The sequence below is a fragment of the Mucilaginibacter oryzae genome (genome assembly GCF_003148845.1).
Lineage (GTDB): Bacteria > Bacteroidota > Bacteroidia > Sphingobacteriales > Sphingobacteriaceae > Mucilaginibacter > Mucilaginibacter oryzae.
Window position 1 is genome coordinate 1 of sequence record NZ_QGHA01000020.1, and the last position, 51,425, is coordinate 51,425.

Annotated in this window: 42 protein-coding genes, 2 tRNA genes and 1 riboswitch; of the genes, 28 read left to right on the forward strand and 16 right to left on the reverse strand. The window is 44.5% G+C overall.

Annotated elements, in window-relative coordinates:
* The 6 genes from LX99_RS24495 to LX99_RS25845 form a co-directional block, all read right to left on the reverse strand.
* The coding region (locus LX99_RS24495; RefSeq protein ID WP_456238160.1) for an ISAon1 family transposase N-terminal region protein at positions 1-212 on the reverse strand (212 nt) is incomplete at its 3' end.
* A 382-nt stretch (positions 213-594) separates the two neighbouring features.
* Positions 595-676, reverse strand: a tRNA-Leu gene (locus LX99_RS24500).
* A gap of 79 nt (positions 677-755) precedes the next feature.
* Positions 756-1,568 (reverse strand): ABC transporter substrate-binding protein, encoded by an 813-nt coding sequence (locus LX99_RS24505; protein WP_109610835.1) that lies wholly within the window; start codon positions 1,566-1,568, stop codon positions 756-758.
* A gap of 1 nt (position 1,569) precedes the next feature.
* A complete protein-coding gene (locus LX99_RS24510; RefSeq protein WP_109610837.1) occupies positions 1,570-2,973 on the reverse strand; it encodes an undecaprenyl-phosphate glucose phosphotransferase in 1,404 nt (467 codons plus the stop codon).
* Positions 2,974-3,178: 205 nt separating this feature from the next.
* Positions 3,179-4,510, reverse strand: a complete 1,332-nt coding sequence (locus tag LX99_RS24515; RefSeq protein ID WP_109610840.1) for a nucleotide sugar dehydrogenase — start codon at positions 4,508-4,510, stop codon at positions 3,179-3,181.
* A 101-nt stretch (positions 4,511-4,611) separates the two neighbouring features.
* The gene (locus LX99_RS25845) at positions 4,612-4,758 is read right to left on the reverse strand and encodes a CBS domain-containing protein (RefSeq protein WP_170122791.1); all 147 of its coding nucleotides are present in this window, start codon (positions 4,756-4,758) and stop codon (positions 4,612-4,614) included.
* Between the two features lie 247 nt (positions 4,759-5,005).
* Between LX99_RS25845 and LX99_RS24520 the strand changes: the two genes are divergently transcribed.
* Positions 5,006-5,494 carry a VOC family protein gene (locus tag LX99_RS24520; protein WP_109610843.1) on the forward strand — a complete coding sequence of 163 codons (489 nt, stop codon included), beginning with the start codon at positions 5,006-5,008 and terminating at the stop codon, positions 5,492-5,494.
* A gap of 70 nt (positions 5,495-5,564) precedes the next feature.
* Here LX99_RS24520 and LX99_RS24525 read toward each other — a convergent pair whose 3' ends face one another.
* Positions 5,565-7,394: a glycoside hydrolase family 15 protein gene (locus LX99_RS24525; protein ID WP_109610846.1), complete on the reverse strand. Its 1,830-nt coding sequence runs from the start codon at positions 7,392-7,394 to the stop codon at positions 5,565-5,567.
* A gap of 112 nt (positions 7,395-7,506) precedes the next feature.
* Between LX99_RS24525 and LX99_RS24530 the strand changes: the two genes are divergently transcribed.
* Entirely contained in the window at positions 7,507-7,839 is a 333-nt protein-coding gene (locus tag LX99_RS24530; RefSeq protein WP_022831188.1) for a DUF2185 domain-containing protein, read from the forward strand.
* Positions 7,840-7,896: 57 nt separating this feature from the next.
* Here the strand turns inward: LX99_RS24530 and metE are convergent, their stop codons facing one another.
* From metE to LX99_RS24550, 4 genes are all read right to left on the reverse strand, one after another.
* Positions 7,897-10,221 carry a 5-methyltetrahydropteroyltriglutamate--homocysteine S-methyltransferase gene (metE, locus tag LX99_RS24535; RefSeq protein ID WP_109610848.1) on the reverse strand — a complete coding sequence of 775 codons (2,325 nt, stop codon included), beginning with the start codon at positions 10,219-10,221 and terminating at the stop codon, positions 7,897-7,899.
* 182 nt (positions 10,222-10,403) lie between these two features.
* Positions 10,404-10,593, reverse strand: a riboswitch (cobalamin riboswitch).
* Positions 10,594-10,717: 124 nt separating this feature from the next.
* Positions 10,718-12,247 carry a glycoside hydrolase family 32 protein gene (locus tag LX99_RS24540; RefSeq protein WP_211319088.1) on the reverse strand — a complete coding sequence of 510 codons (1,530 nt, stop codon included), beginning with the start codon at positions 12,245-12,247 and terminating at the stop codon, positions 10,718-10,720.
* 116 nt (positions 12,248-12,363) lie between these two features.
* On the reverse strand, positions 12,364-12,654 hold the full coding sequence (locus LX99_RS24545) for a putative quinol monooxygenase (RefSeq protein ID WP_022833765.1): 291 nt from the start codon (positions 12,652-12,654) through the stop codon (positions 12,364-12,366).
* Complete coding sequence (locus tag LX99_RS24550; RefSeq protein WP_109610851.1) at positions 12,626-13,255, reverse strand: NAD(P)H-dependent oxidoreductase; 630 nt, start codon at positions 13,253-13,255, stop codon at positions 12,626-12,628. Before LX99_RS24550 ends, LX99_RS24545 begins: the two co-directional genes overlap by 29 nt.
* Positions 13,256-13,357: 102 nt before the next feature.
* Between LX99_RS24550 and LX99_RS24555 the strand changes: the two genes are divergently transcribed.
* The 5 genes from LX99_RS24555 to rpiA all read left to right on the forward strand — a co-directional run bounded on the left by LX99_RS24555 (position 13,358) and on the right by rpiA (position 21,117).
* Positions 13,358-14,260 (forward strand): LysR family transcriptional regulator, encoded by a 903-nt coding sequence (locus LX99_RS24555; protein WP_109610853.1) that lies wholly within the window; start codon positions 13,358-13,360, stop codon positions 14,258-14,260.
* Between the two features lie 395 nt (positions 14,261-14,655).
* Positions 14,656-15,378, forward strand: coding sequence for an ImuA family protein (locus tag LX99_RS24560; protein WP_109610855.1), 723 nt, complete (start codon positions 14,656-14,658; stop codon positions 15,376-15,378).
* A 6-nt stretch (positions 15,379-15,384) separates the two neighbouring features.
* Positions 15,385-16,884, forward strand: a complete 1,500-nt coding sequence (locus LX99_RS24565; protein WP_109610858.1) for a Y-family DNA polymerase — start codon at positions 15,385-15,387, stop codon at positions 16,882-16,884.
* A 6-nt stretch (positions 16,885-16,890) separates the two neighbouring features.
* The gene (locus LX99_RS24570) at positions 16,891-20,124 is read left to right on the forward strand and encodes an error-prone DNA polymerase (RefSeq protein ID WP_109610860.1); all 3,234 of its coding nucleotides are present in this window, start codon (positions 16,891-16,893) and stop codon (positions 20,122-20,124) included.
* Between the two features lie 303 nt (positions 20,125-20,427).
* Positions 20,428-21,117, forward strand: a complete 690-nt coding sequence (gene rpiA / locus LX99_RS24575; protein ID WP_109610863.1) for a ribose 5-phosphate isomerase A — start codon at positions 20,428-20,430, stop codon at positions 21,115-21,117.
* Between the two features lies 1 nt (position 21,118).
* Here the strand turns inward: rpiA and LX99_RS24580 are convergent, their stop codons facing one another.
* Positions 21,119-22,462, reverse strand: a complete 1,344-nt coding sequence (locus LX99_RS24580; protein WP_109610866.1) for a deoxyguanosinetriphosphate triphosphohydrolase — start codon at positions 22,460-22,462, stop codon at positions 21,119-21,121.
* 343 nt (positions 22,463-22,805) lie between these two features.
* Between LX99_RS24580 and LX99_RS24585 the strand changes: the two genes are divergently transcribed.
* The 12 genes from LX99_RS24585 (at position 22,806) to LX99_RS24640 (ending at position 41,953) form a co-directional block, all read left to right on the forward strand.
* Positions 22,806-23,204: a hypothetical protein gene (locus tag LX99_RS24585; protein WP_146203215.1), complete on the forward strand. Its 399-nt coding sequence runs from the start codon at positions 22,806-22,808 to the stop codon at positions 23,202-23,204.
* A 115-nt stretch (positions 23,205-23,319) separates the two neighbouring features.
* On the forward strand, positions 23,320-24,468 hold the full coding sequence (locus tag LX99_RS24590; protein ID WP_109610915.1) for an efflux RND transporter periplasmic adaptor subunit: 1,149 nt from the start codon (positions 23,320-23,322) through the stop codon (positions 24,466-24,468).
* Positions 24,469-24,544: 76 nt separating this feature from the next.
* Positions 24,545-27,709, forward strand: a complete 3,165-nt coding sequence (locus tag LX99_RS24595) for an efflux RND transporter permease subunit (RefSeq protein ID WP_109610871.1) — start codon at positions 24,545-24,547, stop codon at positions 27,707-27,709.
* Positions 27,710-27,721: 12 nt separating this feature from the next.
* A complete protein-coding gene (locus tag LX99_RS26190) occupies positions 27,722-29,167 on the forward strand; it encodes a TolC family protein (RefSeq protein WP_109610873.1) in 1,446 nt (481 codons plus the stop codon).
* A gap of 213 nt (positions 29,168-29,380) precedes the next feature.
* Positions 29,381-32,239 (forward strand): M16 family metallopeptidase, encoded by a 2,859-nt coding sequence (locus LX99_RS24605; protein WP_109610875.1) that lies wholly within the window; start codon positions 29,381-29,383, stop codon positions 32,237-32,239.
* Between the two features lie 259 nt (positions 32,240-32,498).
* Complete coding sequence (locus tag LX99_RS24610; RefSeq protein ID WP_170122792.1) at positions 32,499-33,089, forward strand: RNA polymerase sigma-70 factor; 591 nt, start codon at positions 32,499-32,501, stop codon at positions 33,087-33,089.
* 223 nt (positions 33,090-33,312) lie between these two features.
* Complete coding sequence (locus LX99_RS24615) at positions 33,313-34,509, forward strand: FecR family protein (RefSeq protein ID WP_109610880.1); 1,197 nt, start codon at positions 33,313-33,315, stop codon at positions 34,507-34,509.
* A gap of 263 nt (positions 34,510-34,772) precedes the next feature.
* On the forward strand, positions 34,773-37,616 hold the full coding sequence (locus LX99_RS24620; RefSeq protein WP_170122793.1) for a TonB-dependent receptor domain-containing protein: 2,844 nt from the start codon (positions 34,773-34,775) through the stop codon (positions 37,614-37,616).
* 13 nt (positions 37,617-37,629) lie between these two features.
* Entirely contained in the window at positions 37,630-38,778 is a 1,149-nt protein-coding gene (locus LX99_RS24625) for a hypothetical protein (protein ID WP_109610885.1), read from the forward strand.
* A gap of 131 nt (positions 38,779-38,909) precedes the next feature.
* On the forward strand, positions 38,910-40,361 hold the full coding sequence (locus LX99_RS24630) for a DNA/RNA non-specific endonuclease (protein ID WP_245928008.1): 1,452 nt from the start codon (positions 38,910-38,912) through the stop codon (positions 40,359-40,361).
* Between the two features lie 229 nt (positions 40,362-40,590).
* On the forward strand, positions 40,591-41,367 hold the full coding sequence (locus LX99_RS24635; protein WP_109610891.1) for an HAD-IIA family hydrolase: 777 nt from the start codon (positions 40,591-40,593) through the stop codon (positions 41,365-41,367).
* 163 nt (positions 41,368-41,530) lie between these two features.
* Positions 41,531-41,953, forward strand: a complete 423-nt coding sequence (locus LX99_RS24640) for an acyl-CoA thioesterase (RefSeq protein WP_109610893.1) — start codon at positions 41,531-41,533, stop codon at positions 41,951-41,953.
* Positions 41,954-41,996: 43 nt separating this feature from the next.
* Here the strand turns inward: LX99_RS24640 and LX99_RS24645 are convergent, their stop codons facing one another.
* The 3 genes from LX99_RS24645 to LX99_RS24655 form a co-directional block, all read right to left on the reverse strand.
* On the reverse strand, positions 41,997-43,106 hold the full coding sequence (locus LX99_RS24645) for a hypothetical protein (protein WP_109610895.1): 1,110 nt from the start codon (positions 43,104-43,106) through the stop codon (positions 41,997-41,999).
* Entirely contained in the window at positions 43,106-43,741 is a 636-nt protein-coding gene (locus LX99_RS24650; protein WP_109610898.1) for an ABC transporter ATP-binding protein, read from the reverse strand. Before LX99_RS24650 ends, LX99_RS24645 begins: the two co-directional genes overlap by 1 nt.
* Before the next feature lie 172 nt (positions 43,742-43,913).
* A complete protein-coding gene (locus LX99_RS24655; RefSeq protein WP_022830585.1) occupies positions 43,914-44,903 on the reverse strand; it encodes a D-alanine--D-alanine ligase in 990 nt (329 codons plus the stop codon).
* Positions 44,904-45,135: 232 nt separating this feature from the next.
* Between LX99_RS24655 and LX99_RS24660 the strand changes: the two genes are divergently transcribed.
* The 8 genes from LX99_RS24660 to LX99_RS24695 all read left to right on the forward strand — a co-directional run bounded on the left by LX99_RS24660 (position 45,136) and on the right by LX99_RS24695 (position 50,945).
* Positions 45,136-45,930 (forward strand): PASTA domain-containing protein, encoded by a 795-nt coding sequence (locus tag LX99_RS24660; RefSeq protein WP_109610900.1) that lies wholly within the window; start codon positions 45,136-45,138, stop codon positions 45,928-45,930.
* Positions 45,908-46,216 (forward strand): rhodanese-like domain-containing protein, encoded by a 309-nt coding sequence (locus tag LX99_RS24665; RefSeq protein ID WP_109610902.1) that lies wholly within the window; start codon positions 45,908-45,910, stop codon positions 46,214-46,216. The genes LX99_RS24660 and LX99_RS24665 overlap by 23 nt, the downstream gene beginning before the upstream one ends.
* Positions 46,217-46,239: 23 nt before the next feature.
* Complete coding sequence (gene mltG / locus LX99_RS24670; protein ID WP_109610904.1) at positions 46,240-47,292, forward strand: endolytic transglycosylase MltG; 1,053 nt, start codon at positions 46,240-46,242, stop codon at positions 47,290-47,292.
* Complete coding sequence (locus LX99_RS24675; protein ID WP_022833619.1) at positions 47,292-47,699, forward strand: acyl-CoA thioesterase; 408 nt, start codon at positions 47,292-47,294, stop codon at positions 47,697-47,699. The genes mltG and LX99_RS24675 overlap by 1 nt, the downstream gene beginning before the upstream one ends.
* Positions 47,700-47,710: 11 nt before the next feature.
* A complete protein-coding gene (locus LX99_RS24680; RefSeq protein WP_109610907.1) occupies positions 47,711-48,691 on the forward strand; it encodes a YihY/virulence factor BrkB family protein in 981 nt (326 codons plus the stop codon).
* 98 nt (positions 48,692-48,789) lie between these two features.
* Positions 48,790-48,876, forward strand: a tRNA-Ser gene (locus LX99_RS24685).
* A 197-nt stretch (positions 48,877-49,073) separates the two neighbouring features.
* Positions 49,074-50,336, forward strand: a complete 1,263-nt coding sequence (locus LX99_RS24690; RefSeq protein WP_342769439.1) for a site-specific integrase — start codon at positions 49,074-49,076, stop codon at positions 50,334-50,336.
* Positions 50,337-50,411: 75 nt separating this feature from the next.
* On the forward strand, positions 50,412-50,945 hold the full coding sequence (locus LX99_RS24695) for an ORF6N domain-containing protein (RefSeq protein ID WP_109610911.1): 534 nt from the start codon (positions 50,412-50,414) through the stop codon (positions 50,943-50,945).
* A gap of 48 nt (positions 50,946-50,993) precedes the next feature.
* Here LX99_RS24695 and LX99_RS25435 read toward each other — a convergent pair whose 3' ends face one another.
* Positions 50,994-51,209: a hypothetical protein gene (locus tag LX99_RS25435; protein ID WP_146203216.1), complete on the reverse strand. Its 216-nt coding sequence runs from the start codon at positions 51,207-51,209 to the stop codon at positions 50,994-50,996.
* Positions 51,210-51,261: 52 nt separating this feature from the next.
* Here LX99_RS25435 and LX99_RS24700 point away from each other — a divergent pair.
* On the forward strand, positions 51,262-51,425 hold a 164-nt coding region (locus LX99_RS24700), incomplete at its 3' end, for a helix-turn-helix domain-containing protein (RefSeq protein ID WP_146203217.1).

Genomic DNA, 51,425 nt, shown 5'->3' on the forward strand with positions numbered 1-51,425 from the left:
AAACATGCTTTGCCCCGAAGCGGAAAATCGCGTAATGTAACCTGATCAACAAATCCTTTGGATTCCAGTTTGTGACCCTCATACTCACCCGGGGGACGGTTTCGCTGGTCAAGATATAAATGATAGCCATCAGTTTGTTGCTCGATACGGATAAGTTCGAATTGTTCTACAAGATTTGAGGGTAGCAGCAGTTTTAATAGTTCGGTTTCCAAGATTATCTTTTAAGCTAACTAAACTATCAAAATATCTACAGCCCCCCAACTTTTTTGCTTGATCCCAATGTTTATTTAAGGGTGATCCCATGTCTTTAAAAGCTTAATGATAGAAAACAATTTGATTTTAAAAGAGCTAATTGAAATAAGTATTGCGTTTTGGATTTAAGAAAAATATTTATCGATACCCAAGAGTGTACATAGCAAGGAATAAAAGGTATCTTCACTCCTATCGTTGGCAAGCGTATTTCAAAGGTAATTGAACTCGAACCGATAAATGTTTAGTATACAATAATTTAAATAAAAATAAAAAAGTTAAATAAATCTATCAAACTAAAAAAACCCTTCAAAATCAATGACTTTGAAGGGTTTTACTTATAAGTGCGGAAGAAGGGACTCGAACCCCCACGCCTCGCGGCGCCAGATCCTAAGTCTGGTGCGGCTACCAATTACGCCACTTCCGCGTTTCTGATTTAACAGGCTGCAAAGATAGCGTTTAGTAGTAAATAAAAAAACATATTTGTAATCTTTTTGCTATCACGCTCATTTAGTTGATATTAATTTTCCGTTAAGGTCGTTTATCAGTTTACCGAGGTAACCAGGTGCAAGCAAAAGGTGGCTACCGTACCAGGAAAACATTTCGCCGTCTACCAGCATTACATGTGCATTTGGCAAAATGGCGTTAAATTCAGCGATGTGCTTCTGCCCGAACGGATAAGGCTCGGATGATAGAAATATAACGGATGGGTTCAGCCTTATAAGTTCATTTTGATCAACTACAGGATACCTGTCCTGCTTTATAACATTTATCAAACCACAGGTATAAAGCATATGATCGATATAGGTGCCTGCCCCCGCAACCATGTACGGTTTGCGCCATATTAAATAAGCAACCATTAAGTTGTTTAGATTGGCCCTGGTCCGGGGGAAAATATTAAAACGACTGACAATTTCAGCACATAGTGCTTTAGCTTGTTCACGCCTTCCCACTATATCTCCTACGGTGGCAATCATCTGAAGCGCAGAATCTATATCTTTCACGTTGCTCACCCAAACAGGGTAAATCTGCATGAGCAATTCAACCTGGTACCTGTCGTTCTCCTCCTTGTTGGCTATAATGAGGTCTGGCTGGAGTGACCTGATCTTGTCAATATTGAGTTGTTTGGGCCCTCCTACTCTTGGGATGGCTTCGAGTTTATCCGCCGGGTGTACGCAAAAATTGGTTATACCTGCAATTTCTTTATCAAGGCCTATATACAACAATAGTTCCGTTTGCGACGGAACTATTGTTATTATACGTTTAGGCGTATTGTTAAGCGTGATTACACGATTTAACTGATCGCGAAATTCGGGCATATTAAAACGCGTTTTTCTCGCCTTTTACTACGTTCCAAACAGTAAGGAAAATAATTTTCATATCTAACAAAAACGACCAGTTTTCGAGATACCAAACATCAGCTTCCACACGTTCAAGCATGGCCTGGGTGGTTTGGGTTTCGCCCCTAAGTCCCCTTACCTGTGCCCAACCGGTAATACCGGGTTTAAGGAAGTGCCTAACCATGAAGGTATCAATAAGCTGAGAGTATTGCTGAGTGTGGCTGATCATGTGTGGCCTCGGCCCTACAACCGACATATTGCCCAATATCACATTGAAAAACTGCGGCAGTTCATCCAAACTGGTTTTGCGGATAAATGCGCCTGATTTGGTTATACGCGAATCGCCGCGGGTGGCCTGCTTTTTATCCGAATCGTTATTAACCCGCATACTGCGGAATTTATAACATTTGAAGGGTTTATTATCCCTGCCCGAACGTTCCTGAACAAAAAATATCGGCCCCTTTGATTCCAGCTTAATAATAATGGCCAGTATGGGGAATAACCAACTGAAAATAAAAAGGATTACGAACAGTGCGAAACAAATATCAAACATCCGTTTAATTGAACGGTTTAGCATGTTCTCCAAAGGTTCGGGCCTTACAGATATAACCGGGATATGACCAAAGCTTTGAATAAATGTTGGTTTCTTGGCATAGTCATAATACTCGGGTACAAATTTAAACCTGATGAGGTTTTTATCGGCATCAAGCATCAGCCGCTCTATCTTGTTGGCCTCCGAGTTGGGCAGCGTACAAAAAATCTCGTCAACCTTATTGTTTAACGCATAGCTGATACAATCATCTGTACGGCCAAGGTATAAGGCCTCTTCTAAAACACGGTTATTATTGTCATCAAAAAAACCCACAAGATTATAACCCCTTTCCGGGTTTTGCTTAAAAAAGCCGTATAAATCCGCGCCAACTCTGCCCCCGCCTATAATGATCACATTACGGGTATCAATAAGCGATGCGCGATCACTTTTACGGATGGTAAGGAAAATAAGCTTCCACAAGCCTATTAAGAAACCAAATAAAGCCAGTGAATAAAAAAGATATTCGCGGGTTATAAAGTAGGCGTTGGTACCAATTAAAATGATAATGGTAAAACAAATCAGGCTTACAAAAAGAAGGTACGTTTTAATTACGCCGCGATAAGTCTTTATGGAGTCTTTGTTCAATACATGCTCGTATAACCCGGTAATATTTGCGGACAACAGCCAGATCAGGTTAAAAACCAAAACAACAGGTAAATATTTCCTGTTGCTTATCCAAAAAATGTACGACCGGTCTTCGATGAAGTAAGAAATTACCATGCTCATATTAAGTATAATATAATCGATGGTAAGGTTCACTGCTTTAATAAAAGTAGCGTATCTGTGAATCATGTATGTGAGCTTATTGTAGTATCCTCGATAAAATTAGAATAATTATTGCAAATAACAATGTCATAATGAAAAGTGATCAAGGTTACGAATGTATTATTCTAACAGCCACAAAATTAAAAATTAAGAAATTCATTCAAAATAAAATCTGAGTTACTAATGGCTAAACAATGATTTTTTATTCAAAAAATAACTGTTTAAAAAACAGTTACAATCTCCCGTTTACCAAATCAGTGTCAATAAGCCCCTTGATATCGTAAATTACCGACAAATCATTTTTCTTGAGGGCTTTATAATCAAGGTTGTAAAATTCGCGGTGGGCTACGGCCATAATTACAGCATCATAACTACCGGTTAAATTATCCATGGTTTTTACGGTTGTTATACCGTATTCTCGTTTAACTTCGTCTGGGTCGGCCCATGGGTCGTAGATCTCGTACCTCGCATCAAACCCACGCAGCCCTTCCACAATATCAATAACCCTCGTATTGCGCACATCCGGGCAGTTTTCTTTAAATGTAAAACCCAATATCAATATACTTGAGTTTTTCACCGGGATGTCGTTTTTGACCATCAGCTTGATAACCTCCATCGCCACATATGATCCCATGCCGTCATTAAGTCTTCGCCCTGCCAGGATAATTTCGGGATGGTAACCCATTTGCTGGGCTTTTGCTGCGAGGTAATAAGGGTCGACACCGGTGCAGTGCCCGCCTACAAGGCCCGGTTTAAAATTTAAAAAATTCCATTTGGTACCGGCGGCGGCCAACACTGCATGCGTATCAATACCCATGATGTTAAAAATTTTGGCCAGTTCATTTACAAAGGCAATATTGATATCCCGCTGCGAGTTTTCGATTACCTTGCAGGCTTCCGCAACTTTAATATTGGGTGCCTTATGTGTACCTGCGGTTACAATAGAGCGATAAAGCCCGTCTATAAAATCGGCGGCTTCGGGCGTTGATCCGGAAGTTACTTTAAGGATATTGGTCAGCGTATGAACCTTATCGCCGGGGTTAATCCGTTCAGGCGAATAGCCTGCAAAAAAATCGCTGTTATATTGCAACCCCGATTCTGACTGCAGGATCGGTACGCAAACCTCTTCGGTTACACCCGGGTAAACTGTTGATTCATAAATAACCACGTCTCCGGGTTTCAATACACCTGCTACTGATTTACTTGCTTTCACCAGCAAACCAAGATCGGGTTTATTGTGCCGGTCTGTTGGTGTGGGAACCGAAACTATGTATACATTGCATGCTGAAATATCGGCGGCTTGTGAAGTAAATAAAAGCCCTCTGTTTTCTGTTGCCGAATTTAACACAGAAAGCAGTTCATCGCTATCTGTTTCAAGCGTCCTGTCAAAAGCCTTATTGAGTTCATCTACCCGGCTTTGCTTGATATCGAAACCCCGAACAGGGTATTTTTTCGCAAACTCTACAGCAAGCGGTAAGCCCACATAGCCAAGCCCTATAATAGCAATACGAATGGTTGCAGGCGGTTGAAATTTTTTAGTGATCGGGGTAGATTGATCAGACATGTAATACGGTAGTATTTAGATAACGTAAAGTTAATAATTGTGCATTATAACACAGCATCACTTTAACTGTAAACCGGCATAATTGTTTATTCCGATTAATATTAAGTGGTATAAATTTGATAAAAACCTGAAAATGAACGATTTTTAGCTGAACCAATAATCAAAGTAGTGATTTTTTCCTTAAGCATAACTTGTTCGGCTCTGCCAACAAACTCCTCACTATCAATAATAACCGGGTTAGTTGTCATAATATCGGCAATAGCATAGTATTGAAATTTACGAGGTACAAAGATGCTTATTTTTTGCGAAGTATTTAGAGGCAACTAACGCTGCACAGGCACTGCAGGATTGTACTTCATATAGACGAAAAATGTCCTGGCATAAAATCCAGCTTGTCGCTATCGCCCCCGCATCTCGTCGTTTTAGTACGCTATCCATTATTGTGGCGACCAGTAACTTTGAATTATCAAAAAACATTTAAATCAAACAGATACCATGGCAACATTTAAAGCACCCCAAAAAGTAAATCCGTTTTTATGGTTTAACGGCAACCTTGAAGAGGCCTTAAAATTTTACACATCAGTATTTAAAAATTCGGAAAGCGAATTGAACTTCCTTACGGATGCCCGGAGCGGCCATAAAATGCTTGTGGCAACCTTCAGGATAGAAGACCAGCAGTTTATGGCGTTAGACGGCGGCCCCATGTTCGCCTTCTCGCCTGCCGTATCGTTTTATATAGATTGTAAAGATCAGGAAGAAATTGATTACCTGTGGGAAGCTCTCCCCGCAGGCGGCGGTAAAACCAATCAATGCGGCTGGCTTGAGGATAAATTTGGCGTTACCTGGCAAATTGCACCTGCGATGATGAGCGAATTGCTTTACAACAACCCTGATCCGGCAAAAGCGCAGCGGGTTATGGCTGCCATGATGCAGATGACTAAAATCAACATCAAAGAATTACAGGATGCGAATGATAATGGTTAAGCAATCGCCTAAATATTCCAAAAAAACTGAGAATATGCCATAATAATTTACATCCTGAAAAGACATTTATTTAGAGGGTTAATTCGCGCTGGCGCCCTAATTGCTTATCCAGTTCAAGCGCCGCGCTGATTAACGCCAGATGGGTAAACGCCTGCGGAAAATTACCAAGATGTTCGCCCTTTTTGCCCAATTCTTCGCTAAACAAGCCAAGATGATTGGCATAACCCATCATTTTTTCAAAACTCTCTACCGCCCTGTCAATTTCTCCTGTTTTAGCCAACGCTTCTATGTACCAGAACGAGCACATATTAAAAGTGCCTTCCTCGCCGTCAAGGCCGTCGACTTTTTCGATACTGTTTTGATAACGGTTAATCAACACATCCAGTTTAAGTTCCTTATCAATCACTTTCATTGTAGAAAGCCAACGCGGCTCCAGTGGTGAAATATAGTGCGTTAAGGGCATTAATAAAGCACTCGCATCAACATGATGGCCGCCTTTGTATTGCACCCATGCCCCTACTTCGTCATTCCAGAAATTATCGTAGATATCTTTATAGATCTCGTCCCTAACCGCGCGCCATTCAGCTTCAGGGTAAGGAAAAGCCCGGTGTTCTGCTATTTTAATGGCCCTGTCCATAGCCACCCAGCACATCAGGCGGGTGTGCAAAAACTCCTTCTTTTCATTCCTTATTTCCCAGATGCCGTGGTCGGGTAGTTGCCAGTCGCTGATCACACACTCAACCTGTTTGGTTATCAATTCCCAAAACTGGTAAGTAATAGGTTTATAGGTTTTATTGTAAATGTATATGGTATCAATCAGTTCACCATAAATATCTATCTGTGTTTGCTGAGCGGCACCGTTGCCTATCCTTACCGGTTTTGAGCCTTTGTAGCCGTCAAGGTGCTTTAATTCAACCTCTTTTACGCCAGCTCTTCCGTCAATATGATATAGTAATTGCAGTTTGGTTTCCTGGCACAGGTTAAAGATCCAGTCAAGAAAAGCTGTTGCTTCGTCATTCATTCCCAGCGCCAGGAAGGCATACATGGTGAACGCCGCGTCGCGGATCCAGGTAAAGCGGTAATCCCAGTTGCGATTGCCGCCAATAGTTTCAGGTAAACCAAAGGTAGGCGCCGCAACCACCGACCCAAACTGCGCTGAGGTTAACAGTTTAAGTGTGATTGCCGAGCGGTAAATATGTTCACTATACCGCCCTTTATAGTTGGTTTTGTTAAGCCAGGTGCGCCACAAATGTATGGTTTCACGATACGTTTGCTTTACATAGTAATCAATATTGCTGAAAGCCTGTTCGCTGCCCTCTTCCATCGATTCGAGCACGATATGGGCAACTTCGCCTTCTTTTAAAGTAAACTCTGCGTACCCGTCGGCCTTTTTTAATTTCAGGGTTATGTCGGCCATCAGCTTCAGTTTGGCATTGCCGTCATTAATGCTGCGAAAAATAATACCGTTTTCTTTTAATTCGGCTTCATGCCTGGCACCGGCATAATCAAACCGCGGCACGCAATTCATTTTAAACTTAATAGCGCCGCGCACCGGGGTAATTTTACGTACAATTGCACAAACCGAAACACCGCCGGTGTGGGGCAGCGGCATATAATCTGTAATTTCGGCAATTCCCCCATCGGCGAAAAAGCGTGTCAGTAAGATGGCCGTCCCTGGGATATAAAGTTGTTTGGTAGTCGCATAATCTAATTGGGGCTCGACGGCAAAATAGCCGCCTTTTTTCGAATCAAGCAATGAAGCGAAAATAGTAGGCGAATCAAACCGCGGAAACGACATAAAATCGATAGAGCCCCTGAGCGATACCAACGCTACAGTTTGCATGTTACCTATAATACCATAGTTTTCAATTGGCTGATACGGCCGTTCCTGGTGTTTCATTGCAGCATAACAAGCACAAGCGCAACTTGTTTAAACCCGGCAACTTTAAAGCGTTAGCGTATTATTGGGTATCAAAAAAATTGATAATTTTATATAACAGCAAAATGAACCTATGAGTAAAAACTTTAAACTTAAGCCAGAAGAAATAAAACAGTTAATAGCCCCCATGGGAGGTTGCCTGGCCACAGATAAAATTACAGTTGACGGCCTCGCGGTTGACTACATGTACCGGGAAGATGCCCATAATGAACTGGACAGCGGCTGGAGATTTTTCTCCGGAACCGAAGATCAGGCTTATGTGGATGATCCGGCCAACACCTCGGTTTATGACGTAAATACCATTGCCAATTATGATAAAGCCATTATCCCCTACCTGGATTTGCCTGTTGGCGCAGAATTGGAGCGTGTGCGGGGGACGGATGAGTTTAATGTTTTAGCTGGATAGGTTCGGCATCTTTGTAAATATAATGGCGCGCCTCATGTACGCGCCATTAATTACTTATTAAGCAGTTACATCGCTGTCCACGCTTTCACGAATAACCTTAGCTGCTTCAACCATTTCAATTAAAGCGCTTTTGGTTTCATCCCAGCCCCGGGTTTTTAAACCACAATCCGGGTTTACCCAAAGCTGGGCATCGGGTATAACGGCCTGTGCCTTTTTAAGCAGGCTGATCATCTCCATACGATCAGGCACCCGCGGCGAATGGATATCATAAACGCCCGGGCCTATATCATTCGGATATTTAAAGTCGGCAAAAGCGTCCAACAGCTCCATTTGCGATCGGGATGTTTCTATCGTAATCACGTCGGCATCCATATCAGCTATGTTTTTGATGATGTCATTAAATTCCGAATAGCACATATGCGTATGAATTTGCGTAGTATCCTGAACGCCGCTTGCCGAAATACGGAAGGCTTTAACCGCCCAGTCCAGGTATTTTTCCCGGTTGGCTTTGCGCAGCGGCAGGCCTTCGCGTATGGCGGGCTCATCTATCTGGATAATTTTTATTCCGGCAGCTTCCAGGTCGCACACCTCATCACGAATGGCCAGCGCTATTTGCGTACAGGTTTCGGAGCGTGGCTGGTCATTCCGTACAAACGACCACTGTAAAATAGTTACCGGCCCGGTTAGCATCCCCTTCATCCATTTCTGTGTTAAAAACTGCGCATAGGCCGACCATTTAACCGTCATGGCTTCAGGCCTTGAAACATCACCATAAATAATAGGTGGCTTCACACAGCGGCTGCCATAGCTTTGTACCCAGCCATTGGCCGTAAAAGTAAAACCGGCCAGTTGTTCGCCAAAGTACTCTACCATATCGTTACGCTCAAACTCACCATGCACCAATACGTCAAGGCCAATTTCCTCCTGCCATTTCACCGCTTTTTCGGTTTCGGCGGCAATCAGCTGATCATATTCGGTTTGGGTTAGTTCGCCTTTTTTTAAACGGGCGCGCCAGCCGCGCACCTCGGCAGTTTGCGGGAACGAACCGATGGTGGTTGTAGCAAAAAGCGGTAGGTTAAATACCTGCTGCTGTAGCGCTTTACGGATCGAAAAAACATTTGTCCGCTTCGCATCATTTTCGGTTATGGCCGCCACCCGCTGTTTAACAGCCCGGTTATGAATTAAAGTTGATGAGCGGCGCGCTTCGTTAGCTTCACGGTTGATAGCCAGTTGATGCAGGCTGCCGCCGCTTACTTCAGCATCAGATAATTTAGCCAGCGTTACCAATTCGCTTATTTTTTGACGGGCAAATGCCAGCCACTGCTTAATTTCGGGGGTAAGCACGGTTTCGTTGGTTTCGTTCTGCAAATCACAGGGCGAGTGCATCAGTGAGCATGAAGGTGCTATCCAAACGCGTTCGGCGCCTATCGTGCCAACCGCCTTTTTGATTATTTCGAGCGATTTATCGAAATCGTTTTTCCAAACATTGCGGCCGTCAACCACCCCTAACGACAGGATTACTTTTTCCTGCAGCTGTGTTAATACACTATCTAACTGTTTCGGTGCGCGTACCAGGTCGATATGCAGGGCATCAACAGGTAATGAAGTTGCCAGCGCAGTATTATCGCCCAGTTGCTCAAAGTAGGTTGCCAGCATTATTTTAAGCGACGGAAACTCCTTTTTTATTGCCTGATAAGTGTCTTTATAAACCTGCCGTGCTTTTTCGTCCAGATCAAGGGCTAAAAATGGTTCATCAAACTGTATCCATTCTGCACCCAAAGCTTTAAGTTTGTTCAGGATATCAAAATAAACGGGTAACAGGTTTTTAACCAGGTCAATCCTGTTAAAACCGCTCTCCTTTTCCTTACCCAGCAACAGGTACGATACCGGGCCGATCACCACCGGCTTGCTCAGGATCCCCAACTGCTTCGCTTCGTAAAACTCATCGATAATTTTGGTGGAAAAGAGTTTAAACTGCTGATCTTTATAAAATTCGGGAACGATGTAATGGTAATTGGTATCAAACCATTTAGTCATTTCCATGGCTACCACATCAAGCCCGTCTTTTTGATAACCACGGGCCATGGCAAAATACAGATCAAGTTCGGTATTGCCTTTTTGTGCTATCACCTCATGATAGCGTTTAGGGATAGCACCAAACATAAACGAATGATCAAGCACCTGATCATAAAACGAAAAATCATTTGAGGGGATCAGATCGATTCCGGCTTCTTTTTGCAGCAGCCAGTTTTCTTCGCGGATATACTTACCTACCGTAAGTACATTTTTTAATCCCGTTTTGGCTGCCCAGTAATTTTCGCAGACCTTTTTTAATTCGCGCCGACTACCAATACGCGGGTAGCCTAAGTTTTGCGTTAGCATGTCTTTTAATTGATTAATAAATAAATCGGTTAAAAGCCCTTTGAGCTAAGCTTCGCAATGTTTGCAGATATAAAAAACCAGGGGAAAAGGTGTACAGGCACAGGCCATCACCGGGCATAACATACCCCGTAAAAGCAAGTAAAATCAAAACCCCTCGACCTAAGCTTCATACCGCGAAAGCATTGTCAATTCAGTAAAAGGCAGGTCTCCTGACTTGTAACATTTTTGCCGCCCTTCCCATTCAGTTAATGAACAGTGGGCATGAAATGGCAAAAACCTTGTGTGTTACTTACAGTTGCGCGACAGTTAGTGATTTGCACACTATTCCCTATTAATCTACAATTAAGTAAAACCCTTACCGGTTGATGAAGTAAAGTAAAGAACTATGGCGACAAATATAGTGATATGGGGTATTAAAGCGGCTTTAGCATGAAGTTATATTTTTAAACCAGGGATGCTTTTCTCTTTCTCCAATCAGATGTCAACATAAATTCACCTATTTGCCATGAACAGATGCCATCCCCGAAACAGATAATGCAGCGATATCAGCCCCTTTTAAAGTTTCGATATGAAGATGCTTATAAGGCTTTCCGGGAAAGCAAACGGCCGTCATGGTGGTTAAACCTCCATCTGCAAAAAACTCGATGGATGAAGCATCGATAATTAAATGAATATCGGATGTTTTAGCATAGGCCAGCCTCGGCGCGTAGGCATTTTTAGCAAAGTTAGGATTGAAATCAGTTTTGCCCGAAGCCGAACGGTCAATGTAGTAATTTTGCTTTTGCTGATCATAACCAACAACTATCATTTCTCCCTCGTCGTTCGATAACTTAATTTTAAAGTCTGGCTTTGCATTAAGTTTGGCATCCAACTTAAACTGCTTATATTGTTTATTTAGGCCGGCCAAAAGATCCTGATCCGGCTTAACAGCCGGTTTCAAAACCAAAGTTTTTGAAGTGATAGCATTAAGTTTAACCGGTAACGAAGCCAGCAGCACTTCACCTTTAACTGTTCTTAAAGATAGTTCGCGAGGTATGGTCATGGCATTGCGCCATTTTACAGTAGGCACCTGGTTGGCGTATTCCCAGTTGCTCATCCAGCCCAGGAAAATTTTACGGTTCCCGGTATTGCCCCAGGTAACGCCGGCATACTCGTCGGGACCGTAATCCAGCCAGCGGGTTTTGGTATCGCGCGAGGTAAATTTGCTGCCATTAAAATCGCCGGTAAAATACTGCGTTGCCGAACCGCCATTAGGGCCGCCGGGGTTAATGTTTACAATAAGTACCCAATATGTTTTACCATTCAATTTAAGCGGAAAAAGGTCCGGGCATTCCCACACGCCGCCATGCGCACCTATAGTTAAACCAAACTCGCTTTCCTTTTTCCATCGCTTTAAATCGGGCGACACATAAAAGGTGATCCGGTCTTTGGTAGCCAGTGTCATTATCCACTTTTTTTTCGGGGCATACCACATCACCTTCGGATCGCGAAAATCCTTAATTCCCGGATTTTTCAATACCGGGTTACCGGCATACTTTGTCCAGGTAACACCATTATCCAAACTATAGGCAAGGCTTTGGTTTTGAAAGTTATCCGTACCCGCCTTTTCACCCTTCGGATCATGATGGGTGAATATAGCCACCAGGGGTATTTTTCCGTTTTTGCCAAAACCCGAGGTGTTATTTGAATCTACAACCGCGCTTCCAGAAAAAATATAACCTAAACTATCCGGGTATAGAGCTATAGGCAGTTCTTTCCAATGTACCAGGTCGGTACTGGTAGCGTGGCCCCAGTGCATCGGTCCCCATACGGTAGCATCCGGATAATATTGAAAAAACAGGTGATAAGTATGATTAAAATAAACCATGCCGTTAGGATCGTTGATCCAGTGCGCCGCCGGCGAAAAATGAATTTGCGGACGGTATTGCTCCCGGTAAGTTTCAATACCGCGGTTTTGAGCCGAGGTTAAACGTGGCAATACAAAACAAAACGCTGTAAGCAGCAGGATGCGTTTATTCATCATCATAAAAGGATTTAATTGGCATTACTAAATTAAGTAAAAACCAACGTCAATCAATCTCCCGGTATAAAAAAAGCCCCGGCTTTTTAAGCCGGGGCATAACTCATTGCTTTTACCTGCCCTTACGCAACGCGCTGCGTTTTATATACTGTTACACCGCCATCCAGCATTTCGCCTGCTTGTTTGCCAAATTGCAGGTAATGCGGTTGTTGTGTATGTTGCTCAAGCCCTGCGGCATCCTGCCAGGTTTCATGAAAAATGAACTGGTTTTCATTGTCATTATCCTGGTATAATTCATATTGCAGGCAGGCTGCCTCCTGTACCGAATTAGCTACAAGTTGCTCTAAAATTGGTTTTATCTGCGCGGCATAGCCAGGTTTGCATTTAAGCAGTGCGGTTAAGTAAATTTTCATGTTGGTTGTTATTGATAAATAGTTTGTCGAGATGTTGGCGGTAACGATCAAGATCTTTTACAATATCGGCATTCTTTTCAACATCATGAAAATGGATGCTTTCCAGCGGCGTCATGCCTGTAAACGCGTTCATGCGGTGAAAACCGAATAATACGCCTTCGTCAACACTGCGCCCGTTAAAAAACTCGCCGGGTAAAGTAAATGCTTCTTTAGGCGCGTTCCACGAGGTGGTTAACAAATACTGCTTGCCGTGCAGCATACCGCCGGTACCATAGTTAATAGTTGGGTTGGTTGCCGAGCGCCCGTCGCTTTTATAAATACCGTTTTGATGGCCTTCGGTAAACACCACATCAATATATTGTTTAAATCCATGCGGCAGGCTAAACCACCATACGGGGGTATGGTAAATAATTACATCGGCCCATTTGTAGTTTTCAACTTCCTGTTTAGGGTGGTATGGTTTGTTGATATCGGTATAGCGCACCTCAAAACCGGGTATGTTTTCAAAATAATTGATTGTGGCATCGAGCAGTGTTTTATTAAACCTGCCGCCCGAATGGCCAAATACCTGGCCACCGTTTATTACAAATATGTTCTTCATTTTTTTAATCTCTTTGTTTGTTGATGCAAAACTAATTCGCTTTTATCTACTATTAAAATAGTATAAATTATACTTTTGTATCATAATTATAATAGATAACACATGGTAAACTTAGAGTGGTTCCGTACCTTTAAGGCTATTTATGAAACCGGCTCGCTTACGGGCGCTGCCGAAACGCTGTTTATTTCGCAGCCGGGCGTTAGTTTACATTTAAACTCGCTCGAGGCTTATGTGGGCTATAAACTGTTTGATCGCACCTCGCGCAAAATGGTATCTACCGAGCGGGGCAAGATCCTGTATAACTATGTGCAGGAAGCAGTTTCGCGATTAGAGGATGCTGAACGACATTTTCATAAAAGCACCGAAAAGGATATCCCCACCATTAATATAGGTATGTGTTTTGAAACTTTTCAGTTCACGCTCGAGTCGTACCTGCCTACCCTGCCCTTTAATGTGTTCATCAAATTTGGCGAGTACCCCGAAATGCTGGCCGACCTGGATTCGGGTGTGCTGGATATGATCATCACCCCGCAAAAAGGCGATTATAAAGGGCTTGAATACAAACCCTTTTTTAAAGAAAAAATAGTGGTTATTGCCGGTGCAAAAACCAATACAGAAGATTTTGACCAACTGGTAAACAGCAACGATGTACAGGCCGTGCACAACTGGCTCATTAAACAAAAGTGGTACGGCACCGCCAGCGATATGGAGCACCTCCGCCGGTTTTGGCATGCCAACTTTGGCAAGCGACCCGATTTTAAGCACAACTATATTGTACCTAACATGAGCTCCATCATCCGGTGTTTAAGCAATGGGAACGGCGTAGCTGTAATTCCCGATTTTTTATCGAAGAAAGAACTGGAGGCCGGGCATGTACATATTTTATGGGATGGATTTAACCGGGTAGAGAATACGCTTTATTTCGGCACGCGTAAAAAATCTATTTACGCCGAGCAGATTAAAATGATTGAAGATATCTTTTTAAAGGAGATGGTAGGGATTTAGTATGTTTGGCACCGGGCATCGATATGGCTGAAACACACCAAAGAACACTTTTATATATCATTTTTTTTCAGAATTACCTCCCTACCCATTTTTTTTCAAAAAAGATTTAAAATACTAATATTTTTAGCATTAAATTTGCAAAGAATTCTTATAATTCAAAGCCATTAAGATGGATTTAATTGTAAGGGGAATCGCTTTTAAGAGAAATCCTAAGTGTAGCCTCGCCTAAATTCTCTCCAAAAGAGAGGACAAGAAACAAGGCGCCCCCTCTCCTTTAAAGAGGGCTGGGGTGAGGCATTTTACATAGGCAATGGCACCTCTTTTCTTAAAGGAAATTCTCCTGATTTCATTGTAAGAGAGCTTGTTATTGTTAAAGAGAAACAGTTTTTAAATTGATGTCCGATACCCGTCAAAATATCATCAGTAAGCTGCAAAAAGATATTTTGCTATGGGAAGGTTTCAGGCCGCCTTCATCAGATACTGCCGAAACTTTTGGTTTAGGGCCTGTTGAAGCGGCTTTTCCAAACGGTGTTTTCCCTACCGGTGCCATTCACGAGTTATTGACCGAAGATATAAGCCAGGCGGCGGCTTCGGGTGGTTTTGTCGCCGCCTTGCTATCGGTATTAATGCGGCGCGGCGGGGCCTGCCTGTGGATAGGCATGGCGCAAACCGTATTCCCCCCGGCCCTTAAAACTTTTGGGGTTGAACCGCACCGGGTAATATTTGTAAACGTACTGCACGAAAAAGATGTACTATGGGCCATGGAAGAAGCCCTGAAATGTACCGGGCTGGCAGCCGTAATTGCCGAAGTGCGCTCGATGGACTTTAAACAATCGCGCCGTTTACAACTTGCGGTAGAACAAAGCCGGGTAACCGGTTTTATATTGCTTGATGCCGGGCAGTTGGGTAACACGGCCTGCACCGCCCGGTGGCGCATCACATCACTGCCAAGCGAACCTATAGACGATCTGCCCGGACTGGGGCACCCACGCTGGCAGGTTGATCTGCTGCGGGTGCGTAACGGCAAACCGGGTAGCTGGGTTATGGAGTGGGCTGATGAAAAGTTTATCAGCTATACACCTGCACTACAGCAGGGTATTTTAATACAGGCGGGATAATGTATTATGCAAAAGCGTTTTATGTGCATATGGTTCAGGCATTTACTTACCGACTGGCTTGCTATCCGCCATCCGGAGCTAAAGGATACCGCTTTCGTAATAGCCGCTCCTGAACGTGGCCGCATGATCATTACCGCTGCCAGCCTGCCCGCCGAACAACAAGGCATCCATACCGGGATGACCGTAGCCGATGCCCGCGCTGTTTCCACTAATTTAAAGGTTTTTGATGCTGAAGAAGGCAAAGCTGCCAAATTGCTGCGTATGCTGGGTTTGCGGTGCATCCGCTACTCACCCATTGTAGCTATTGATTTACCCGCAGGGCTTATGATTGATATCACCGGCTGCGCCCATCTTTGGGGCGGCGAACGGGCCTATCTTAAAGAGATCATCCTCAAACTAAGGGCGAAAGGTTTTGATGCCCGTGGCGCCATTGCCGATACCGTTGGCGCTGCCTGGGCTGTAGCCCGTTTTGGCAAAGTTAGCCCTATTATTGCCGGTAATGCCCAGGCTTCTGCCATTTCATCAATGCCTCCCGCGGCCTTACGGCTGGAAGCTGAGGTGCAGGAGCTTTTAAGAAAACTGGGCTTAAACACCATAGGCAGTTTTATGCAGATGCCCGCGTCAGTGCTTCGCCGCCGTTTTGGCAATAGCATCCTCACCAGGCTAAGGCAGGCGCTGGGTTTTGAAGATGAGCGCATTATACCGCTGGTTCCTCCGGTTATGCACCAGGAACGTTTGCCCTGTCTTGAACCTATTAAAACAGCTACAGGTATTGAAATAGCTATTCAGCAGCTATTGGCACAACTTTGTAGCCAACTGCAAAGTGAAGGCAGGGGCATACGCAAGGCTATTTTAAAATGTTACCGGGTTGATGGTAAAATGGTACAGGCAGGCATCAGCACCAACCGCGGTTCATATAGCGTATCGCACCTGTTTAATTTATTCGGTTTACAGATCAGTAAAATTGAACCGGCTTTGGGTATTGAGTTGTTTATACTGGAAGCGCCCAAAGTTGAGGAGATTGACCCGTTACAGGAACAGCTATGGGCTAACAAACCGGGCTTACAGGATAACTCCCTTGCCGAACTGCTGGATAAACTGGCTGGTAAAGTAGGCGCCAATGCCATCAGCAGGTACCTGCCCGTTGAGCACTACTGGCCCGAGCGTTCGGTAAGGCGGGCTGCCACCTTACAGGAGCCTCTCCCAACAAACTGGCGTGCCAACAGGTTACGCCCGGTGCGTTTACTGGCCCGGCCGGAAACCATCGAGGTGATGGCGCTCATACCCGATTATCCACCCAAAATATTCATCTATCGAAATAAACGGCACACCATACAAAAAGCCGACGGCCCCGAACGTATTGAGCGCGAATGGTGGCTTGACCAGGGCGAGCACCGAGATTATTATACTGTTGAAGATACCGACGGCTGCCGGTACTGGCTGTTCAGGTCGGGCCATTTTGACAGCGATGGCACCCAATGGTATATCCACGGATTTTTTGCATGATGAATTATGGAATACGCGGAATTACAGGTAACATCCAATTTTAGTTTTTTACGGGGCGGTTCACACCCCGAAGAACTGGTAGAACACGCCATCCGGCTTGGTTATAAGGCTATAGCTATAACAGACCGCAACACGCTGGCCGGTATTGTAAGGGCCCACCTGGTAGCCAAAAAAGCGAGAGATGAGAACGATAAGCCGAAAATCAGGTTTATACCAGCCTGCCGCCTCGATCTGCTGGATGGCCCAAGCCTGCTGGCTTATCCTACTGACAGGGATGCTTACGGCAGGTTATCGGCCCTGCTTACCAAAGGAAACCTGCGTGCCGAAAAAGGTGAATGCCATTTATATAAAGCGGATGTTTATGAACACCAGGAAGGTGTTATTTTCATCATAGTGCCGCCCGCTACCTTAAACAACAACTTTGATTTTGATGATGAGTTTAAAACCAGCGTTGCCGAATACCGCAGGCATTTAGGCCCCCATATTTATATGGCAGCTACCCGTTACTATAATGGGGATGATGCCAAACGGCTAAAGCGCCTCGCTCGCTTAGGTGTACCTTTAGCGGCAACCAACGATGTACATTACCACGAAGCCGCCCGCCGCGAGTTACAGGATATATTAACCTGTGTACGCGAAAAATGCACTATCCATACGGCAGGCTTCAAACTACACCATAATGCCGAGCGCTTTTTAAAACCTGTGGAAGAACTGCACCGCCTGCTGCGCGATTTTCCCGGGGCCATAGCTAACTCGCTGCACATCGCCGAATCCTGCAATTTCTCGCTCGATACCTTGAAATACATCGAACCCGAAGAAAAAAGCTACGATGGTCTGACGCCGTTACAACGCCTTACCAACTTTACCTGGCAGGGCGCCCATGAACGGTACCCGGCAGGCATTCCGGATAAAGTGGCCACCCAACTTGATTTTGAGCTTGCTTTTATTGAACGGCGCAAGCTTGCCCCCTACTTTTTGCGGGTATATCGTTATACCCGAAAAGCACACGAACTGGGTATTTTATACCAGGGCCGCGGCTCGGCAGCTAACTCAACGGTGTGTTATTGCCTGTCTATTACGGCTGTCGACCCGATGGAATCCCGGCTGCTCTTCTCCCGCTTCATGTCTGACGCGCGGGACGAATGGCCGGATATTGACGTGGATTTTGAGCATGAACGCCGTGAAGAGATCATCCAGTATATTTATGATGATTATGGCCGTGACAGGGCCGCCATTGTAGCCACCGTAACACAGGAGCGGCATAAGGGCGCTATCCGCGATGTGGGCAAAGCAATGGGGTTATCAGAAGATACCATTAAACGCATCGGCGGCACCATCTGGAGTTTCAGTGAAGAAGGTTTTGATGAAAACCGGCTGCGCGAACAGGGCCTCAACCCGAAAGAGCCCTTAATATTTAAAGTGCTTGAACTAACTTCCCTGCTTATCGGCTTCCCCCGCCAGTTGGGGCAGCATACAGGCGGTTTTGTAATAACCGATGGTAAACTATCAGATCTTTGCCCGGTAATGAATGCCCGCATGGAAAACCGTACCTGCCTGGAGTGGAATAAAGACGACCTGGAAGCATTAGGAGTCCTGAAAGTGGATGTATTAGGCCTGGGTATGCTCACCATGATCCATAAGGCTTTTGATATGGCAGCCAGACATTATGATAAACACTTTACTTTAGCAAACATTCCGCAAGGTGATAAACAGGTTTACGAAATGATAAGCCGTGCCGATACTATCGGAGTTTTTCAAATTGAAAGCCGGGCGCAAATGTCAATGCTTCCGCGATTAAGGCCTAAAGAATTTTACGACCTGGTGATTGAAGTGGCCATTGTACGCCCCGGCCCGATACAGGGAGACATGGTGCATCCTTATTTAAGGCGCAGGGACGGCCTGGAAGATGAAACCTATCCGAACGAAGAGTTAAGAGAAATATTAGGGCGAACAAAGGGTGTGCCCCTGTTTCAGGAACAGGCTATGGAAATAGCTATTGTAGCGGCCGGTTTCACACCATCAGAAGCTGATGAACTGCGGCGAAGCATGGCTACCTTTAAAGCCAAAGGAATGGTAAGCAGTTTCAGAAAAAAACTTGTCGACGGCATGTTGGCTAAAGGCTACGAGGAAGATTTTGCGCACCGTATTTTTAAACAACTGGAAGGTTTCGGCAGCTATGGTTTCCCTGAAAGCCACGCAGCTTCATTCGCTTTGCTGGTTTATGTATCTTCCTGGCTCAAGTATTATTACCCTGATATATTTTGCGCAGCGCTATTGAACAGCCAGCCGATGGGCTTTTATCAACCTGCACAGATTGTTCGGGATGCGCGCGACCATGATGTTACCGTTTTGCCGGTTGATGTAAATTATTCATACTGGGATAATGTGCTGGAAGAGAAAACAGGTAAATATTACGCCGTGCGGCTGGGCTTCAGGGAGGTTAAAGGCTTAAAGGAAAATGAGATGCAGTTACTGGTTAATAACCGCGCTAAACCATACCGGTATATTGATGAGTTAAGAGCGATTGGTATTTCCGAAACCGCATTGGAAAATCTGGCAGATGCGGATGCCTTCCGGTCTTTAGGTGCCGATCGCCGCAAGGCGCTCTGGGAAGTATCCGCTTTGGCAGATCGCCCGATAGAATTGTTTAGCGGTCAGCCATCCGAAACGGTTAAGGAAATACAGGTAACCTTACCTGCCATGACCGAGGGCGAACATGTAGTTCAGGATTATGCCTCTACCGGCCTTTCCTTAAAAAATCATCCCGTGGCATTGGTACGCGAAAAGCTTAACCTGTTACATAACACGCAAATAGGTAACCTTAAAAACATGAAGGATGGCGATTTTGTAAAAGTTACCGGCTTAATCACCGTAAGGCAGCGCCCCGGCACGGCAAAAGGCATGTTATTCATGACCATTGAAGATGAAACCGGTGCGGCAAACCTCGTGATCTGGGATAAGATGTTTGACCGTTACCGTAAAGAGATCATTCAATCGCGCCTGTTTATGGCCGAGGGTAAATTGCAGATTGAGCGGGAGGTGATCCATGTGGTAGTTCGCAGGTGTTTTAACGTTACCCCATTGCTTCGCGATCTGACGGAGGTGACTTCTGAGCAGTTATCACTTTTGCCCGAAGCTTATCCTAACCAAACAATAGCCCCCTCATCATATCCTGCAAAAAAATCAACAGAAAACATCCCCGCTGCCGGGGTATTTCATAAGGGAAGGAATTTCAAGTAGAATTGCAGAGACACATCACGTGTATTTTCCGCATTCGTAGTACGATGCCTTGCGATGATCTGCAATTCGGCCTTTCCTACGGGATACGCATGTGATACGTCTTTACAAAAAAATGAAAAAGATAAAATGTTTCCGGTTTTCATTCGTCTGCATTCATAAGAGAACATAAAAAACAATCATCCACCACTTAAAATATTTAAAAAACATGAATCCACAAACACCATCATCCAGCCAATATTGGGAAGGCATCGACGACTGAAAATAAAGATTTAATATTAGCCAACCACGCTGTATCTTAGCTGCATGACGGATCATAAACTGGAAGCAGCCAAAGCGGCATCAACACTTGTTTGCGCAGGCCAAACCATTGGTTTGGGCGCTGGTACCACCATAGCGCATTTGGTTAATATTATTGCTCAGGATAAGGAACTGGCCGGTTCATTAATATTTACTTCATCGTCATTTAAAACAACACAGTTGCTTAGCAGGTACGGCCTGCGCGTTCAGTCGCCCGCCCTGCTTAGTCACATTGATATTTATTTTGACGGATGCGATCAGTTTGACAGCGAGCTAAACGCCCTGAAAAGCGGAGGAGGCATCCACACTTCCGAAAAGGTCCTGGCATCCATGGCCAGCGAGTTCATATTGTTAGGTGACGACACCAAATTTGAACCCCGGCTTACTGCCGCCTATCCACTGGTTCTCGAGATCCTGCCCCAGGCGTTACAGATAGTATGCGATAAACTAAAAGCCCTTTTTCCAACGGCATTACTAAACCAGCGCATGAGTACTCAAAAAGACGGAGCTCTGATATCAGATAATGGCAATATGCTGGTTGATGTGCAGTTTACAGAACTACCCGCACCCGAAAACCTGAACACGCTGGTAAAAATGATACCGGGAGTTGTGGAGCATTCCCTGTTTTACCGGTTGGCAACCCAGGCCATTATTTCGGGCGAACCAGGTATCCGCATTATGATGCCGCAACGGTAAATCAGCTCATTGAAGGGAACGAGATGCCCTTAATTTTTCTGAACAGTTCAACCGCGTACAAATCAGTCATTCCTGAAACAAAGTCAAGAATACCCTGTATTTTTGAATAATCGTCGGTTGCTGTAGTAAGAAATTGTTTGGGGATCAGTTCAACTAATTTTTGGTGATATTTAGAGTTATTTTTTAAATAAGCGGGAACAAATTCTTCCAGTAAGCCGCCCATAACTTTGTAACCGGCAACCTCTTTTTGTACAACTGAACTATAGTTATACACCTTTTTAACAGATACTTTTTCTATGGCCTTCATCGCGATTACAAAATCATCTTCAATTTGATCAATTAACGCGAAATTAAAATCGCCGTTCAATATCTGCTCCTGTTTATCATAAAACAGGTTTGAGCACTGCGTTACTAAAGTATTAATGGAAATAGCCCTTAAATAACCCACCTTGGCATCGGTATCCTCAATTTCGGCCAATCGCTCATCCATTCTTGGTATCTTACATAGGGGCATCAGTAAATCTTCCACTTCCCGGTATGAGAGTATTTTCAGGCGATGGGCATCTTCCAGGTCGACGATGTTATAGCAAATGTCGTCAGCGGCCTCTACCAGGTAAACCAACGGGTGCCTTTTGTAAACAGGTTCATCTCCTTCAACCCTGATCAGCCCAAGGTCATGAGCTATCTTTTCAAAATCCTGCTGCTCGGAAGCGAAGAAGCCATATTTTTTGGTGTAGATATTCTTTTTATTGTGCCCGGCTACAGATGAGCATGGGTATTTGGCTATCGATGCCAGGGTTGAATAAGTTAAGGCCAGGCTACCCTTGCCTTTACCGGCAAACTGGTGCGTTAAAATTCTGAAAGCGTTGGCATTCCCTTCAAAATGTGTAAGATCCTGCCATTGCTGCCGGGTAACCATTTTTTCGTATAATTTACCATCGCCTTCGGCAAAGTAATGTGAAATGGCCGATTCGCCGGAATGGCCGAATGCCGGGTTACCCAGATCATGAGCCAGGCAGGCCGCGGCTATCATATTTCCAATCTCGCTGATTAAGGGATATTTCCTCTCCACTTCAGCGTCTTCCTTCAGCATCCTGTTAAAATGCATCCGGCCTAACGACCGCCCTACGCTGGCCACCTCCAAACTGTGCGTAAGCCGGTTGTGTACAAATACGCTGCCGGGCAAAGGAAACACCTGAGTTTTGTTCTGTAACCTCCTGAAAGGCGACGAAAAAATTATCCGGTCGTAATCCCGCTGAAACTCCGACCGCGCATCGATATGATCCGCAATGTATTTATGTTCGTAACCCCAGCGTTTGGCCGATAATAGTTTATCCCAGTTCATTGATAGCGTATAAGTACAGGTGGCAAAACTACTTATTTTGGCCGACAATTAACCGGTAACGGTAAGGTAGGTCATTGCACGCGGCGCACCCCCAAATTATTCAAGAAGCTATAAAGTGACATATTTAACAGCGGGAACAGCTCGCCGGGCCACAATACCCAGGGATACTTAGCGCTACCGTGAATGAAACACAACACGTGTAGACCCCGCCAAATCAAAAAAACGACAATTAAAAGCTAAAATCCTAAGAAACAGGACATAAAAATGAAAATAAACCGTTTTTATATCGTAAAAAATACAAAATAAGTTGAGCAACTTCAATTTTTTTGGTAAATTCGCAATCATGGCAATCACGAAAAAAATATTCTTCGTATTATTTTTTTTCCAGCTGGCGATAGCCGCGGGTTCTGCCAATGCCGAAACGTTTTTTACACATTATAAAAAATCAGGTGTAACAACCGACGCGGCATCCATAAACCGTAAAGGCATCATTAGCCAGGTTCAGCAAGACGAAGTTCAGGACGATTCGCCCGAATCTGACGGAAACGAGGCTAATCACTCACGTAACATTATCCGTTTTCTGCCCAGCCGCGTAAACTATTCTACCGCGCTTTTGCCGGGGCAGCAACTGTTACTGGTTGATATTACTACCATAATAGAGAAACAACAAAAACAAAATAAATCCACCAAAGGGTTTCTCCCCGCTTATTATAACTTCCTGTTCAGGCTCAGTCCGTTCTGATATTTTCTTTGATATTCCTGTGCGCTGTTAAAGTGCATTTTTAATCTTCAGCAATAACAACATGGCCATGCAGCGCTTACGCGTTTGCTTTGCCATAACCATTCATCAAAGAAAAATGAAAAATATCACCAGATTATTCCCATTAATGGCCTTGGCCATCGCTATATATGTCACGGGTTGTTCATCAAAAGCCCAATCAACCGAAGAAGAAACCGCCGCTACCGATACGCTGCAACTCCCGGTATTTACCCTTGACAGGCAGGATACCGTTATTCAAAAATCATATGTTGCCGATATACAGGCGTTAAGAAATATCGAGATCCGGTCGCGGGTGCGTGGCTTTCTCGAAAAAATTTATGTAGACGAGGGCAAGCAGGTAAAAAAAGGCCAGCTATTATTTAAGCTTAACGACCAGGAATTTAAAGTTAACCTTTCAAAGGCTAAAGCTGCCCTAAGCAATGCCATGGCCGATGCCAAGGCGACAGAACTTGAGGTAGCAAGGGTTAAGTTACTGGTAGACAAGAAAGTAATATCAAAGTCTGAATTAGAGGTTGCTGAATCAAAAATGAGTGCCGACCGGGCAACCATTGAAGAAGCACGATCAATGGTGCAAAGCGCGGAAGATCAACTGGCTTACACTTATATCCATGCACCTTTTGATGGCATCATCGACCGCATCCCCCTAAAATCGGGTAGCTTAATTGATGAAGGTACCTTGCTTACCAGCCTCTCAGACATCAGCTCGATGTACGCTTACTTCAGTTTCCCCGAAAACGAATACCTGCAATATATCCGCAAAAAGGAATCGGCCCCGGGGCAAACAAGTGATAAGGTTAAACTGGTGCTGGCTGATGGCCTGGATTTCCCTTATGAGGGCGAAATTGAAACTGTAGAAGCAGAGATTGAACAAAAAACAGGTTCCATTAACTTCAGGGCCCGTTTCCCCAATCCTAATAAGCTGTTGCGCCACGGTGCTACAGGTAAGCTTTTCATATCTACCCGGGCCGATAGCGTGATCATGGTGCCCCAGCAATCTGTTTTTGATATCCAGGATAAAAGCTACGTTTACCTGATAGATAAGAATAACAAACTGCACATGCAGGCTTTTACACCGCAAACCCGCCTTTCAAAATTTTATATTGTGAAAGATGGATTGAAAGCAGGCGACAGGATCCTATACGAAGGTGCCCAGAACGTGCGTGATGGTATGACCATTAAACCCCAAAAAATGGCAAAAGATTCATTGCTGGCCATGACCAGGTAATGTCTTGATTTTCCTTGCCTTTATTCGGGGTGTAAATACGCGCCCCCGGTTTATTGTATACTTACCCTAACATGCTATGTTCGAAACCTTTATAAAGCGGCCGGTGTTGTCGCTTGTTATTTCATTAATTATTACCCTGTTGGGTGTATTGGCATTAATTACGTTGCCGGTTACCCAGTTTCCTGATATTGTGCCGCCATCGGTAACGGTAACTGCTAACTATACCGGTGCCAATGCCGAGGTATGCGCCAAGGCCGTTGCCACGCCCCTTGAACGTGCCATTAACGGTGTACCCGGCATGACCTACATGTCTACCGTGTGCAGTAACGATGGTTTAACGGTTATCCAGATCTATTTTAACGTGGGTGTAGACCCCGACCAGGCCGCGGTGAACGTGCAAAACCGTGTTGCCACTATTATTGACGAAATGCCGGAAGAGGTTATCAAGGCCGGCGTTACCACCGAAAAAGAGGTGAACAGCATGCTGATGTACCTGAACATTATGAGCCAGGATACCAGCATGGACGAGAAGTTTATTTACAACTTCACCGATATTAATGTATTGCAGGAGCTTAAACGTATTGAAGGTGTTGGCCGCGCCGAAATTATGGGCGCCAAAGAATACTCCATGCGCGTTTGGCTTAAGCCCGACCGTATGATGGCCTATAAGGTATCAACCGATGAGGTGATCGAAGCTATTCGCGCTCAAAACGTAGAGGCCGCACCGGGCAAAACAGGTCAAAGCTCGGATAAAAGTCCGCAGGCTTTGCAGTATGTATTGCGTTATTCGGGTAAGTTTTTTGAACCCAAACAATATGAAAATATTGTAATCCGGACGGAAGGCGATGGCTCCGTACTAAAATTGAAAGAAATTGCGGATGTTGAATTTGGTTCCTTAACCTACAGTATGGTATCTAACACTGATGGTAAGCCTTCGGCATCTATCATGATAAAACAGCGCCCCGGATCAAACGCCCGGGATGTAATTAACAACATCAAAACACGTATGGCCGAGCTTAAGAAAAGCTCGTTTCCAAGCGGGATGACCTACAACGTAAACTATGATGTATCGCGCTTTTTAGATGCTTCCATACATGAAGTTTTACGTACGCTTGTTGAGGCTTTTATACTGGTATTCATTGTAGTATATATCTTCCTCCAGGATTTTCGTTCAACATTGATCCCGGCATTGGCGGTGCCTGTAGCTTTGATAGGCTCTTTGTTTTTTATGCAGATGCTGGGCTTCTCTATCAACCTGCTTACCTTGTTCGCGCTGGTACTGGCAATTGGTATTGTGGTTGATAATGCCATAGTTGTGGTGGAGGCCGTACACGTAAAAATGACGGAAGACCATTTAAGCCCGATGGATGCTACCGTTAAAGCTATACGCGAAATTAGCGGGGCTATTGTGGCTATCACGCTGGTTATGTCGGCCGTGTTTGTGCCGGTAGCCTTTATGTCGGGGCCGGTAGGTGTATTTTACAGGCAGTTTTCGTTAACGCTGGCTATATCTATCGTGATATCGGGCGTAAACGCGTTAACCCTTACCCCTGCCTTGTGTGCAATTATGCTGAAGCACAACCCTGCACCTCAAAAGAAAAGTATTGTACAGCGCTTTTTCGGCGGTTTTAACAAGCGGTATGATGGGCTGCAGAACAGGTATTCAACGTTCATGACCTGGTTATCGCCACGCAAAGGCGTCACACTGATTATCCTTGCCGCCTTTTTTGTGCTAACCTGGGGAACCAGCGCCATACTGCCAACCGGCTTTATCCCAACCGAAGACCAGGGTATGCTTTACGTAAACGTAACCACGCCTGCAGGCGCGACCGTTGAACGTACCGAACAGGTTTTAAAACAGATAGAAGAGAAAACCAAATCGATAGATGCCATAGAATCGGTTTCTACCCTATCCGGTTATAGCCTGGTGAACGAAATAGCCGGCGCTTCGTACGGTATGGCGATGATCAACCTGAAACCATGGGATGAGCGAAAGGAATCTTTAGATGACATTATCGCTTTGCTAACCGAAAAAACAAAGAATATCGGCGATGCAAGTATCCAATACTTTCCCCCGCCAACAGTGCCGGGGTTCGGCAACGCCAGCGGGTTCGAGATCCGTGTACTTGACCGGAGCGGACAGGGCGATCTGCAAAAAGCGGCCAAAATAACCAAAGACTTTGTGGATGCACTGAACGCTTCTCCCGAAATTTCGGGAGCATTCACCAGCTTCGATCCTAACTTTCCGCAATACCTGATCTCGGTAGATCAGCAAACCGCTGCTCAAAAAGGTATTACTATCGACAAAGCGATGTCTACCCTTCAAACGCTGATGGGCAGTTTTTATGCTTCAAATTTTATCCGTTTCGGGCAGATGTATAAAGTGATGGTACAGGCCGCGCCCGAATACCGTTCACGCCCGGAGGATGTTTTAAGCCTGCAGGTTAAGAACGATAAAGGCGAAATGGTGCCCTTCTCTACATTCATCAAAATGGAAAAAGTATTCGGCCCGGAGCAGTTAACGCGTTATAACATGTACACCTCGGCTATGGTTACAGGTGATGCGGCTAAAGGGTTCAGTAGTGGGGATGCCATCAAAACTATTGAAAGAATAGCGGCGCAGAAATTACCAAAAGGTTACGCGTTCGAGTGGTCTGGAATGACCCGCGAACAGATCCTGTCGGGCAACCAGGCCATCTATATCTTTATAATCTGTTTGATATTTGTATACCTGTTGCTTGCCGCCCAATACGAAAGTTTCCTGTTGCCGCTGCCGGTTATCCTTTCATTGCCTACAGGTATTTTCGGCGCGTTCTTCTTTTTGAAAATCGCCGGGCTGGAAAATAACATTTACGCGCAGGTAGCCCTGGTTATGCTTATTGGGTTACTTGGCAAAAACGCTATCCTTATTGTGGAGTTCGCCATACAGCGCCAAAAAGAAGGGTTGAGCATTATTAAAGCCGCTATTGAGGGCGCTGTATCCCGCCTCCGCCCTATCTTAATGACTTCGCTGGCCTTTATTGCCGGTTTGATACCATTGTGTGTTGCCAGCGGCGCGGGTGCTATGGGTAACAGGTCGATTGGTACGGCGGCCGCGGGTGGCATGCTTTTAGGAACCATATTTGGTTTGGTGCTGATCCCCGGCCTGTATGTAATTTTTGCCGGGCTGGCCGAGCGGAAAAAAAAATCGAAACAACCTGCGGAAGTAGTTCACCACCAACTGGATATCGTCAATAACTAATCAATGTCAACAATGCTAAAAAAAGCAATTCTATATATATTCAATACGGCGCTTGTAGTAATGATAGCGGCGGGCTGTAAAAGCTATAAGCCTGTAACGGGAGAGCAGATCAGCGCCGGTTTGCCCTCCTCGTTCGCGGGAAGCACAGATACAACTACCATCGCCGCCCTGCCTGTTCATCAATTTTTCTCCGATCAAAGGTTGATCAGCCTCATTGATACTGCACTTAAAGCCAACCCTGATCTGCTTTCGACACTTCAGCGGGTGGAAGCGGCACGGGCCGGCCTGAGGTTTAGCGCGTCTAAGTTATTGCCCACCGTAAACCTGGCAGCAAATGCCGGGGTTGAAAAATACGGTAAATACACGCAAAATGGCGTTGGTAACTATGATACCAATTTTTCTAACAACATCAATAACGACCAGCGCATCCCCGACCCGGTGCCCAATTACTTTTTAGGCTTTCAAAGCTCATGGGAGGTTGACCTGTGGGGGAAGTTGAATAACCAAAACAAAGCCGCATTCGCACGTTTCCTGGCCAGCCAAAGCGGCTACAGGTTGGTTACCACGGCGCTTACCGCGCAAATAGCCGGATTGTATTACCAGTTGCTGGCCTATGATACGGAACTGGCCATCATCAAAAAGAATATCAAATTACAGGAGCACGCGGTAGAGATTGTAAAGATCCAGAAGCTGGGCGGTCGCGCTACCGAACTCGCGGTACAGCAATTTGAGGCGCAGCTGGCGCGTACCAAAGGTTTACAATACACTACAAGCCAGCAAATAACCGAAACCGAGAATATGCTCCGGTTTCTGACCGGAAGTTATTCGGGTACCATTACCCGCGATACCTCGATCATGAAAACAAAGCTCCCGGTAATTGCAGGTACCGGTGTACCATCGCAAATGCTGCTGAACAGGCCTGACATCCGCGCGGCCGAACTTGAACTGACCGCTATGAATGCTGATATTAAGGCGGCCCGGGCTAACTTTTTCCCAACCTTAACGCTTACGCCATATATTGGCTATAACAGCTTCAGGGCAAACCTTTTATTTGATCCGGCTTCGTTTACCTATGGTATTTTAGGGGGTATTACCGCGCCTATATTTAACCGCCGGGCCATCAAAGCCGAGTATGAACGTACCATAGCCGAACAAAAAGTGGCAGTTTATAATTATCAGAAAAGCATCCTGTCGGGTTTCCAGGAAGTAAAAAACAACCTCAGCGGAATTGACAATTTTAACCACGCCTTTGAATTGAAACAAAACGAATTACAGGCATTGAACAACGCGCTTGCCGTAGCCAATGATCTTTACCTGGTTGGCAGGGCGAATTACCTGGAAATTATTACCGCGCAACGCAGCGTATTGGATGCCGAGCTTGAATTGGCAGGCATTAAACGCGACATTTTTTTAAGCTCGGTTAATTTGTACCAGGCCGTGGGCGGGGGCTGGCAATAAACCCGGGGCAATTAATTATTGATGTGGGCAGCCTTTGGGTTGCCCATTTTTGTTTAAAATATATCGCCGCAGCCCGTCACAAATCGGTTACAAAAACCATTTAGCTTTAGCAATAATATTAACCGTTAGTATAAATTACGTAATATAGTGCCTTACATATTTGCCAATAAGGCATTACTATTTGACTGACTATTACTTAAACTAACAACACAAATGATCAAACATTTAAAACACGCATTGATAGCGCCGTCAATTGCTGTTATGGCCCTGGGAGCCGCCGCTCAAACAGGTACACAACCTAAGCTTATTGAAAAAGTTACCCGCAAAGGCACTGAACTGGTTATACCTTACGAAAAGTATGTATTGCCGAATGGCCTCACGGTTATATTGGCCGAAGACCATTCGGATCCGCTGGTACACGTGGATGTAACGTATCACGTAGGTTCGGCGCGTGAGGAGATCGGAAAATCCGGTTTCGCCCACTTTTTTGAGCACATGATGTTCCAGGGATCGGACCACGTGGCCAATGGCGATCACTTTAAGATCATTACCGAATCGGGCGGTACGCTAAACGGTTCAACCAACCGCGACCGCACCAATTATTTCGAAACTGTGCCAGCCAACCAGCTGGAAAAAATGCTTTGGTTAGAATCGGACAGGATGGGTTTCCTGCTGGACGCTGTTACCCAACAGAAATTTGAAGTACAGCGCGCTACCGTTAAAAACGAACGCGGCCAGAATTACGATAACCGCCCTTATGGTTTGGCCGGTCAATATTCCTCAAAAACATTGTACCCTTACGGCCACCCATATTCATGGCTAACCATCGGTTACATCGAGGAGTTGAACAAAGTAAACGTAAATGACCTTAAAAACTTTTTCCTGCGCTGGTATGGCCCTAATAATGCCACCTTAACTATTGGCGGCGATTTAAATCCCAAACAAACACTGGCCTGGGTAAGCAAATATTTCGGCAGCATCCCCCGCGGACCGGAAGTTAAGAACATGTCTTTACCTGCACCGGTATTAAAATCAGATCGTTATGTATCTTATGTAGATAATTACGCTAAACTGCCATTATTGTCCATAAGCTACCCAGGCGTTAAAATTTATGATAAGGATATGTCGCCGCTCGACGCGCTTTCGGCAATTATTGGCCAGGGCCGCAACTCTATCTTTTACAAAAATTTTGTAAAAACCCGTAAAGCGGCACAGGCTTCCATGAGTTCATCAAACACCGAACTTGCCGGCGAAATCAGCATGCGGGTAATACCGTTCCCCGGGCAAACCCTGGCCGATGCCAAAAAATTGGTTGATGAATCGCTTGCCGAATTTGAACAAAAAGGCGTTACCGATGATGACCTGGCGCGTTTCAAAGCCAACTCCGAAGCTGATTATATCAACAGCTTATCGAGCGTAAACGGTAAGGTATCTGAACTTGCGCAGGCCCAAACCTTTACCGGCAACCCTAACCAGATCGGTCGTGAACTGGCTGCTATCCGCGCGGTAACCAAAGAGGATGTAATGCGTGTTTACAATCAATACATTAAAGGTAAACCTGCTGTAATATTAAGCGTATTACCTAAGGGCGGCGCTGTACAGCCTGTTGCCCCGGATAATTTTACCGTTGATACCACCGGCTACAAAAGGCCTGATTATGGTTACAAAGGTTTAGTTTACCATAAACCAAAAGATAACTTTAACCGCGCGGTTAAACCCGGAGTTGGCGCCAACCCGGCTGTTAAAGTTCCGGCCATGTGGGCTGCCAATACACCTAACGGCATCAATATTATAGGTACCGAAAACAATGAAATCCCTTCGGTAGCTATATCCATGTCGATAAAAGGCGGCGGTTTATTTGCAGTGAACAATCCGGCGAAGGCAGGTTTAGCCGGTATAGTTGGCCGGATGATGAACGAGGGCACGCAAAAATATACCGCGGAGCAATTTAATGCCGAACTTGAAAAGCTGGGCAGCAATATCAGCGTTTTTGCGAGCTTCGATCAAATGTCGGTTGAGGTTTCGTCGCTTACTAAAAACCTCAGCAAGACGATGGCGTTGTTAGAGGAAAGGCTTTACCACCCCAAATTTACGCAGGACGACCTTGACCGGATTAAAAAACAAACCTTAGAGGGCTTTAAACAAGCTAAAACGCAACCTGCCGGTGTGGCATCATCCGTTTATAGCAAAATACTTTACGGAACCGACAATGTGCGCACCTATGCTACCGGTGGCAATGAAGAAACTGTAGCAGGCATTACTTTACAGGATGTACAGGATTACTATGACGCAAACTTTGCCCCATCGGTAACCAAAGTGGTAGTTGTTGGCGATGTAAACGAAGCGACAGCGAAAAAAGCCCTGGCCTTCCTGGATACCTGGAAAGATAAAAAGGTGAACATCCCTGCCCCTGCCGCAGGTAAAGCGTTTGATAAAACAACCTTGTATCTTGTTGATATCCCCGGCGCCGCGCAATCGGAGATCAGGATAGGCTACCTTGATAACATCAACTACGATGCAACCGGCGAATATTATAAGCTAACCATAGCCAACTACATTTTGGGCGGCGCCTTTAACAGTCATATCAACCTGAACTTACGTGAGAAAAAAGGCTGGACTTACGGTGCGCGTTCATCATTCAGCTCGGGTAAATATGGCGGCGATTTCACTGCATCGGCAGGCGTACTGGCAACCGCTACAGATAGCTCTGTTGTTGAATTTATGAAGGAGATTGCTAACTACCGGAAAACAGGTATTACTGCGGATGAGTTGAAGTTTACCCAAACTTCAATAGGCCAGGCAGACGCCCGTCGTTATGAAACCAACGATCAAAAAGCATCTTTCCTGTCGCGCATACAGGAGTACAATTTGAAACCAACCTTTGTTGATGAGCAAAACAAGATCTTATCAACCATCACCCCTGCCGAAATCAATCAACTGGCGGCTAAATATCTTGATCCCGATAAGATGGTGATATTGGTAGTTGGAGACAAAGCGCGTATATATCCCGGCCTGCAAAAATTAGGATATCCTATTGTAGAACTGGATACCGATGGCAAGCCAAAACAATAATTAACATCAAAAGCAATTTGCTGTAAGCCCCTGTTTTTTAAACAAACGGGGGCTTTTTACTGAAGATCAATAATTTACTTATAGATATCGCATTTTTAATTGATTGTTTAACTCCTATAGTGCAACTTAAAAGTTACTGTTATAAACCAATTTATTAACACGGAATTAATGTATTTTAAACACATTAATTTCAACTTTGAGGCGGCTTTCAAAACTACCTGTACCGGCAAATGCCGGGATGATAATTGCCGACAGACAGATGAGTATAATAAAGGGCATATTCGGGCATAAAGAAACCGGTTCGGAAACCGGAAAGACCGACCTGAATATCATCTTTAATGAATATTACGACAGGCTGGTATATTTCGCCTTACAGCTTATAAAAGATAAAGAACAGGCCGAAGACCTTGTACAGGAAGCCTTTATCAAGTACTGGGAACAGCATAAGAGTATCAGTCCGCATCCGCTCGCCATCAAAAACTTCCTTTACAGTACAGTACGCAACGCCAGCCTTAATGTGATCAGGCATAACAAGGTTATTGAAAGTTATATCGAATTTCAGGGCGATGCCGAACCTGAAGAACCGCCCGTAATTGAGGCGATCATAACTGCCGAAGCTGTAGCCGAAATTCATGCCGCACTTCATTGCTTGCCCGAAAGCCATCGTATTATCTCGATAATGGGGTATTTTGAGGGCAAAAAGAACCAGGAGATTGCCAATGAACTCGGCATGTCGGTAAACACGGTAAAAAAACAAAAACAGCGCGCGTTAGAACTGATGCGTGTGCAACTCTCACCCGAGGTTTTTGCTTTGCTTGTTACAGCAGGGCTTTCTTTTCTGAAAAGATAAGAATCTTTACTGCAATCTATGTTCAGGTACATTTATTAAAACATGTAATTGCGACTGAGCATCATCGCTCAACCCCGCCGGGCATGTATCCACGCCCAGACTTTATCTCAACTTTCATCTGCTCTTGACTATCCTTTTCTTCATTCTCCAAAAAAGATAAAAAAATCACCCGCTACTTTATCCACTTTCAAAACAAAGGTGTCTTTATGTACGAAAAGGGAAAATGACCAACTACAACGCACACTTTGATCTTGGTAGCCTGATTGCAAAATATATGCATGGCGAACTTGATACCCAGGAAAAAATCCGGTTGGAGCAATGGCTTGAAGCCGATGCCCGCAACCTGGAGTTATTTAAAAAACTAACCAACGAGCATTCGCTTAAACAGGAAATTGATATATTTTCAGCCAATGACAAAGCAGCTGCCTGGCAAAATATCACCCAAAAAACCGGCTATAAAAGCAAGCCACATAAAAATCGCTGGATAAGCTACGCGGCAGCTATTTTACTGTTAGCAACGCTTTCGATTATCATTACCAGCCAGCAGCCGAAAAGCCCGCAACCACTCGCAGAAAACAACAAAGCGGTTAAAGACATACCTCCGGGTAGCAACAAAGCAACGCTAACCCTGGCCGATGGCTCAACACTTGTTTTGGATAGCAGTCAACACGGAAAAATTGCCAGCCAGCAAAACGTGGTGATCGAGGCGGACAGGGATGGTAAACTTGTTTATGAAACAACGAGAGGCGAAGATCTCACCAAACCCAATGCCCCGGCCCTTTCCTTAGCCATGAACGTTTTGAGTACCCCGCGGGGTGGCCAGTATCAGCTGGTACTACCCGATGGTACAAAAGTTTGGCTCAACGCGGCATCATCATTAAAATACCCTGCCGCGTTTACCGGTAACGAACGCCGGGTTGAACTTAATGGCGAGGCTTACTTTGAGGTAACTAAAGACCCGTCAAAACCATTCTTTGTAAAAACGGCCAGCCAGACTGTTGCAGTGCTCGGCACTCATTTTAATATCAACAGCTATGCCGATGAAGCCGCCACTAAAACAACCTTGCTGGAAGGCAGCGTGAAAGTTATCGGAAACAATGGCCAACAGGTAAAAATCAGGCCCGGCGAGCAGGCCTTAAATGATGCAGCCACCATCAGCATAAAAGAAAACGTGGATACCGACGAGGCCATTGCATGGAAAAACGGAAAGTTCATGTTCAGGAATACGGACTTGCAAACCATCATGCGCCAACTATCACGCTGGTACGATGTAGATGTGGAGTACCAGGGAAAAATAGCGCAAAAACATTATATGGGGCGTATATCGCGCAATGTACCCGTATCGCAAATATTCGAGATCCTAAAATTAAGCGGCTTAAAGTTCACAATTAACGGGAGGACAATTATAGTAAAATCATAAAATGCCTGTTGCGGCGGGTAGCCAGGCTGCCCGCTAAGGTCGGCCCATAAAAAAACCGAAAGTGTTGCGACCACTTCCGGCTATTTTTTCGGGGCCGACAGAAAAAAACTTATCGACTAATACTTTTTAAACTAATCAACCCAAACAAAAATATGGATTTTTCCGCATTTTCTGTGCCCCTATGTCATGTTGGCGCAGTAAATAAAATTAAAAACGCTACCAAACGTATCCGGCTGAATCCGGATATCAAAAGGAAATTTATTATGCGCATTAAACTTGTTACAGCCCTTTTATTTGCAGTGTGCCTGCATATCAGCGCCAAAAGTTTCAGCCAGAACATCACCCTCAGCGAAAAAAACAGCAGTCTGCAAACGGTGCTGAACAAAATTGAACAGCAAAGCGGGTATGACATTTTTATGCAAACCGAACTGCTCGCAGGCAGCAACAAAGTATCGTTAAACGTAAAGAACCAGCCTTTAGCTAAAGTACTTGAAAAAGTATTTAAAGATCAGCCTGTTACATTCGCCATTGTTGGGCATACCATTGTGGTGAAAGAAAAAAACGTGCAGGCGGCACAAAACATAACCGGCGTACCCGCATCGGTATATACTGGTAAAGTTGTTGATGCCGCCACCGGCGAGCCGCTGATCGGCGCGTCAATTGGTTTAAAAGGCAGCACCAGGGCCACTACCACCGGCTTAAACGGCACCTTTAAACTTAATGTTGGTACAGAGCAAGGCACAGTGTTGGTGATTTCGTATATCGGTTACATCACCAAGGAAGTAACACTTACCGGTACAAGCGACCTCGGCATAATAAGCATGCAACCAGGCGCTAACTCCATGAAAGAGGTTGTTGTTACAGGTGATGTTGCCGTTGATCGCAGAACCCCTATCGCTGCTACTACCATTAACCAGCAGTTTATTGAAGAGAAAATCGGCACCAGGGATATCCCCCAGTTACTACAGGGCACTCCGGGTGTAATGGCAACCGCGCAGGGCGGTGGTTACGGCGATTCGCGTATCAGCATCCGTGGTTTCTCCAGCGGATCAAAAAAGGGTAACGTGGCTTTAACCATTAACGGTATACCGGTAAATGACATGGAAAATGGATCCATTTTCTGGTCTAACTGGTCGGGGCTTACCGATGTTACCACTTCGGTTCAAATTCAGCGCGGTTTAGGCGCTTCCAAAATTATCGTTCCATCTTTCGGCGGTACCATCAACATCACTACCCGCAATACCGATATGGAAAAAGGCGGCTATATCGCTCAATCATATGGTAGCGATAACCTGCAAAAAACGGCGGTGCTGGTATCAACCGGTCTGAATGATAAAGGCTGGGCCATGACCTTCCAGGGAAGCCGTAACAAAGGTGATGGTTTTGCCGACGGTTTGAACTATCTGGGTTATAACTACTTCTTCAACCTGTCGAAAGTATTAAGCCCGAGCCAAACCTTGTCGTTCTCGGTAATGGGCGCTACCCAAAGCCACGGGCAACGGCCGCAACGCTCAATTGCCGAGTACCAGAATGCCCCGCAGGATATCCGCTGGAACTATTATCTGGGCGTTAAGGACGGCAAACAGATCAACCCATATAATAACACCTTCAGCAAGCCTGTATTTTCATTAAACCACGATTGGACCATCAGCGAAAAATCGAGCCTCTCCACCGTATTATACGCAACTTATGGCACAGGCGGCGGCGGTTCAATAGGCGGCACCGTTACCAACCCGGTTAGGGTAAGTAATTTTTACTCACCTTTTGATTTTACCGCCGTTGAAAAAAGTAACGCGGCCAATCCTGATGGCTCGGCCAGCACTTATTTCTATTCGGCTCATAATGATCATACCTGGTATGGCGTAAGAAGTACCTACCGCACACGCATCGGTAACGATATTGATTTTTCGGGCGGTATTGATTTAAGATCGTACAAAGGTACCCATTACGAAGAAGTGACCGACTTATTAGGCGCCGATTATGTTTACAACCCTTATACAGGAACTACCGCTGTAGGCAGCGCATCCGGCGATATCAACAATCCTAACAAGCGTGCTGTAGTAGGCGATAAAATAGCTTACTATAACAAAGACTACGTGCAATCGGGCGGCGCTTTTATGCAGGCCGAATATGTAAAAAACAATTTCTCGGCATTTGTTACTTTATCAGGTTCAGGAACTGCTGATAAACGTGTGGATTTATTCAACTACCTGAACAGCGATCCTAACCAAAGCAGCCCTTATCAAACTTTCTTTACCTACCAGGCCAAAGGCGGCGCGAATTATAACATCAATGATCAGATGAACGTTTTCGCCAACGTTGGCTATATTACCAAACCGCCTTATTTTGATAACGTTTTCCAAAAGTTTACCAATAATGTAAACCACGGTACAGTTACCGAAAAACTGTTCAGCTACGAATTGGGCTATGGCTACAAAATTTCAAACTTCAGCGCTAAACTGAATTTATACCGCTCAAACTATGCCGATGAATCCTTTTCCAACTCCTATGGCGATACCAAAACCAACCAGTTGTACAGCGTAAACATTTCGGGCGTGAGCGAATTACACCAGGGCGCCGAACTGGAATTGAGTTACAAACCGGTAAAAGAAGTAACCCTTGGCGGTATGGTTTCATACGGCGATTGGCATTATACCAAAGATGCAGGCCCGGCAACTGTATTTAACAGCAACCAGCAGGTTGTGGCCACCGTTAACAAAGTTTACCTGAAGGGATTAAAAGTTGGTGATGCCGGGCAAACAACCGCCGGTATGCGTTTGGATATTGATGTATTACCAGCCCTGAGGTTAGGCACTAATTACAACTACATCGCTAACTACTATTCCAACTTTGTTTTCTCAAACATCACCAAGCCGGGTTTAACACCTTACAAAATACCAAACTATTCGGTTTGGGACTTGAACGGTGTGTTTAAATTTAAAATCGCGGGGCTGGATTCATACCTGATTGGTAACGTGAACAACCTGTTGAACACCAAGTTTATATCGGATGCCTTTGATCAAAATGCCATAGGCACACCGGCTGCTGTTAACGTTTATTACGGTTTAGGCAGAACATTTACAACCAGCATAAAAGTTAAATTTTAAAACCCGACCAACAATGAAAAAGATATATTATCCATTAACGTTATTGGCCCTGGCTTTTACGGCGTGCCAAAAACAGCCGGTAATTCCCAACACACAACCGGTACATAAGGCAAGCTTAACGCAAACCTTAAATGCTACTGATTACGGAAAGCTTGATACCTCAACCTACGGCTATAAAAATCACGCATTTCAATCAGATGATGACGCCAAACAGGGTATTCCGGCCATACTTTCGGCCGAGTATCCACGGGTTGACGACGGATCAACGGCTGCTATAACTTACACGGTAGGCACGCCAACAGTAAAAGTTGCCGATAGCCTTTACAGCCATGTGGCTTACACGCTTACCAATGCCGATTACCTGCTGCTACCGGGCAACAAATACGCCGACTTTAGCGCGGCACAAATATTATCATGGTTGCCATACGGGCCAAAAACCTCATCGCCGGTAGCCAATCAACATGCAGTGTTAACATTTAACTATTACGCGGGTACCGTATCGGTGCAAACCTTTGGTTATTTATACCTTAATAACGCGTGGCAGCAAATATACCTGTTGTCGCCTGCACAATACGCTTCAATCGGCCGTTCTAATCACAATGAATTTGTTGCAGGTGATAAGGATAACATCAACGCGTATATCAATTCATTGTTAAAAGCAGACCTTGCGGTTTCGGCAACCGCTAAAGTTGGCGATGTGTTGTACGTGAGTTTTAACTACTACGAAGGCACTACAGATTATCAAAAAGTAAGGGCCTTTGCTTTTGACGGAAGCAACTGGGTAACCGGCGCAACGCCAAGGAGCCTGTCGTTCGAGCGCGCAGGCGGTAAATGGGTGGTAAGCAGCACCGTTAACTATACGCTTACAGCTGCAGATTATGTTTATATAGGCACACAAACTACCGCGGGTACACAAGCGGCAAGGGATAACGTAGCCAAATATCCCGACTTTAATATCAGCGCCGCTACAGATGCTACTTATTGGAGCCCTACCGATATTGATGCGGCAATGATAGCCGTATTGACGGCTAAATTTAAAGCTACCGCGCTTCCAAATCAAAAATTTGTGGTTACCTATACTGTTTACAGCTTTGGTAAAACATCAAATACAAGCAAAACCTACATTTACGACGGAACAAATTTCGCCGTTGCTAATAATTAATCTATAAACCACCGCCCGCCTGAATGGCCGGGCGGTGGTTTATTTCTTCCCTAAATCTTTCCGGTTAAAAAAATTTCGCAGCATAAATGCACTGGCTGTGCTATGTATAATCTGTCATAAAAAGCAAAGAGATGATGAAAATCAACAATCTACTTATTGCACTCGGCATCACCTTAACGTTTGCCGGTTGCTCAAAAGATCTTAAAAACAACCCTACACCACCAAAAACGGGCGATACTACGGTAACCACTCCCCCGGCCCCGGTTCCTTACAGCATTACCGAAGATTTTGAAAACGGCACCAAAACCGGTTACGCGGCTGCAGATATCACCCTGAGCACCGGCAGCTGGAATTTTAATGATGCATTGATAGGTAACCTTGCCGCCGACCTGAAAGATGGCAGCAAGGCTGTGCGCATACGTACCGGCAGCATCTCCATGAATTTTGACATTAAAGGTATTACCACTCTTTATATCAAGCACGGAAAATACGGAAGCGATGCGACATCAACCTGGCAGCTATTAATGTCGACCGACCAGGGTGCAACGTATGCACAGGTAGGGTCCGATATCAGCGAGACCAATACCACGCTTGTTACCGATTCATTTAAAGTGAGCGTAACCGGAAAAGTAAGGTTTCAAATAAAAAAAGCAGGTACAACCCGCATCAATATTGATGACATAACCTTTAAAGGCACCGGCGATCCGGGTATTACCGTGGGTACGCCAGATACCGGCGGCGATGGTGATACCGGCGGCGGTTCCGGCAGTGTCGGCACCCCCCGCGATGTTACGGCCGGTGCCGACGCACCTCCTGCAAGCGGCGATAACAGCAACCTGTTGTTCGGCAATCCATCAAACGCGTTGGCTACCTTGGCTTCAAAAGACAATTACTTAATTGATCAGAAATATTATGTAGAATCATATAACGCCACCAAAGGCGAACCTAACTGGGTTAGCTGGCATTTAGACAATACCAATACCACAGGAGCTACCGGCAGGCTGGATAACTTTGCAGGCTGGAGCGGCTTGCCTACGGGCTGGTACCAGGTTGAAAGCAACAGCTACTCGGGCAGTGGGTTTGACCGTGGCCATAACTGCCCTTCGGCAGATCGTACAAGTTCGACCGACGCTAATTCGGCAACTTTCCTGATGACCAATATGATACCGCAGGCCCCGCAAAACAACCAGCAAACCTGGGCTAACCTGGAAAATTATCTTCGCGAACAGGTTGTTGCCGGTTACGAGGTTTACATTATTATGGGCAGCTACGGTACCGGTGGTACCGGATCAAACGGCGCCGCAAGCACTATAAATAACGGACATATCAATGTGCCGAGCAATGTATGGAAGGTAGCCCTGATCATCCCGAAAGGTGATGGCGATATTGCGAGGGTTACAGCAGCTACAAGAGTTATAGCGGTGGACACGCCTAATATTAACTCTATTAATAGCGACTGGACAAAATACATCACCACCGTAAAAAGTATTGAAACTGCAACCGGCTATACACTGCTGTCAAGTTTACCGGCAGCAGTACGCGCAAGTTTAGAGGTTAAAACAGATAATGGCTCAGGATCGTAACGTTTAAGTCAAAATTATCTAAAGAGCCGGGCGGTTATTCGCCCGGTTTTTATTTTGATGATGTTTGATGGATACAGAACGGTTTAATGCCTGAGCGGCTTTAACAGAAGCAGTATTGGCGGCATTAAGCCTGTGTTAATAATTTCACTTTTATCAATAAAACTCAGCATTGTTAGTACATTCACACCAGTAATAGGTATAAAAATTAGAAATCTCAATACATGCATTTATGAAACAAGGCCTTTTAATTGATATGGATGGCGTTATTTACAGCGGCGAAGAATTAATTTTCGGCGCGGATAAATTCATCAAAAACCTGATAGACAGTGACATTCCGTTTACGTTTATGACTAACAACAGCCAGCGTACTGCCCTTGAGGTGGTGCGGAAGCTTAAAAGGCTGGGCATAACTGTAGAAACCAAACATGTTTACACCAGCGCCATGGCTACCGGAAAGTTCCTGGGCGATCAAAGCCCCAACGGCACCGCCTTTGTTTTAGGCGAAGGTGGCCTGCTTACCAGCCTGCACGAAAACGGTATTACGCTGGTTGACTCAGACCCGGAGTTTGTGGTATTGGGAGAAGGCAGGAACTTTACCTTAGAGATGGTTCAGCGCGCTGTTGACATGATACTGGCAGGCGCCAAATTTATCACTACCAACCGCGACCCATCACCAAAAAAACCCGGCTGGAATAACCTGGGCATTGCAGCCACAACCGCCATGATTGAAGAGGCTACCGGCCGCAAGGCCTTTGTAACCGGCAAGCCAAGCCCGGTAATGATGCGCTCGGCCAGGAAGTTTTTAGGGCTGGAAACCGCCGAGACCACCGTTATTGGCGATACCATGGAAACCGATATACAAGGCGGTGTGCAGATGGGCTACAAAACCATACTGGTTTTATCAGGCATTTCAACCAGCGACCAATTAAGTCACTATGCCTTTAAACCTGATATGGTGGTGGGATCTGTCGACAAGATCACGTTTCCGCTTAAATGGTGGAAATAAGTACAGTAAATGTGATAACGTCAAAAGAGGCGGATGGTTAAGAGATCGTCCGCTTTTTTTATGGGTTCATACTGATACTGCCGTCCAACCTATTTTTAAAGCAACGGGCTTATGGCTATGCTTTTTTATAAATGGGTTAAGTTCCAGGCCTTATATTTGCCTTATGGATACACCTGCCCAATACTCTACCTTCGAAAGTGAATTTCGCGTACGCCCGGACGATATTGATATGTTTCAGCACGTGCACAACAGCAAATATTTTGACTATGTACTGGCTGCACGGTATGACCAGATGGAACGCTGCTACGGCATGGCTATGGAAAAGTTTATGGAGCGCGGCTTTGGCTGGGTAGTACGTACCGCCCATGTTGATTATAAGCGCGCCTTAACCATGGGCGATTACTTCATCGTAAAAACAGGCATCGAAAGCATTGACGATAAAGGCTGCCGGGTAAAGTTCATTATCACCAACAAAGCCACCAAAAAAATATGTTGTGATGGCTGGTTTGATTATGTGATGATTGATATGGCCACCGGCAGGGGCGCAGAAGTACCGGAAGATATTATTGTGCAGTATACTATTTAATAACGTTGCTGGTTTGATTTAGGAACTGGTTGATTTTTCGGTGTCAGGAAACCTTCAAATCATGCGGATCGTGGTTCCGGTAGTTTTTATACAGCAGCCCGTAAGCTACTACCAGGTTAACAGGAGCCAGCAACCATAATAGCTTAAACATAATTACCCAGAATAACACAATAAACAGCCCTAACACCCATTGCAGGTATTGATCCATATTGAGGCCTAAACGGTAAAGCAGGCAATGGAACAGCATTATGATGCTCAGGCCGAGCAATAATAATTCAAAAGCCATTAATGAACTGAACCGGCTGAACAACCAAACCGTTTCCGGGATCAGTAAAAAGAAGTAAACGGTCGCAAAATTTGTAAATAACCTTATCAAACTATAAGGCAAGTTGCGCGCTAACGAAAGCCTGGTTGCTTCAAACTTCCGCTCATCAAATACCAATATTATATGCGCTGTAATTACGGCTAATATGGCAATCCCGGCTACGCGCACATCGTTTTTCACATCGGCGAAAACCCAGAAAACGCCAGTTATAATTAACCACGAAAGCGCCTTGGTGATTAGATAAGGTACTTTGCGTGCATCAAAAATATAGTAAATATACAGGCTGAAATATGGTTTGCGCAATTTACTGCTTAACCGCAACAGTAGCGACTGCTTGCTGCCATCAATTAACCGGTTTATTTGCCGGGTATAGATTACGGCGCTCACATATACAGAAGCCACGAGGTACAACAGGATACAAAGCGGCAAAGCATAATAATGATTAGCAAAGCCCAAGCCTGCTGCTATTAAACCGTAAATAATAATTGGCGATAATATAAAGGCCTGGGTGATCATCCAGCTTTTGAGTTGCTTTTGTTTGGTGAAGGCATTGCTGCTGTAAAATAAAAAATGTTGCGCAACAACGGTGACCTGGCCCGATACATAATGCCAGCTTTTAATAATGTAAATTAACCATCCAACAAAAACCAACACCATCATAAAGGGGTTGCTGCCCATAGCCAGCATTAAAGCCTTATGATAACCAATAAGATACTGCGGCGGCACTATACCAACCATTGCCAAAAATATAAACAACAATATCCCGGCATGTACCCGGAAAAACCCGTTTGCAAATATTTTCACTAATACATTGGTTAATGATTGCATTAGCCGATAAACTTTAAAGTTTGCTCCTCAACCAGTAACCCGCCTGTAAGCGGCAAGCTGTCGCCTTCCAGCATTTGGTGCGACGACAGCAGAAAGCCGATGCCCTGCTGCTCATACCGCTCCCTGATCCAGGTGTTCAAAACAGCCAGCGAAGCGGTATCAATGGTAATGAGCGGCTCATCAAGCAGAATCAACCTGGGGTTGCCTAAAAACGCCAGCAACAGCGACAGTTTTTTGAGCATGCCGCTACTGTAAGTACCAATAGGCCTATCAACAAAACTCTGCATGTTCATACTTTTAAGGTAAGCCTGCTCCTGCCCTTTCGGGGCATCCTTGGCGTCGGCAAAAAGCGCTATCATTTCGGTACCGGTTAAAAACTCAGGAAACAAGGGTTCGGCTTCGGCAAAGTTCACCAGCTTTCGGTAGTGTACAGGTTGTTTTTTCATGCTGATTTCACTATCCAACAAAATATCGCCATCAAAAGCCAATATCCCTGCTATCGATTTAAGCAGGGTGCTTTTACCCGATCCGTTTACACCCTTTATCCAATAAATGCCCTTATCAAGTTTTAGGTCATCAACTTTTAAGGCGGGATATGAGCCGTAGCGTTTGGTAAAGTTTATAAATTGCAGCATTGTGAATAGGATATCGAAAGCGCTGTTTTGTTTCTGTCGGAATCAGAATTTACAGAATTCATGAATTTTCAGAATAAAAATTGATCAGGAATTACTTGCTAAACGAATGTGGCTCCAGGCAACATTCTGTTAATTAGTCAATTCTGTAAATTCTGATTCAGACAATCCGTTATTAAAGTGCCGCTCCCTCAATCAGCGCGCTATAAAACTCGCCTACATCCATACCAGCAGCGCGAACCTGCTGCGGAATCAAGCTTGCAGCCGATTGACCCGGCGTTGTATTGATCTCAATAAAATAAAAGTCGTTGGTGTTTTCCTGCAAAATGAAATCAACCCTGGTCATCCCTTTACAATTAAGGCGGGTATAAACTTCGGTCACTATTTCATTTATTTCCTCAACCTTTTCGGCTGGCAGATCTGCAGGGGTAACTTCTTTGGTTACGCCGTCCGTGTATTTGGCTTCATAATCAAAAAAATCTTTCGAGGTAATGATTTCGGTGGCGGGCAGCACTTTTATTTTACCCTGCAGGCGGACTATACCGATACTAAATTCGCGGCCTTTAATAAATTCTTCTACCAAAACCTGTGCATCTTCGTGAAAAGCCTTGTTCAGCGCTTCAGGTAATCCGGCAATGTTTTGAACCTTACTCATCCCTACGCTGCTGCCGCCGTTATTGGGTTTGATAAACAACGGAAACTTCAGGTTAGCCGCTATAGTGGCGATATCATGCACATCACGCTCAAACAAACGCATGGAATGCGCGGTATGCAGGTTATGGATGCCGTTTACAATGGCTTTGGTATAAGCCTTGTTCATGGTAATGGCTGATGTGGCGGCATCGCAGGTATTGTACGGGATGCCTAACATATCAAAATACCCCTGCATTTTGCCGTCCTCGCCGGGTGTGCCATGAATGGTGATAAAAGCAAAATCAAACTTTATTTTTTCCTGGTTAAGGGTGATGCTAAAATCGTTTTTATCTACATCAACAGTGGTATCATCGGCCTCGAAAAACCACCTGTCTTTATTTATAAAAATGGTATAAACCTTATAGTTGATGTTGTTGGCCAGATTAGCCGCTATGTTTTTAGCGCTGTTTACTGATACTTCGTATTCGCCGGTAAAACCTCCGGCCAAAAGGGCGATATTTTTGATCGACATATTTTTTTATTTCGGATTTGGGATGTTCGATTTCGGATTTCAGTATATGGCTCCGAAACAGTTACTTCATGTTTCGAAATTAGAATAAATATCACAGCAAGCACCAGTAAAAATCAAAATTCTCCCTTAAAACTCCGAAATCCCAAATCCGAAATCCTACATAACGAACGCCTGATATGCAAAATAATTCATATGTTTGATACTTAATTAAAGGTAACACCTTACAATACCGATGAGCAAATTTGGCGCTTACTTAAAAACAAAATCTTTCAGAAATAACTTGATCATGGCTATTGTTTCGGTAATAGCTGTTGTTTTAATCGCATTTTTTAGTTTGGGTTATTATACCCGGCATGGCTCGGGCATCCCGGTGCCTAAATTAAAAGGCCTGAGTATTGATAAGGCCATGGCCATTTTAAAAGAGCAGGGTTTTGACTATAAAATAGATTCGGTTTTTGTGCAGGATGTTGCGCCCGGAACCATTGTTGAGCAGGACCCGGATGCCGGAACCAACGTAAAGGAAAACCGCGTAATTTACCTGACTATGGTAACCCTGCAAGCCCCTGATGTTGCCCTGCCCGACCTGGAACAGAGCAATTACCGCGAGGCCATTGCCACGATATCAAACTATGGCTTAAAAGTTGGCGATACGTCTTACCGATCGGATATTGCCCGCGACCGGATCCTGGAAGTGCGCTATGGCGGCCAGGTGATTAAAGCCGGAACCAAAATACCTAAAGGATCGCGCGTTGATCTTGTTTTGGGCGATGGCGCTGGCGCCGCCGAAGTTGAAATACCGGAGTTGGTTAACTTAGACCTTGACGCCGCACGGTTTGCCATTAAAGGCGCAGGTTTAACCGTAGGCATTATCACCTACCAGGGATCAATTACCGATTCGACCAATGTTGTAGTGGTATCACAATACCCAATGAAAACCGATTCGCTGAGCAAAACAAGTATCGGCACCCGCATTAACCTCACCGTTTCACAAGGCACTAAAACAGATGCAGCCCCACCAGCAAATTAAAGCGGAGGAGTTAACCCTAAGGCTAAACAGCAACGAGCCGCTTAACCTGATTGATGTACGGGAGGTTATTGAATACCATACCTATAATATAGGGGGCATCAATATCCCGTTATCAAAATTGGAGGCCGCGCTTAACGGATTACCGTACAACAAAACGGATGAGATAATCGTTATTTGCAAAGTTGGCTTACGAAGCGAAACAGCGCAGGGCCTGCTAAAGCAACACGGCTATACAAACGTGCGAAATTTACAGGGTGGACTTATAGCACTTCAGAAATTTAAATAAAAATACTACCATTCAATATCACCATGACCGGGAAAAAACAAGGATCAGGCATGTTTAAAAAATTCATTATTGCATTTGTAATAGTTATAGTTGTATTATTAGGCTTTACCGGCTTTAATTATTACATGAAGTATTTTGGCCCCAATGTTACAGGCAAACAGCAATACCTGTATATACATACCGGCGCCACGTTTAATGATGTTTTTAAAACCATCCAAACCGAAGGTATTGTAAAAGATACCGCTTCATTTAGCTGGGCTGCCCGCAATATGAACTATGTTAACCGTGTAAAGCCCGGTAAATACCGCTTGCACGAGGGCCAGGGAAACAGGAAACTCATTAACATGCTGGCATCGGGCACACAGGAGCCCGTTAAAGTTGAATTTCACGGCTTGCGGCTGAAAGAGCAATTTGCAGGCTTTATATCTAAAAAGATCGAACCCGATTCGATAGCCATTATCCGCCTGCTCGATTCGGCAAGCTTTGTGAGCAAATATGGTTTTACTAAGGATAATGTGTACGTGATGTTTATGCCCGATTCGTACCAGATGTACTGGAATACCTCGCCCGAGAAATTTTTTAAACGGATGTACGATCATTACCAGAATTTCTGGACACCCGAGCGTAAAAAACAAGCTGCCGATCTTAATTTAACACCCCAGGAGGTATCTGTTTTAGCCTCGATTGTGGATGCCGAGGCTTTACATGATGATGAAATGCCCGCTGTTGCAGGCTTGTATTTAAACCGCCTAAAAAAGGGAATGAAGTTAGATGCCGACCCAACCGTGATTTTCGCGCTGAACGATTTTACAATTAAACGCGTACTTAACCGTTACTTGTCGTACAATTCGCCATACAATACTTACCTTCATACAGGTTTGCCTCCCGGCCCTATCATGATGCCCTCGGTTAATGCTGTAAAGGCCGTGTTAAACTATCAAAAAAACGATTATTTATACATGTGTGCCAAAGCTGATTTTTCGGGTTACCACGCCTTTGCCACCAACGTTGCCGATCACCTGGTTAACGCGCACAAATTTCAGCAGGCGCTTAATGAGCGTAATATCCTTAGATAATGTTTGAGCACACCACCAAAATACGGGTGCGCTACGGCGAAACCGACCAGATGGGTTACATGTATTACGGCAATTATGCCGAGTTTTATGAAGTTGGCCGTGTAGAGATGCTGCGTAGCCTGGGCTTAACCTATAAAGGCATGGAAGAATCGGGCGTTATGATGCCTGTGCTTGAGATGAATTGCAAATATCTTAAGCCCGCTTTATACGATGAGGAGATCAGTATCAAGGTGATCATGGATAAGCTGCCCGGTATCCGCATCCATTTCAGGTACGAGTTAAGCAACCCCAAAGGCGAACTGATTAATATCGGCGAAACCTTATTGGTTTTTATCAACATGAAAACTAACCGCCCCTGCCTGGCCCCGCAGGATTTTATGGATAAACTAAAGCCTTTTTTTGAGTAAATTTGGTGTAAATGAAATGGCTGCACCGTTTTTTGCTCCGGTTTAGTTTCTACAGGTATATCATCGAGTGGACGAAGTCTGTTATTATTCCAGGGTTCAGGCCCCTGCCGCTGTATACGGTTATCGACTTTTTTATAAAAGAGATCACCAACAACTCGCTCATTAACCGGGCTTACGCGTTGGCATACAGCTTTATGCTGGCCATTTTTCCGGCAACAATATTTTTGTTTACCCTGATCCCCTACGTGCCTATAAAGCATTTTAAGGGCAACCTGATGAGTGTGCTGGCTTCGGTAATGCCAACAAACGCTTATATGGCTTTCAGGGATACGCTGTATGACATTGTGAGCAACCAAAACGGTAAGTTACTATCCTTCGGTTTCCTATCTACTTTGTACTTTGCCACCAACGGCGTTATTAACCTCATGAAGGCGTTCAATAAATCGTCGTTAATTGAGGATAAGCGGAGCTGGTTAAAGCGGCGGCTGGTAGCCACAGCAATTACGGTAGCTATCAGCTTCGCATTGTTCCTGGCTATAGCGATACTGATTCTTGGCCAATCAATTATATCATTTATAAAATCGCATGTGGCAACCGAAAATCATTTTTGGGTTTACCCGGTCATGCTGTTCAGATGGATCATTATAGTGGTGATTATTTTTGTGAGCATAGGCTGTTTATACCGTTACGCCCCTGCCCATAAAAAGAAGTGGAATTTTGTAAACCCGGGATCAATACTGGCTACGGCGCTTGCTGTATTAACCTCCCTGGGGTTCTCTTATTACATCAACAATTTTTCATCGTACAATAAGGTTTACGGCTCGATAGGTACACTGATTGTGGTGATGATCTGGATGTATATAAACTCATTAATTCTGATCATCGGCTTCGAATTAAACGCTTCGGTAGAGCTTTCCAAGCGTACAATTCGCATTGTTAAACCCCGTTTCAATACCTTTCGGAGCAGAAAATCGGCAGAAATAAAAAATTAATTTTCTGTTAATCAATAATTTATATCCATTATTTAAATAAATCAAAAAAAGTCAAAATCAAATTTGGCAATTCGTCGCGGATTTGTACTTTTGTCCCCGGAGAGTTGGCAGAGTGGTCGATTGCGGCAGTCTTGAAAACTGTTGAACTGTGAAAGGTTCCTGGGGTTCGAATCCCTAACTCTCCGCAAAGTATTATTCAATCAGGATCAAAAGCGCTGTAAATAAATCATTTACGGCGCTTTTTGCTTTTAGCCCACACCAAAATAAACTAATAAATCGCTTTGTTCCGGTGACCTGTAGGTGACCTTTGATACGGTAAAACCGCAGGTCACCGGAACGCTTATAAGTCACTGTTATTGAGCCTGTTTAACATTTAAACATCTTGATTACAGGAGGATATGTAACTAATTTTATTCACTTAAAAGCTTCAGCGATGAACAAATCTTTTAACCTCCTCTTTTACGTAAAGAGATCAAAAACAAATGCCGAAGGCCTCACCCCCGTTTACCTGCATATAACTGTTGATGGCGTACGCATCGAAATCTCCTCTAAACGCTACGTCAATCCCGCCAAGTGGAATACAAACGGCCAAAAGTTAACCGGGAACAATGAGGATACAAAAAGCGTCAATGCTTATTTGAAAACATTAGAACATCAGGTGTTCGATGTTCACCGGGATATGATAGAGCGTAAATTGCTAATCACTGCTTCCAACTTAAAAGACAGACTCCTCGGCGGAAAAACCTCGCCCGGAAAAATGCTGGTGACAATATTCCAGGAACATAACCGTCAGGTTGCTGCGCTGATTGGCAAAGAATATGCAAAGGGTACGCTAGACCGGTACGAAACAAGTTTGAAACATACACAGTCCTTCCTGAAATGGAAGTTTAACTCCACCGATATTGAGATTCGGGCAATCGACCATGAGTTTATCATATCTTACGATTTTTATTTGCGTTCGGAAAAGAGTTGCAACAATAACTCAACCGTTAAGTATCTGAAAAACTTTAAAAAGATCATTCTGATCTGTATTGCAAACGGTTGGCTTGATAAAGATCCATTTGTCAATTATAAACCCAAAGTTAAAGAGGTTAAACGTGACTTCTTAAACGCTGAAGAACTGGAAGTAATGGCAAATAAGCACCTTGTTAGCGACCGTGTATCACAGGTGAGGGATATTTTTCTTTTCAGTTGCTACACCGGCTTAGCTTATGCAGATGTGAAGAAATTAAAACGTTCAGAAATAGTAACCGGAATAGACGGGCAAAAATGGGTTTACACAAGTCGTCAGAAAACAGATACTTCTTCAAGAATTCCTTTATTGCCACAAGCAATGGAACTTATGGCAAAATATGAAGACCACCCTCAATGTGTGAATGATGGTTTATTGCTTCCTGTGTTAAGCAATCAAAAGATGAATAGCTATCTGAAGGAAATAGCTGATGCCTGCGGCATCAACAAGGAATTGACTTACCACATAGCGCGCCATACTTTCGCAACGAATGTAACGCTCGCAAATGGTGTTTCTATCGAAAGTGTGTCTAAGATGCTTGGCCATACCAATATCAAAACAACGCAGCACTACGCTAAAATACTTGATATGAAAGTGGCGCAGGACATGTCTAAGCTAAGGCAGATTTATTAAAAGACACTCTATTCGACAACCATATAGCCAATTATGGCTATATGGTTGATCATCACATTTATAACCAACACATACATGAATAATACAAAATCAGTATCTGATGATATCATCATGACTAAAATTTATTATATCAGGAATCAGAAAGTAATGCTGGATAGCGACCTCGCGGAACTTTATGGTGTAGAAACACGACGTCTGAATGAACAGGTAACCAGAAACATGGACAGGTTCCCGGATGATTTTATGTTTAGATTGAATGAATCCGAATTTGAAAATTTGATATCGCAAATTGCGACATCAAAACGTGGAGGGCGACGAAAACACCCCTATGTTTTTACCGAGCATGGAGTATTGATGCTTTCAAGCGTATTGAACAGCAAACAAGCCATCCAGGTCAACATTCAGGTTATGCGAATATTCAACCGGATAAGAAATATGTATCTTGATAATACAGAACTTCGGTTGGAAATTGAACAAATTAAAAGCAAGTTGATCAGCCAGGATAAAAGCCTCGAGTTGGTATATGGATATCTGGATGAACTTATCGAAAAAAAGGTACAACCCGTAGACAGAAAAAGAATAGGTTATTTGCCAGACAGTGATAATTGATACCCCAAAACAAGCCCTAACGCTTGCCGTAAAACTTTTACTAAAATTTCAGGGTTTGGCAGTGTCATACATGATAGAAATATTCATAAAGTAGCCTTCAAGAATTAAAGTCCCGGATGTTTCCGGCGAAGGCAAATGCAGGGCCGTGAATTTCACGTCCCTGCATTTGCCTTCGCCGGGGCCTGGTCGTTGCCACCACTCGTTACTTGACGGTACAATACAAATTTCACAATGATAATCCGGATAAAAAACTGAGATAGTCACAATTTAATCTGACAGTTACGATTAATTAACGCACGTAATAGAGATTAGCATTATGACAATCCAAGCAAAGATCATCAAAAACAAGATGGGCATATTGGAGCTTGCCGAGCATTTAGGTAACGTATCACAGGCCTGTAAAGTGATGGGCTATTCCCGTGATAGTTTCTACAGGTTCAAGGAACTTTACGAACAAGGTGGCGAACTGGCCTTACAAGA

What these genes read in the sequence shown, in the direction of transcription:
- LX99_RS24505 (WP_109610835.1), bottom strand. Translation starts at nt 1,568, where the DNA reads ATGCCCGAATTTCGCGATCAGTTAAATCGTGTAATCACGCTTAACAAT.
- LX99_RS24510 (WP_109610837.1), bottom strand. Translation starts at nt 2,973, where the DNA reads ATGATTCACAGATACGCTACTTTTATTAAAGCAGTGAACCTTACCATC.
- LX99_RS24515 (WP_109610840.1), bottom strand. Translation starts at nt 4,510, where the DNA reads ATGTCTGATCAATCTACCCCGATCACTAAAAAATTTCAACCGCCTGCA.
- LX99_RS25845 (WP_170122791.1), bottom strand. Translation starts at nt 4,758, where the DNA reads ATGACAACTAACCCGGTTATTATTGATAGTGAGGAGTTTGTTGGCAGA.
- LX99_RS24520 (WP_109610843.1), top strand. Translation starts at nt 5,006, where the DNA reads ATGGCAACATTTAAAGCACCCCAAAAAGTAAATCCGTTTTTATGGTTT.
- LX99_RS24525 (WP_109610846.1), bottom strand. Translation starts at nt 7,394, where the DNA reads ATGAAACACCAGGAACGGCCGTATCAGCCAATTGAAAACTATGGTATT.
- LX99_RS24530 (WP_022831188.1), top strand. Translation starts at nt 7,507, where the DNA reads ATGAGTAAAAACTTTAAACTTAAGCCAGAAGAAATAAAACAGTTAATA.
- metE (WP_109610848.1), bottom strand. Translation starts at nt 10,221, where the DNA reads ATGCTAACGCAAAACTTAGGCTACCCGCGTATTGGTAGTCGGCGCGAA.
- LX99_RS24540 (WP_211319088.1), bottom strand. Translation starts at nt 12,247, where the DNA reads ATGATGATGAATAAACGCATCCTGCTGCTTACAGCGTTTTGTTTTGTA.
- LX99_RS24545 (WP_022833765.1), bottom strand. Translation starts at nt 12,654, where the DNA reads ATGAAAATTTACTTAACCGCACTGCTTAAATGCAAACCTGGCTATGCC.
- LX99_RS24550 (WP_109610851.1), bottom strand. Translation starts at nt 13,255, where the DNA reads ATGAAGAACATATTTGTAATAAACGGTGGCCAGGTATTTGGCCATTCG.
- LX99_RS24555 (WP_109610853.1), top strand. Translation starts at nt 13,358, where the DNA reads ATGGTAAACTTAGAGTGGTTCCGTACCTTTAAGGCTATTTATGAAACC.
- LX99_RS24560 (WP_109610855.1), top strand. Translation starts at nt 14,656, where the DNA reads ATGTCCGATACCCGTCAAAATATCATCAGTAAGCTGCAAAAAGATATT.
- LX99_RS24565 (WP_109610858.1), top strand. Translation starts at nt 15,385, where the DNA reads ATGCAAAAGCGTTTTATGTGCATATGGTTCAGGCATTTACTTACCGAC.
- LX99_RS24570 (WP_109610860.1), top strand. Translation starts at nt 16,891, where the DNA reads ATGGAATACGCGGAATTACAGGTAACATCCAATTTTAGTTTTTTACGG.
- rpiA (WP_109610863.1), top strand. Translation starts at nt 20,428, where the DNA reads ATGACGGATCATAAACTGGAAGCAGCCAAAGCGGCATCAACACTTGTT.
- LX99_RS24580 (WP_109610866.1), bottom strand. Translation starts at nt 22,462, where the DNA reads ATGAACTGGGATAAACTATTATCGGCCAAACGCTGGGGTTACGAACAT.
- LX99_RS24585 (WP_146203215.1), top strand. Translation starts at nt 22,806, where the DNA reads ATGGCAATCACGAAAAAAATATTCTTCGTATTATTTTTTTTCCAGCTG.
- LX99_RS24590 (WP_109610915.1), top strand. Translation starts at nt 23,320, where the DNA reads ATGAAAAATATCACCAGATTATTCCCATTAATGGCCTTGGCCATCGCT.
- LX99_RS24595 (WP_109610871.1), top strand. Translation starts at nt 24,545, where the DNA reads ATGTTCGAAACCTTTATAAAGCGGCCGGTGTTGTCGCTTGTTATTTCA.
- LX99_RS26190 (WP_109610873.1), top strand. Translation starts at nt 27,722, where the DNA reads ATGCTAAAAAAAGCAATTCTATATATATTCAATACGGCGCTTGTAGTA.
- LX99_RS24605 (WP_109610875.1), top strand. Translation starts at nt 29,381, where the DNA reads ATGATCAAACATTTAAAACACGCATTGATAGCGCCGTCAATTGCTGTT.
- LX99_RS24610 (WP_170122792.1), top strand. Translation starts at nt 32,499, where the DNA reads ATGAGTATAATAAAGGGCATATTCGGGCATAAAGAAACCGGTTCGGAA.
- LX99_RS24615 (WP_109610880.1), top strand. Translation starts at nt 33,313, where the DNA reads ATGACCAACTACAACGCACACTTTGATCTTGGTAGCCTGATTGCAAAA.
- LX99_RS24620 (WP_170122793.1), top strand. Translation starts at nt 34,773, where the DNA reads ATGCGCATTAAACTTGTTACAGCCCTTTTATTTGCAGTGTGCCTGCAT.
- LX99_RS24625 (WP_109610885.1), top strand. Translation starts at nt 37,630, where the DNA reads ATGAAAAAGATATATTATCCATTAACGTTATTGGCCCTGGCTTTTACG.
- LX99_RS24630 (WP_245928008.1), top strand. Translation starts at nt 38,910, where the DNA reads ATGATGAAAATCAACAATCTACTTATTGCACTCGGCATCACCTTAACG.
- LX99_RS24635 (WP_109610891.1), top strand. Translation starts at nt 40,591, where the DNA reads ATGAAACAAGGCCTTTTAATTGATATGGATGGCGTTATTTACAGCGGC.
- LX99_RS24640 (WP_109610893.1), top strand. Translation starts at nt 41,531, where the DNA reads ATGGATACACCTGCCCAATACTCTACCTTCGAAAGTGAATTTCGCGTA.
- LX99_RS24645 (WP_109610895.1), bottom strand. Translation starts at nt 43,106, where the DNA reads ATGCAATCATTAACCAATGTATTAGTGAAAATATTTGCAAACGGGTTT.
- LX99_RS24650 (WP_109610898.1), bottom strand. Translation starts at nt 43,741, where the DNA reads ATGCTGCAATTTATAAACTTTACCAAACGCTACGGCTCATATCCCGCC.
- LX99_RS24655 (WP_022830585.1), bottom strand. Translation starts at nt 44,903, where the DNA reads ATGTCGATCAAAAATATCGCCCTTTTGGCCGGAGGTTTTACCGGCGAA.
- LX99_RS24660 (WP_109610900.1), top strand. Translation starts at nt 45,136, where the DNA reads ATGAGCAAATTTGGCGCTTACTTAAAAACAAAATCTTTCAGAAATAAC.
- LX99_RS24665 (WP_109610902.1), top strand. Translation starts at nt 45,908, where the DNA reads ATGCAGCCCCACCAGCAAATTAAAGCGGAGGAGTTAACCCTAAGGCTA.
- mltG (WP_109610904.1), top strand. Translation starts at nt 46,240, where the DNA reads ATGACCGGGAAAAAACAAGGATCAGGCATGTTTAAAAAATTCATTATT.
- LX99_RS24675 (WP_022833619.1), top strand. Translation starts at nt 47,292, where the DNA reads ATGTTTGAGCACACCACCAAAATACGGGTGCGCTACGGCGAAACCGAC.
- LX99_RS24680 (WP_109610907.1), top strand. Translation starts at nt 47,711, where the DNA reads ATGAAATGGCTGCACCGTTTTTTGCTCCGGTTTAGTTTCTACAGGTAT.
- LX99_RS24695 (WP_109610911.1), top strand. Translation starts at nt 50,412, where the DNA reads ATGAATAATACAAAATCAGTATCTGATGATATCATCATGACTAAAATT.